Raw genomic sequence first — 49,246 nt, 5'->3', positions numbered from 1 at the left:
TGATAAGCGTGAGGTCGGTGGTTCGAGTCCACTTGTGCCCATGAAGGGTCCGTTGGTCAAGGGGTTAAGACACCGCCTTTTCACGGCGGTAACACGGGTTCGAATCCCGTACGGACTATTGTTGGAGAATTACTCAAGAGGCTGAAGAGGACGGTTTGCTAAATCGTTAGGTCGGGAAACTGACGCGGGGGTTCGAATCCCCCATTCTCCGTATTAGTTAAGAAAAACGAGTTATCGTGAGATATCTCGTTTTGTTTACTTTAAAAAGAGGTTCCTTATGAAAAAAATTAGATTTTCCCGTGTAGTTACGTTTAGTGTGACAAGTGTATTAATTTTTTTAGTACTTCTTTTTTTTATCTTTCGCAATAGTTCAGTTATTAAAAAAGTAGCAACTCCTATTAATGGCGTAACTACGAAGATTGATCATTTTGTCTCTTATCCGTTTCGTTGGGCTTCATCAGCTAAGGATGAGATTGTAGAGCTCTTTAATGCCTATAGTGAAAATGAATCATTAAAAAAAGAACTTGCCGAAATGAGAGATCAATCGTCAACAGTAGATTCTTTGACGGAAGAGAATAAAAGTTTGGCCAATGCATTGGAAATTGAAAAGGCTTTTTCCAGTTATGAAACTATTACTAGTGATGTAACAGTTCGTTCAACCTTATCTTGGTATGAGAATCTAACTGTTGGTGTCGGGAAAAATGATGGAGTTACAGATTCTATGCTAGCTGTCTCAGATGGCGGCTTGATTGGTAAGGTATCAGACGTATCACAATCGGGAACTACACTGCAGTTGATTTCTAATTCGGAAGGGACATACGAAATTCCCGTTAAATTTAGTAGCTCAGATGGTGATGTTTACGGCATATTAACGGGTTACAATTCCAAAAAGAATCTCTTGATCATAGAAGAGCTGAATGTCGATAAACCGATGAATGCTGGGGATAGTGTTACTACTAGTGGCCTAGATGGCAAAAGTATTCCTGGTATCAGTGTTGGTAAAATTTCTTCAATTAGTGATGCAAAGGAATTGAACAAGCGAAAAGTCTATGTTACTCCTACAGCGGATTTGGATAATATCAGTTATGTCACTTTGATTGGTAAATAAAATGAATTGGTTTAAAAATAAAATTTCAATATCACTTTTTGCTTTCTTACTTATGCTAATTGATGGTCACCTATCTGATATCTTTTCAACCCTAACTGGGCGTTCTATTATTTTACAGGTACATTTCTTGCTGATCTTTCTGTTTTTTGTGCAGAGATATATAAATAATGCCTACTTTTCTTATTCGTTAGCTTTTATACTAGGTCTTATTTACGATAGCTACAATCTCAATTTTATTGGTGTTGCTTTCTTTATATTACCGCTTGTTGTCTATATTATTAGAAAGTGGGGAAGATACTTCGTAACGGGACTTCGCAGAGCACAAGCCTTCTTCATTTTAATTACTTTATTTGAGACTGGTTGCTATGGATTGGCTTATCTTTACCATTTAACAACTTATGATTTTTTATCTTTTGTCACTTATCAATTGGTTGTTTCTTTATTGTTAAATTCTCTGATTTTTATAATAATAGATAAAATAATGCGTAGAAACGGCTTTAAATAAACATATAACTGTAACATATACGTAACAAAAGATGGACTAGTTTCTGGTATAATATAATGGTCTTATCAATATGGGAGTAGTTTATTAACATGAAAAAACGTATTTTATCAACAGTATTGCTCAGTGGTGTTGCTCTTACAGCAGCAGCTACACATGTAAAAGCGGATGACTATGACTCAGCGATTGCTGGTCAAGATGCTGTTATCAGTAACTTAGCAGCACAATCACAAGCAGCTCAGTCACAAGCTTCATTGATCCAAGGACAACAAGCCGTACTTGAAGGTCAAAATGCTGAACTTGAGGCACAAAATTCTGCGCTTCAGACAGAATCAGCTACGCTTGCAGCTGAAATTCAAGATTTATCTGCTAAGATTGTTGCTCGTAATGCGTCTATTCAAGCACAAGCACAAAATGCTCAAAAGAATAATACAGCTTCAAGCTATATTAATACAATTCTGAATTCAAAATCAATTTCAGAAGCTATTAGCCGTATCGTTGCGGTACATGAAGTTGTATCTGCTAGCCAAAGTCAATTGGCTCAACAACAAGCAGATGAAGCTGCTCTTGCAACTAAGCAAGCTGAAAACCAGGCAGCTATGGATCAAGTTGCTGCAAACCAAGCAACTATTCAAGCTAATCAGTCTGCTTTAACTCAGCAACAAGCTCAGTTGGAAGCAGCACAAGCAGCACTTGCTACTGAAATTGCTACGGCTCAAGCTAATAAACAAGCGTTGGTATCTGCTAAATCTACCGCAGAATCACAAGCAGCAAGTGCATCGGCAGCGGCTTCAGTAGCAACATCAGAATCTGAAGTTGCAGCGGCATCTGAGGCAGCAGCACAATCTGAAGCTGTTGATCAACAAAATCAACAGCAGCCTGTTGATGAGCAATCTGCCTCAGCTGAAACTTCTGCATCTGAAGCAGCTGTAGAAGCACCAACTACTGAAAATTCAGAAGCTCCAGCTCAAGAACAAGAGGCTCAGCCAGCTCCTGAACAATCACAAACAGAAGAAGTTGCTGCAGCTCCAGCTCAAGAAGAAGCTCCGGCTGCACCTGAGGCTCAACCAGCACCTGAAGCTCAGCCAGCTCCAGCCCCTGCTCCGGTTGATAATACTAACACTTACCCAGCTGGGCAATGTACTTGGGGTGTTAAATCGTTGGCTTCATGGGTTGGTAATTATTGGGGTAATGCTAACCAATGGGGTGCAAGCGCTGTATCAGCAGGACACACGACTGGTTCTACACCACAAGTTGGTTCCGTCATTGTATGGCCTAACGATGGTGGTGGCTATGGTCACGTTGCTTATGTTACATCTGTTAATGGTTCTACTATTACTGTTAATGAATCAAACTATGCAGGTAACCAGTCTATTGGTGATTACCGTGGAAGCTTTGATGTTAACTCATCTGGTTCTCACTACTTTATCTATCAGTAAGAATATCGAAATGGGAAACGTTGAAAAAGCGTTTTCCTTTTTTATATCTTTGTATTTTATCGACATTGAAAATTTAGATGAAAAACGTTAAAATATTAGTGGATTAAATTTTGGAGGACGTCATGTCATTTAACAATTTGAAGCTCTTTGCCCTATCGTCTAATCAGGAATTAGCTGAGAAAGTCGCTGATTCTATTGGTATTTCACTTGGTCAGGCCACTGTCCGTCAGTTTTCTGATGGTGAAATACAGGTAAATATTGAGGAATCTATTCGTGGTCACCATGTATTTATTCTTCAATCAACAAGTTCACCAGTCAATACAAATTTAATGGAAATTCTCATAATGGTTGATGCACTTAAAAGGGCTAGTGCTGAAACTGTTAGCGTTGTGATGCCTTATTATGGATATGCACGTCAAGATCGAAAGGCACGTTCGCGTGAGCCTATCACATCTAAGTTGGTTGCTAACATGCTTGAGGTAGCTGGTGTTGACAGACTGTTGACAGTTGATCTGCATGCAGCGCAAATTCAGGGCTTCTTTGATATCCCAGTCGATCATTTGATGGGGGCTCCTTTGATTGCTGATTACTTTATTCGTCAGGGATTGGTCGGCAACGATGTCGTTGTTGTTAGTCCTGACCATGGAGGGGTGACGCGTGCGCGTAAATTAGCTCAATGCCTCCATACTCCAATTGCTATTATTGATAAACGTCGCAGTGTTGATAAAATGAATACCAGTGAGGTTATGAATATCATTGGTAATGTCAAAGGAAAGACTTGTATTTTGATTGATGACATGATTGATACGGCTGGGACAATTTGTCATGCTGCTGATGCTTTGGCTGAAGCAGGTGCAACTGAAGTTTATGCTTCTTGTACGCACCCTGTTTTATCTGGACCAGCCCTAGATAATATTGAGGGATCCGCAATTAAAAAGTTGGTCGTTTTAGATACGATTTATCTGCCTAGTGAGCGTCTAATTGACAAAATTGAGCAAATTTCAATTGCAGATTTGATTGGTGAAGCTATTGTACGTATCCATGAAAAGCGGCCGCTTTCCCCGCTATTTGAACTTGAAATTTCTAAATAAATATAGGAGGTCCGAAATTCGGACCTCTTTTAGTAAGGCTGAAAATTCTTTAGTTTTGCTGTATAATAGAATTACTTATTTACTAAGGAGTGGATTTATGGATTTAGCAAAGCGTTTCAATAAAAACTTGGAAAAAATAGAAGTTTCTTTAATTCGTCAATTTGATCAGTCAATATCATCGGTTCCGGGGATTTTGAAAATGACACTGGGAGAGCCTGACTTTACGACACCAGATCATGTTAAGGAAGCAGCTAAGGCAGCCATTGACGCTAATCAAAGTCACTATACTGGTATGGCGGGTTTACCTGAACTGCGACAAGCTGCTTCTAACTTTGTGAGAGAAAAATATCGTTTGAACTATGATCCAGATTCTGAAATTTTAGTCACTATCGGCGCTACAGAGGCTCTATCTGCTGCTCTGACTGCTATTCTGGAGCCTGGTGATGCTGTTTTGCTACCAGCTCCTGCTTATCCAGGTTATGAGCCTATTGTTAATCTTGTTGGAGCTGAAATTGTTGAAATTGATACAACTGATAATGATTTTGTTTTGACACCTGAGCAATTGGAAAAGGCTATTCTGGAGCAGGGTGACAGATTGAAGGTTGTACTTCTAAATTATCCCACCAATCCGACAGGTGTAGCTTATTCATGTGAGCAAATTAAGGCTTTTGCGGATGTTTTGAAAAAATATGATGTATTTGTGGTTAGTGATGAAGTTTATTCGGAATTAACTTATACTGATGAGGGACATGTTTCCATTGGGGAGTATCTACCAGATCAAGCCATTATTATCAATGGTCTATCTAAATCCCATGCGATGACAGGGTGGAGGATTGGCTTTATCTTTGCCCCTGAGATGTTTACACGACAGCTGATTAAAAGCCATCAATATTTGGTTACAGCTGCAACGACCAATGCTCAGTTTGCTGCAATTGAGGCTTTGACAGTTGGAAAAGATGATGCTCTTTCTATGAAGAGTGAGTATATTAAGCGTCGGGACTATATCATTGAAAAAATGGAAGAGATGAATTTTAAAATTATTAAGCCAACAGGGGCCTTCTATATTTTTGCTAAAATTCCAGTGGCAGAAGGGCAAGATTCCTTCCAATTTTTAAAAGATTTTGCTCACCAGAAGGCAGTTGCAATGATTCCAGGGGTTGCCTTCGGCCAATATGGAGAGGGGTATTTACGCATCTCTTACGCGGCTAGTATGGAGACGATACAAGAGGCGATGAAACGTTTGAAAAAATATATGGAGCAATATGCAGACTAAGGAATCGCGAGGAATTGTCCTTTTTAATCGCAATTATCGAGAGGATGACAAGCTAGTCAAAATTTTTACAGAAACTTCAGGAAAGCGAATGTTTTTCGTGAAACATGTTAGTCGGTCTAAGCTCGTGTCTGCCATCCAGCCGTTAACTTTAGCGGATTTCCTAATGAAAATTAATGATAATGGTTTGTCTTACATTGATGATTATAAGGAAATGACAACTTTTAAGCATATTAATGAGGATATTTTTACTTTATCTTATGCTAGTTACGTACTTGCTTTGGCAGATGCTGCGGTTGCTGACGGTGTTTATGATTCTCAGCTTTTTGATTTTTTAGTAAAAACTCTAGAGTTAATGGAGCAAGGGCTTGATTATGAAATATTGACGAATATCTTTGAACTACAGCTACTCGATCGTTTTGGTGTACGTTTAAATTTTCATGAGTGTGTTTTTTGTCATCGCGTAGGGCAACGATTTGATTTTTCTCATAAATATTCGGGTCTTTTATGCCCAGAACATTATGAAAAGGATATGAGACGTAGTCATTTAGATCCTAATGTTCTCTACTTATTAGGTAGATTTCAAACTATTTCCTTTGAGGAATTACAGACGATTTCAGTGAAGCCAGGGATGAAGCATAAGATTCGACTTTTCTTAGATGATCTCTATGATACTTATGTTGGTATTCATCTTAAATCGAAAAGATTTATTGATGATTTGGCTAGCTGGGGGGATATTATGAAATAGCGGAAGGTCTGTGACATTGTCCAGTCCTTTTATAGCGTAGATAATCTACTACTGTAGTGAATTGCTTCTTTGTTTTTGGAAAGATTAATCTTGTGCTTTGCCCGCTAAAATCTTATTTATTTTATAATAGGAGTTATTACTAACTGGTGATGAAAATACAGATGGTTTATGCTATAATACTGACACTGAATTAGGCTTAAAGAGAGGAATAATTGATGAAAACAATTGCTGTAGATGCAATGGGTGGTGATAAAGCTCCCCAGGCGATTATCGAAGGTGTTAATCAAGCATTGGAGGAGTTTGATGATATTCAGATTAAACTTTATGGGGATGAAACAAAAATAAAAGAGTATTTAGAGGCAGATGAGCGAGTTGAGATTATCCACACGGATGAAAAAATTAATTCAGATGATGAACCGGTAAAGGCGATTCGAAAGAAGAAACAAGCCTCAATGGTACTAGGAGCTCAAGCTGTTAAAGATGGTCAAGCTGAAGCGGTAATTTCCGCTGGGAATACGGGGGCCTTGTTAGCAGCTGGCCTCTTTGTGGTTGGCCGTATTAAAGGAATTGATCGCCCAGCTCTTATGTCTACCTTGCCGACGATCGATGGTGGCAACTTTGATATGTTAGATTTGGGAGCTAATGCTGAAAATACGGCTCACCATCTTCATCAATATGCAATTTTAGGTTCTTACTATGCGGAAGCTGTACGTGGAGTAAAAAATCCGCGTGTTGGCCTTTTAAATAACGGGACAGAAGAAACTAAGGGGGATCCCCTTCGTAAAGAGGTATTTGAACTTTTATCCAAGGAATCTGCGATTAACTTTGTTGGGAATGTAGAGGCGCGTGAGTTGCTTAACGGTGTAGCAGATGTTGTTGTAGCAGATGGTTTTACGGGTAATGCGGTTTTGAAAACCATTGAAGGTACTGGTCTTTCTATTCTTAGTGCCTTGAAGACAGCTATCAAAACTGGCGGTGTTAAGGCTAAGCTTGGTGCTTATTTCATGAAAGACAGTCTCTATAGCCTGCGCAGTATCATGGATTATTCATCGGCTGGTGGTGCTGTGCTCATTGGGCTACAGGCTCCTGTGGTGAAGTGCCATGGTTCTAGTGATGCTAAATCGGTTTATTATACGATTAGACAGGTCAGAACTATGCTAGAGCATCAGGTTGTTGAAGAGATTGTAGAGGAATTTTCCGAATAGAAAGGGATAGCGATGACACGATCAGAGATATTTGCCAAAATTAGCCAGATGATTAAGGAGCAGATGCATTTAGAAAGTTTGGAAGTTACAGAAGAGACCTCATTTAAAGATGAGCTTGGTGTGGATTCTATTGATTTGATGGAATTTGTAGTAAACTTAGAGGATGAGTTTGCTATTGAAATTCCTGACGATGATATTGAGGACATGACGACACTTGGCAATATGCTGGATTATTTAACAACTAAAGTAGGGGAGTAAAGGCAAACTCGAAAGGGTTTGTTTTTTTTATACTAGTTTCCCTTCTAAACAACGGCTTTCAAAAAATTAGGGAATTTAGGATTAAAGGAAATCGAAATTTTTAGGGTTATTTCTACTTCCCAGTTAGAAGAAATTAATTTTAGAGAAAGGATAAAGTAGAGCTAAGGAAATTTTGTTAAGATGATAGCTTGAAACTTTGTAGCATTCACAAAGGTCGGGTGATTCAGTTGAATAACTAACTTTTCTAAGTTCCGGATTTTTATGATGAAAAAATAGGTCGTATTAGTGCTTTATTATTAGCAGTATTATTAATATCAAAACTAATTTTAGGACAGGTAACACATCCAGCAGCTTTAATTGTTGTCGTTTTAGTTATAATAGGTTTGGGAAAAAGAGCCTTAGCCAACTCTAAATCTTAAAAGTTTCTTTGTTTTTAGGTTTACGAGAAGTTTTTTGCTGCTTAAGTTAATTTTACTGGGGAGAGAATTACTTTATTATTTTAGTGCGAATTATAATTTTTCACAAAAGGGTGACATTAATGTCATTGTTGAATTTAGAAACCTGAGGCTGGACAAAAACTCGTCCAGTCTTCCTGTTTTGTAATGAACTCTTGGCGCAGTGGTTGGGAGTAAGAGTTGTAGGCTAGATCAAGAAGTCTTACTCCTGCACAGTTCATTAGGTGCTTTAGCACCAATGAACCACTGCTGGCTGGTTTTCCTTTTGCCACAAGACCAAAGCGGAAAATCTAAACAAATGTGATGAACGCTGTTCATCTTATTTCCAATCTCCAAAGGTCCCCCGCTACGCGGGGGTGGGTTAAAAAGGTCTGGGAGGCCTTTTTAATCGGGAAATAAAGCTTGCAAAGCAAGTGTCAAAAACGGTCTGGAGAGAGACCGTTTCAGGTCACCACTTTAAAATTAAGGAGTGGTGAGAACCAAAATTTTCGATTTTTGGGTTGATCCCACTCCCTATATGTCACAACAATCGTATGTTTTTACAGGAACCATTTTAGAAAATCTATTGCTGGGGGTCTCTGGTGAAGTTGATGAGGAGTGTCTGATGGAAGCTTGTGCGGTAGCCGAAATCTTGGAAGATATTCAAGCTATGCCATTAGGTTTTCAGTCCCAAGTCTCTGAGGATGGCGGTCTATCAGGTGGACAAAAACAACGTTTGGCAATTGCACGGGCCTTGCTTTCAGACCAGCCTATTTTAGTGTTTGATGAAGCTACTAGTGGACTTGATGGAGATACGGAGGAAAAGGTTATTAAGAATCTGACTCAAATCGACCGTACGATGGTCTTTGTTGCCCACCGAGGTAGTGTTTTAAATTATGCTAATCGAATTGTTAAGATTGAAGGTGGTCAAAAAGTTAGTGACCAATCTACTCAAAGATTATGGTGGCCACATCTAGGTCATGTTGCGGGTTAATGTTAGTACAAAAATAAATTCTTTTTCATAGATAGTATAAGCATTCTCAATTGATCTATAGTTGAGAATGTTTTTATATTATCATTAAATACTGGGTTATTCTGTAGCGATTACGCTTCTGTTATTAAAATGAAATCTTTTTGATATTGATTAAAAAATAAGAACAAGGTATAATGTTGAGCTGATAATTATATGTGAGGGGGCATTCTTTTGGGGATTAAAGGGAGACTCGGGCAGCGAATTCGTGAAGTAAGGCAGGAGCGGAAGTTATCGCGTGACAATGTCTGCGGTAATGGTGAGAAATTAACCGTTCGCCAGCTAGTGCGTATTGAAAGTGGTGAGTCACTTCCTTCTATAGAAAAGTTAGAATACATTGCGCGAGTGCTCAATACAACGATGTCTGATCTACTGGAAGGTGATGATATCAAGATTCCAAGTGATTACTTTGAAAAGAAGCAGCGTATTATTAAGTTTCCCACTTATGGGGATCCAGACAGAGTTCAGCAGAAGCAAAAAATGATTGAGGAAATTTATGAGCAGTATTTTGAGCTTTTGCCTGAAGATGAGTTGCTCTTTTTAGATCTATCTGAGAATATTTATAATTCACTGTTGGGGGATAGGTTACCCAATATCGAGGAGATTTATGATGATGCCTTTGAACAAGTATTGAAAAAGAAGGTTTTTCAATTCAATGATTATCTGTATTTAGGTTATTATCTGTTAAAGATTCAAAGGGAAAAGTACTACGATGCGGAAGTTCTTCAAAAGATTAAGCGCAAGCTTCTGCGGCAAGAGCCGACTTCTGACGAGCTCTATAATGTGGAACTTTTAGTAACCTTGATGGATATTATTAGCGTCTATGCGCATCACGATGATTACAGAGATGTTTTGTCCTTAGCAGAAAAAGCTGAGGAGGTGATTGAGCGGGCTCAGCTGCATACTTATAAGGCGGGTGTTTTAGAAGCCAAGGCGAAGTATTATATCAAAGTAAAAGGGAATAAAGAAAAGGCTAGAGAATTTTATAATCAGGCCTTGGCCTTTGGGCAGGTATTGGGAGATTCAGTTATCATTGAGGATATAAAAATGGAGATGAGAAATGATGGTTTAAGCAAATAGTGACATCGATGTCACTATTTTTTTGTGCTTAAGATCAGTATAATAGTACTTGTAAGTGAAAGAAAGGAGTTAGCTACTATGAAATCATTTTTTAAATCACTAGTAACAGCAATTATTCTTGCTTGTCTCTGTATACGTTAGAAGTTTACGAGATAACTAGATTTTCGGTGGAAAATCTTGAAGAGGGGAGATATCTCAGACTTAAGAATGGAGGGCTAACTCAGTTAACGTTATCATATGGTAAATCAACTTATAAATTTAGAAGAGATTCGTTATGGTTCTCGTATAGACAAAGGGGTATTACAGGATATCCATTTAACCATTAATAGGGGTGATAAGATTGCCTTGGTTGGGAAAAGTGGTTCTGGTAAGACAACTTTAGTTAAATTGATTGCGGGTTTTATAGAACCTAAGCAAGGGAAGATATACTATGATGGAGAACTTGCTGATTCATCAGATCTACGTCATTTAACAACCTATATTTCACAGAGAACCTATATTCTCAAGGGGACGGTTTTAGATAATTTATTGCTGGGGACTGAGAGCCAGATTGGTGAAGAGGCCTTGATAGCTGCTTGTTCCGCCAGTGAAATCTTAGAAGACATTGAAGCCCTGCCACAAGGTTTCCAGACTTTTATCTCAGAAGATATTTTGTCTGATGGTCAGAAGCAGCGCTTGGCTATTGCGAATGCCTTGCTTATTGGGCGTCCTCTCTTAATTTTTGATGTCGCTACTAGCCATCTGGATAGTGAGACTGAAGCAAGGGTTATTGAAAATTTAACCAGATTGGATCGTACGATGATCTTTGTTGCTCACAGGGGTAATACTATCAATTATGCTAATCGTATTGTCAAGATTGATAAAGGGCAAAAGGTTAGTGACCTTCCTAATTATCATGCCCGTTTTACACAGGCTAATTTGGTAGATCTCCATTAATGGAAAATTAAAAGTGTTTTATTGAGCTGTATTCTAGGCTGAACTATTAATTTGTAAAAGGGATTGTGTCTTCCGTTACCGTGTAGGACTCAGTCCTTTTATTTTTACCTAATTTGAGAAATTAGCCTCCTTTAAAAATCTCAAATAATGAGCCCTTGTACTTATGACGCTAGCTCTGCTGGTCTTGTTTCCCTACTTCATAAGATTTAAGTGATCTTAGGGGGCTCTGCGTCAGCGCTGCTAAATATTCACTGGACTCTAAGATGTCTACGGGGTCTTATAATCTGATTTTGTTTTTTTGAGTATAGGGAGATTTCTTATTAATATAGTCTTCAAAATAGTTTTAGGAAAGCAAAAACAGCAAAAACCGAATGATATAAAAATGTAATCTTTTAAATGTTTGTAAAATATTGAAATCAAAAATCTTATGTGTTAAACTTTAATATAATAAAAACGAAAGGCGAACTTTCTGATGAAAAAACAGTTGATTTATAGTGGTAAGGCGAAGGACATTTTTGATACAGAAGATGAGAATTTGATTGTGTCTGTTTACAAGGACCAGGCTACTATGCTCAATGGGGCTCGAAAAGAGACCATCCAAGGTAAGGGGGGACTGAACAATCAAATCTCATCTTTTATTTTTAAAAAATTGAATCAAGCAGGAGTTGCGACTCACTTTGTCAAATCCCTATCGGAAACTGAACAATTGAATAAGAAGGTTGAGATTATCCCTTTAGAAGTGGTGTTGCGTAACTACACTGCTGGTTCCTTCGCCAAGCGTTTTGGCTTGGAAGAAGGTAGCAAGCTTGAAAGTCCAATTGTGGAATTTTATTATAAGAATGATGATTTGGATGATCCTTTTATCAATGATGAGCATGTCAAGTTTCTGGGGATTGCCAACGATGAACAGATTGCTTTTTTGAAAGCTGAGACTCGCCGCATCAATCAACTCTTGACAGATTGGTTCAACCAGATTGGTTTGACACTGATTGATTTCAAATTAGAATTTGGTTTCGATCAAAATGGGGACATCATCTTAGCCGATGAATTTTCACCGGATAATTGCCGTCTTTGGGATGAAAAAGGAAATCATATGGATAAAGATGTTTTTCGCCGGGATTTAGGGAATTTGACAGATATTTATCAGTTGGTATGGACTAAGTTGCAAGAATTGGTTTAAGTGCTCACATGATAATTTTAAGAATTGAGGTTAAGGGTAATTTTTAGTGTTATGGATAAACGTATTTTTGTAGAAAAAAAGGCTGATTTTCGAGGGAAAGCGGAAGCCCTTGTCAAGGAGTTGACACATTGTTTACAATTGACAAGTTTGTCAAGCATCCGGTTGATTCAGGTGTACGATGTTTTTAATATTGACAAGGAATTATTAAAGTCAGCAGAGTTGCAGGTGTTTTCTGAACGCGTAACCGACTGTCTTTTAGATGAATCTGAATTAGTTGCGGCTCTTGACGATTTTGCTTTCTTTGCGATCGAGGCCTTGCCGGGGCAGTTTGATCAGCGCGCAGCAAGTGCGCAGGAAGCTCTTCTTTTGTTGGGGGGAGCTGACGATAGTGTTGTTCATACAGCCCAGCTTTACCTTATCAATAAGGATATTAAACCAGAAGAGTTAGAAGCAGTCAAAGCTTATCTGCTAAATCCCGTTGATTCCCGCTTTAAAGATATAAGGACTGACATTCAACCACAAGATTTCTCGTTCTCTGATGAGAGAATTATGACCTTAGATTTCTTTGACAACTATACAGCAGAACAGTTTACAAGTTATAAGGCTGAACAGGGTTTAGCTATGGAAGTAGATGATCTGCTTTTTATTCAAAATTACTTTAAAAAGTTAGGCCGTGTTCCTACTGAGACAGAGCTCAAAGTTTTGGATACTTACTGGTCAGATCACTGCCGTCATACGACTTTTGAAACTGAGTTGAAATCAATAGATTTCTCAGCTTCGCAGTTCCAATCACAGTTGCAGGCAAGTTACGAAAAGTATCTGGCCATGCGCCATGAATTAGGCCGTGATCATAAACCGCAGACTCTTATGGATATGGCGACGATTTTTGGGCGGTATGAACGGGCTAATGGACGTCTTGATGATATGGAAGTGTCTGATGAAATTAATGCTTGCTCTGTCGAAATTGAAGTTGATGTCAATGGTGTCAAAGAACCTTGGCTTCTGATGTTTAAGAATGAAACCCATAATCATCCAACGGAAATTGAGCCTTTTGGCGGTGCGGCAACCTGTATCGGTGGAGCAATCCGTGATCCTTTATCAGGACGTTCCTATGTTTATCAGGCCATGAGAATTTCAGGTGCTGGTGATATTACAGCTGCAATAGCTGATACTCGTACTGGTAAGTTACCGCAGCAGGTCATTTCAAAAACTGCAGCTCATGGTTATTCTTCCTACGGTAATCAAATTGGTTTAGCAACAACGTATGTCAAAGAGTATTTTCACCCAGGATTTGTGGCTAAGCGTATGGAGCTTGGGGCAGTTGTCGGAGCGGCACCGAAAGTTAATGTTCGGCGTGAAAAGCCTGCAGCTGGAGATGTGGTGATTCTGCTTGGTGGAAAAACAGGGCGTGACGGAATTGGTGGTGCAACCGGTTCGTCTAAGGTTCAAACGGCTGAGTCGGTAGAAACAGCTGGGGCTGAGGTTCAAAAAGGGAATGCGCTTGAGGAGCGCAAAATTCAACGGCTATTTCGTAATGGTGATGTGACGCGTCTGATTAAAAAATCCAATGATTTTGGAGCTGGCGGTGTCTGTGTTGCAATTGGTGAACTAGCTGATGGCCTCAATATTAACCTAGATAAAGTTCCCTTAAAATATGCTGGTTTGAATGGGACCGAGATTGCTATCTCGGAGTCGCAGGAGCGGATGGCTGTTGTCGTAGCTCCTGAGGATGCGGATCATTTTGTGGAGGCTTGTGCCAACGAAAATATTGCTGCCATTGTGGTGGCAACTGTAACTGAAAAGCCAAATCTTGTTATGACTTGGAGAGGTCGCACTATTGTTGATTTAGAACGCGCTTTTTTAGATACGAATGGTGTCCGTGTACAAGTGGATGCTAAGGTTATTGACAGTTCTGTCAAGTTACCGGAAAAGCGGATAACATCAGAAAAAACTCTTGAACGAGATACAATAGCTGTTCTTTCAGAACTTAACCATGTGAGTCAGAAAGGGCTGCAAACTATTTTTGATAGTTCAGTTGGGCGCTCAACTGTCAACCATCCGCTTGGTGGCCGTTATCAAATTACTCCTGCTGAAAGTTCTGTACAAAAATTACCTGTCCAAGACGGTGTGACACGAACAGCATCGGTCATGGCACAAGGCTATAACCCTTACATCGCGGAATGGTCCCCTTACCACGGCGCAGCCTATGCGGTTATTGAAGCGACAGCACGGTTAGCTGCAACAGGAGCTAATTGGTCACAAGCACGCTTCTCATATCAAGAATACTTCCAGCGTATGGATAAACAAGCTGAACGCTTTGGTCAGCCGGTTGCGGCTCTGCTTGGTTCAATTGAAGCACAGGTTCAGCTCGGTCTACCATCAATTGGTGGTAAGGATTCTATGTCTGGGACCTTTGAAGAATTAACCGTACCCCCTACTTTGGTGGCCTTTGGTGTGACAACGGCTGATACAAATAAGGTGCTCTCCCCTGAGTTTAAAGCGGCTGGGGAAACTATTTATTATATTCCTGGACAGGCTCTCTCTGAGACGATTGATTTTTCAGGTATCAAGGGTAGTTTTGAATGCTTTTCAGAAATTCATGCCCAATACGAGCTATCATCAGCTGCAGCTGTTAAATATGGTGGCTTAATGGAAAGCTTAGCTCTTATGAGCTTTGGTAATCATATTGGAGCAAGTATCCATATTGACAAAGTTGACACCATCTTGACAGGTCAGTTAGGTGGCTTTGTTTTCACATCTTCTCAGGAAATTCCGGGCATTAAAAAGATTGGCCAAACACGTGGAGACTTTACACTGTCTGTCAATGGTGTAAATATCTCTGGTAGTAAGCTGTTAGCTGCTTTTGAAGGAAGGTTAGAAGATATTTATCCAACAATTTTTGCACAGAGTTCTGATTTTGGGGAAGTTCCAGCAGTTACAAAACCGGTGCCTGTAAGTGCATTAAAGAAAGTGAAAGAGCCACTTGTCTATATTCCTGTTTTTCCGGGGACGAATTCAGAATATGATTCCGCAAAGGCTTTTGAGCAGGCAGGGGCCAAGACCAACCTAGTTCCATTTGTTACTCTTAATGAAGTAGCTATTGAAAAATCGGTTGACACTATGGTTGACAATATTGCCAAGGCAAATATTATCTTCTTTGCTGGTGGTTTCTCAGCCGCTGATGAGCCAGATGGTTCAGCCAAATTCATTGTCAATATCTTACTTAATGAAAAAGTTCGTTCTGCCATTGACAGCTTTATTGAGCGTGGTGGACTGATCATCGGTATCTGTAATGGCTTCCAAGCTCTTGTCAAATCTGGTCTTCTGCCTTATGGGAACTTTGAAAAAGCTACTGAGACAAGTCCAACCCTTTTCTATAATGATGCCAACCAGCATGTGGCCAAGATGGTTGAAACCCGTATTGCCAATACAAACTCTCCGTGGTTGGCTGGCGTTGAAGTTGGTGATATTCATACGATCCCAGTTTCACATGGGGAAGGAAAATTTGTCGTCAGTCCAGAGGAATTTAACCAGCTTCGTGACAATGGGCAAATTTGGAGCCAATACGTTGATTTTGACGGTCAGCCAAGTATGGATTCGCGTTTCAATCCCAATGGTTCTTACTATGCTATTGAGGGTATCATCAGTGAGAACGGCCAGATTATCGGTAAGATGGGACATTCTGAACGTTTTGAGGAAGGATTGTTCCAAAATATTCCTGGAAACAAAAACCAGTATCTGTTTGAAAGTGCTGTGAAATACTTTACTGGGAAATAAACATACAGTTTATATGCTGTACTGAACACGGCCTAAGCACTGTGTCAAAAAGGTAAAGCGCTTGGGAAATCAAGATTTCTGTCGCTTTCCCATTTTGACGGTGGCTTAATGGCCTTTGTATCGAGGTAAAAATGACATACGAAGTAAAATCTCTGAATGAAGAGTGCGGCCTGTTCGGAATTTGGAATCATCCTCAAGCCGCTCAAGTAACTTATTTTGGCTTACATAGTCTCCAGCACCGTGGGCAAGAAGGTGCTGGAATATTAACGAACGATCGAAAAATCCTAAAGCGTTATCGTGATGTTGGCTTGCTATCTGAAGTCTTCAAGAATTCAGATGATTTGGCTAAGTTAACAGGGACAGGGGCTATTGGCCATGTTCGCTATGCGACGGCTGGTGAAGCCAGTGTTGATAATATTCAGCCCTTCTACTTTCGTTTTCACGATGGTGACCTTGGTCTGGCTCACAATGGTAACTTGACCAATGCTGTTTCCTTGCGGCGTGAACTGGAAGAAAAAGGGGCCATCTTTTCGTCAACCTCTGACACTGAGATTCTAGCCCACCTCATTCGCCATAGTCAACAAACAGATTTTATGGATAAGGTGAAAGAGGCGCTGGCAACAGTTAAGGGCGGTTTTGCCTACCTGCTCATGGCTGAGGATAAGCTAATTGCAGCTCTGGATCCTAATGGTTTTCGTCCCTTGTCTATCGGTCGTATGAAAAATGGCGCTTGGGTGGTGTCTTCTGAGACATGTGCTTTTGAGGTTGTCGGTGCCCAGTGGGTTCGGGATGTTAAACCTGGTGAACTTGTGATAATCGATGATGAAGGTATTCACTACGATAGCTATACGGCAGACACTCAGCTGGCTATCTGCTCTATGGAATATGTCTACTTTGCCCGTCCGGACTCGACCATTGCTGGTGTTAATGTCCATACAGCGCGCAAAAACATGGGGAAACGTCTGGCTCAGGAATTTCATCAGCAGGCGGATATTGTCGTTGGCGTGCCTAATTCTTCTTTATCAGCAGCCATGGGCTTTGCGGAGGAATCAGGTCTGCCAAATGAGATGGGTTTGATCAAAAACCAGTACACTCAGCGTACCTTTATCCAGCCAACGCAGGAACTGCGGGAGCAAGGGGTACGCATGAAGTTGTCAGCCGTTTCCGGTGTGGTTAAGGGCAAGCGCGTGGTTATGATCGATGATTCGATTGTTCGTGGAACGACCAGTCGCCGGATTGTGCAGCTTCTTCGTGAAGCGGGGGCAGCAGAAGTGCATGTGGCTATTGCCAGCCCGCCTTTAGCCTATCCATGTTTTTATGGGATCGATATTCAAGATCGAAAAGAGCTGATTTCGGCTAATCACAGTGTCGAGGAAGTCCGTCAGATTATCGGAGCAGATAGTCTAACCTATCTGTCGAAAGAAGGTCTGATTGATTCCGTTGGCCTTGAAACCAATGCACCTAATGGTGGTCTTTGCGTCGCCTACTTTGATGGTGATTATCCGACCCCTCTCTATGACTATGAGGAACGCTATCTGGAAAGTCTTAAAGAGAAGACGAGTTTTTTCTAGGGAGAAGGAATAGTTTGAATAAACGAAGACGAGAGATTATTGCGCAGAACGCTGTATCAGAAATTCATACCTTTTCACTAGCAGGTTTTTCGCAGGAAGTGTTGATTGAAGGGGAAAATGCCACTCTTCCTCTTGTTATGACTTTGCACGGTGGACCGGGAGGTCCGATACCTTTTTCAGTTGGCTGTAGAGGTTTGTTTCCCCAATTTACCAGTCAGTTTATCATGGTTTACTGGGATCAGCTAGGTTGCGGGATAAACAATTATCCCATTGATGAATGTTTTAAGATTAGTACTTTTGTTGATATGACCAGAGAGACCTCATAAAAGAGGTTAAAAAGTTATTCTCTAACAATCCACTTTATCTGTTTAGTATGTCCTGGGGTTCTGTACTCAGTGCTCTAGTGGCGAGTCGGTATCCACAACTAGTAGATGGTGTTGTCGTTTCAGGACAAGTTATTAATGATCTTTTTCTCTGTGATGAAGTGATAAATACACTGGCGGACTCCGCTATCCCCAAAAGGAAACTTGATAGGATTCGTCAAATAATTGCCCAACCCCTTACCACTAAAGACCTTCAATTGATTAGTTCTAGTATTAACAAATATACAGATGGTTATATCAATAAAAAAGGAAATAAAATTCCCACTTTTCCTATTATCTGGGGATTGTTGACCAGTCCTGATTATAGGTTTCGTGACTTTAAGGCAATTGTCAATAATGGCTATCGGAAGAGTACTGCTCTTCCTCTCTGGCGTGAGCTCCTTCAGGTTGATTTGAGTGAAACACTTGAGTCTATAGCTATTCCTTACAGAATTTTTCAAGGGGATACAGATATTGTGACATCAACGAAAACGATAGAAAAGTTAATTGGCCAAACGACAAATGATAACCTTCAATTAAATATTGTCAGAAATACTGGTCATATACCAGGTGTTGATATGATGGAGAAGGTTTTAGAAAGTTTATCACATTTGGCAAAATCCTAAGGTTGAAAGCTTGGGAGAATTGCCCATATTAAAAAGAGGAGAAAAGATGTCTGAAAACAAAAATGCTTATGCCCAATCGGGTGTTGATGTTGAGGCTGGTTATGAAGTGGTCGAACGTATTAAAAAACATGTCGCACGGACAGAGCGTCTGGGGGTCATGGGAGCTCTTGGGGGCTTCGGTGGCATGTTTGATTTGACGACAACTGGTGTTAAAGAGCCCGTCCTCATTTCAGGGACAGATGGTGTTGGAACCAAGCTTATGCTGGCTATTAAATATGATAAGCACGATACCATCGGTCAGGACTGTGTGGCCATGTGTGTCAATGATATCATTGCGGCAGGTGCTGAGCCCCTCTATTTTCTAGACTATGTGGCTACTGGTAAAAATGAGCCTGCCAAGTTGGAACAGGTAGTTGCCGGTGTCGCTGAAGGCTGTGTGCAGGCTGGTGCGGCCCTTATCGGCGGGGAAACGGCTGAAATGCCTGGTATGTATGGCCAAGACGACTACGATTTAGCGGGCTTTGCGGTCGGTATTGCTGAAAAAAGTCAAATCATTAATGGCTCAAAAGTTAAGGAAGGCGATGTGCTGCTGGGTCTTGCATCTAGCGGTATTCACTCAAATGGCTACTCGCTTGTCCGCCGTGTCTTTGCGGACTATACGGGTGAAGAAGTGCTGCCAGAATTAGACGGCAAAAAACTTAAGGAAGTCTTGCTTGAGCCAACACGGATTTATGTTAAGCCAGTACTGCCTCTGGTTAAGGAAGGCTTAGTCAATGGGATTGCTCATATCACAGGCGGTGGCTTTATCGAAAATGTTCCCCGTATGTTTGCGGATGATTTGGCTGCTGAAATTGAAGAAGACAAGGTGCCAGTTCTGCCAATTTTCAAGGCTCTTGAAAAATACGGTGAGATCAAGCATGAGGAAATGTTTGAAATTTTCAATATGGGGATTGGTCTCATGTTGGCGGTAAGTCCTGAAAATGTGGATCGTGTCAAAGAACTGGTAGATGAAGCTGTCTATGAGTTAGGTCGCATTGTGGAAAAAACTGACGCTAGTGTGGTGATCAAGTAATGGGAAAAAAGATCGCAGTCTTTGCTTCTGGGAATGGCTCCAATTTCCAAGTTATCGCTGAGCAATTCCCCGTTGAGTTTCTCTTTTCAGACCATCGAGATGCCTATGTGCTTGAACGGGCGCAGAACCTAAATGTTCTATCCTACGCCTTTGAACTTAAGGAATTCAACAATAAGGCAGACTATGAAACCTCTATCTTGGAACTCTTAGAACAACATCAGATTGATTTGATTGTCCTCGCTGGATACATGAAAATTATAGGAGCGACACTTCTGTCGGCCTATCAGGGGCATATCATCAATATTCATCCGGCCTATCTACCCGAATTTCCCGGTGCCCATGGTATCGAAGATGCCTGGAATGCAGGTGTTTTTGAGAGCGGTGTAACGGTTCATTGGGTGGATAGCGGTGTTGACACGGGCCAAATTATCAAACAAGTGCGCGTGCCGCGCCTAGCTGATGACACCATTGAAACCTTTGAAGCTCGGATTCATGAGGCTGAGTATCAGTTGTATCCAGAGGTGCTGAGAGAACTTGAAGTTGAGGAAAAATAATGGATCTAAAAGATTATCAAAATTGGGTCAGTACTTTTTATAAAAAGCGTCATTGGTATCATTACAACCCCTTTATCCGCTGTAATTTTTTGACAGAAGAGGTCGGAGAGTTGGCGCAGGCTATCCGAAAAAAAGAGATTGGTAGAGATAGACCTGATGAGCTTGTTCAAGGTGATGCTGAAAATCTTGCTGATATCAAAGAAGAGCTGGGAGATGTGCTAGATAATATTTTTATTCTGGCCGATAAGTACCAAATTTCTTTGGAGGATATTATGGAAACCCATAAAAATAAATTGGAAAAGAGATTTGCACCATGAAAATAACGGTTTATTGTGGGGCTAGTTTAGGCTATAAAGATATTTACCAAACCAGAACCAGAGAACTTGGACAATGGCTGGCTCATAATGGTCATGACTTAGTTTATGGTGGCGGCAAGATCGGTCTTATGGGGCTTATAGCGGATATCGTTCTAGCGAATGGAGGTTATGCTATAGGAGTTATCCCAAGTTTTTTAAAGGATAGAGAAATCGCACATTCCGATATAAATGAGCTAATCGTAGTTGATGATATGCCTAGTCGTAAGGCAAAAATGGTTGAACTTGGAGAGGGGTTTATTGCTCTCCCGGGAGGTCCGGGAACTCTAGAAGAAATTACGGAAGTCATATCTTGGTCTCGGATTGGTCAAAATGATGCCCCTTGTATTTTATATAATGTAGCTGGGTATTTTGATCGTTTACAAGACCAATATGACGATATGGTAAGGGAAGGATTTCTCAGTCAGGCAGACCGCAGTAAAATTCTTTTTTCTGATAATTTAGTAGAGATAGAAGAATTTATAAAAACCTACCAAGCACCTAAAATCAGAAAATACTAATAGAATAAAAATAAGCAATATGGATACGATTCTAAAAAGTATCAACGAAAGGAAAAATCATGACTAAACGCGCACTGATCAGTGTATCTGATAAAACAGGTATTGTTGCATTTGCCCAAGAACTTAAAAAACTTGGTTGGGATATCATCTCAACTGGTGGTACTAAAAAAGCCCTTGATGAGGCTGGACTTAAGACTGTCGCTATTGACGATGTGACTGGCTTTCCTGAAATGATGGACGGCCGTGTCAAGACTCTTCACCCTAATATTCACGGTGGACTCCTAGCACGTCGTGATTTGGATAGTCATCTGCAGGCTGCAAGGGATAATAATATTGAGCTCATCGATCTCGTGGTGGTCAATCTTTATCCTTTCAAGGAAACCATCCTCAAATCAGATGTCACTTATGCGGATGCCGTAGAAAATATTGATATCGGCGGACCATCTATGCTGCGTTCCGCTGCTAAAAACCATGCTAGTGTCACGGTTGTCGTGGATCCTGCGGACTATGCGGTAGTGCTTGATGAGCTTAAAGCGGATGATGAAACAACTTACGCCACTCGTCAGCGTTTGGCTGCTAAGGTTTACCGCCATACAGCGGCTTACGACGCACTTATTGCCGACTATTTCACAGCGCAAGTGGGTGAGACCAAGCCTGAAAAATTAACCATCACCTACGATCTTAAACAGCCTATGCGCTATGGTGAGAACCCACAGCAGGATGCGGATTTCTATCAATCAGCCATTCCGACCGAGTATTCCATTGCCTCAGCCAAACAGCTCAACGGTAAAGAACTCTCATTCAACAACATCCGTGACGCCGATGCAGCTATTCGTATTATTCGTGATTTTACTGCTCGTCCGACTGTTGTTGCCCTCAAGCACATGAACCCTTGCGGTATCGGTCAGGCTGACACGATTGAAGGCGCTTGGGACAATGCTTACGCAGCTGATCCAGTTTCTATTTTCGGTGGTATTGTTGTGCTCAATCGTGAGGTGGATGCGGCTACAGCTGAAAAAATGCACAGCATCTTCTTAGAAATCATCATTGCACCGTCTTATTCAGATGAAGCGCTTAAGATTCTTAGGACTAAAAAGAAAAACCTACGCATATTAGAGTTGCCTTTTGACGCTCAAGAAGCCAGTCAAGCTGAAAAAGAATACACCGGTGTGGTTGGCGGTCTCCTTGTCCAAAATCAAGATGTGGTCAAGGAAAATCCAGCTGACTGGAAAGCTGTCACCAAACGTCAGCCTGATGACCGTGAGCAAACAGCCCTTGAGTTTGCTTGGAAGGCTATCAAATACGTTAAGTCAAATGGGATTCTAGTGGCCAACGACCATATGACACTTGGCATTGGTCCGGGTCAGACTAACCGAGTTGGAGCGGTTAAGATTGCTCTGGAACAGGCAGCAGACCGTCTGGACGGTGCCATTTTGGCCTCAGATGCCTTCTTCCCATTTGCTGATAATGTTGAAGAAATCGCAGCTGTAGGTATCAAGGCGATCATCCAGCCGGGTGGTTCGATGCGCGACCAAGAAGTCATTGAAGCGGCGGATAAATACGGTATCGCTATGGTGTTTACAGGGGTGAGGCATTTTAGGCATTGATAGAGAAAAATGATGAGCGGGACAGATACAATTGGTAGTAATACTATCGATGTGTCTGTCCCAGTCTCTTTTTAAAAAGGATTAGTTATGTTGAAGTATTTTAAGGAAAATAGGAAAGTTTTAGTCTTGCTTATTGTATTGGTTGTTATTTCTGGGCCGATATTTTCATTTATTTTATCTTCTATTTCTAGCTTGTTAGATACTAATTTAGGTGATTGGTTGAGCTTTTATGGAGCGATGACTGGTATTGTCATCTCACTAGTTGTTATTCATTTTCAACTTTATTTAGAAAATGAAAAGAATCTCAAACGGCAGCGCCCAAAATTATTTTTAGAGTATGATTATCAAACGATTAAATCAGGCTGCTCTATTTATTATCATGATAAATATTGGTTTGGGTTAACCAATCGTAATACAAATACCAAAAAGCTGACAACACAGAATTTTAAAGAGTTCTATGCTGCAGAAGACAAAAAAGACAAGGTTTTGTCAGTTGAAATTCAAAATAGTCGTCCTGTATTTGATCTTCAAATCCAATTTGGAAATCAAGGAAGCTATGCTCTTATTCCAAAATTAAGCGACAGTCAAAGGATTTATGTTGTATCAAGAGAACATCAAGAGGCGATTTTTAAGTTCTTGTTAAATGGCAGTAGGGGTGCGTCAGCGATTTTTACCCACGTTCCCCAGCTATTAAAAATTTATTATACAACCATCGCTGATGAAAAAATCTACCAAGAATACTCTGTCGGTACAAATGGCTACTGTAAATTAATTAAAGAAAAGTATAATGTAAGCTATCCAATCTTGCCAGAAGAAAGCTATATTTGTGATGACTTCATAAAATGATTGGTGTTTAAAAAGTCAACAGCTGCTGTTCTCTATTGGACTTGAATATTCCTTATTTCAGCTGTTGACTCCCTTTTGATAAATTTATGGGATCGGGAGTTTGACGGGAACATTAATTGAAAAGTTATACCAAGGGCATTAGACTTCACTTCAAAAGTTGGATGATATATTTTAAAAGGAGGACTGAGCTTCTGTATGGAACAGGAGCCAGTTTTTTAAAGTTCTAGTTAGTTTATTTCTCGCTGTTTCTCGCGGCAGATTCCTATATCCAAAATGGAGGCAGGACGATGAAGTCGATTTATATAAAAAAATAACTTCTGTCCCATTCTCTAACGAACTGTTCAGGGATAAGACTTCTTGGCTTACCCGACTAGCCTTCTGCGTCAAGAGCTTATTCTAAAAGAGGAATACTGGACGAGTTTTACCCAGCCTCTGGCACATTAGTGATAGATAGCTATTTAGGCAGTTTGTTTTTTAAAATTACTAATTAGTAGGGTATTACAAATAAGTCAAATATTACAGCTATAATATACTTTTGTTAAGGCGAGCCGTTGAGGTGGATTTTTTGAAAATCTGTGATAGGATAGATAGCGTACTAAAAATGATTAGGTGTATTCGCTTCTTTGAATAGCGAACCTCTCCAATAAAACTCGGTTGATTGACTGGGTAGAAAGAAAGGGACTTATAACATGAAACTCAACAAAAAAATGCTATTAGCCTCAACTGTTGCTCTATCGCTTTTTGCAGCTGTTAATGTTAAGGCTGAAGAAGCTTCGGCAAACCAAAACTGGGCTCCTCGCTCAGTTGAAGAAGTTAAAATGGATCTTGTCAATCAAGGAGATACTAGCACTTATACTGTTAAAACTGGTGATACACTCAGCACCATCGCGCAAGCTATGGGTGTAGATGTCAATGTGTTAGCTAAGGTTAACCAAATTGCTAACATCGATTTGATTTATCCAGGAACAACTATTACAACAACTTATGACGCTCAGCACAATGCCACAGGTGTTACGATTGAGGGTGCGGGTGACAGTGCAAATGCAGGTCAGTCTGCTTCTGTCAATCTTTCGACCAATGAAGTGACTGTTGGTGATACAACGACTTCTTTAGATGAAGTTGAGACACCAGCTTCAAGTGAGGCACCGGCGGTGAACACTGAAGTACCTGCGGAATATCCAGCAGCTCAGTCATCAGAAGCAACCCAATCTTCTGAAGTAGCAGAAGCGCCAGCTCCGGTGCAGTCAGAAGCGGCAGTTCCTCCAGCAGCGACAGAAGCAGCTGATACTAATGCTGAACAAACAGCCAGTCAGGCAGCTGAGCAAGCTTCAACAGCTGAGGTAGCTCCTGTGTCAGAAGCTAGCCAAGCAGAAGTTGTCGCTTCGGAAGCTCCAGCACAATCAGAGGCTCCAGCTGCTGAGGCGGCCCCAGAGGCTGCTGCTCCAGTACAAGAAGAAGTACAGCCAACAGCGACATCGGAAGCAGCTCAAGGAACTGGTGCGACCGTCGATACTACAGGTCTTCAGCCATCTGCAGCAGCTTTCGCTAATGATGTTGCCAACCGTTACGGAGCTACTGATATCGGCGGTGTTCGTCCAGGTGACTCGGGCGACCACGGAACAGGTAACGCTGTTGATGTTATGACCTATGACAATACTCAACTCGGTCAAGAAGTTGCTGATTACGCAACTTCAAACATGGAAGCTAATAATATCTCTTACGTGATTTATCAGCAAAAATTCTATGCTCCGACTGACAATATCTACGGTCCAGCTTACACTTGGAACGACATGCCAGACCGCGGTGATGCTACAGCGAACCACTACGATCATGTCCACGTATCATTTAACAGCTAATGATTTAGATAAAGATATAAACACCTAGCTATTCAGTTAGGTGTTTTTTGTATATCAGATAAGGGGTGTGTGAAAGGTACTTCAATTAGGCCCTCAAAGCAGCAATTCTTTATCGTAAAACCATAAAAGAGCTTAATATAAAAATCAAGAGTTAGTGAACTATCTTAAAATAGTTGCGACATGAGTCAAACAAAGTTGAACAAACTTCAGCAGACGAGCTGCTAGTAAGGTGGATAAGCAGACTATTGATGAAACTGTTTGTTAGTTACTGAGATGCGACGGTCTTTTTTTAATGTTTAAACAGCGACCCCAAACGGTCTCTTTCTAGACAAGATAATTTTAGCCGATTAATTTCGCTATTCTGGCTGTTTGCCTAAAAAGCTGCGGAATATTCTTGATAAAGATTGAATAATTCTTCTCTTTTGTTGATATTCAGTTTGATATAGATATTGTGAGTATGGGTTTTAACAGTCCCTACAGATAAATAAAGGGAATCAGCAATCTCTTGGTTATTTTTATGTTTAAGAAGGAGCTGAAGAATTTCGCTTTCTCTAGCCGTAAGATCATAGTTGGAGCAAAAATTTTTAAAGGCGGCGGTCGTCTCCTTCGTTAGATCCACATTTCTTGTTTGGTTGTTAAACTTTAATCGCAGGTTTTTTAAAAGGGAGTAGCTAAGGATAATGGCATAGGTTATTGAAAAGAGGTCTTCATTAAAATTGCGGTTTTGAATTTTTAGGTTAAGGGATGAGTAGTGATCAATATAGAAAATAACGATGAAGTCTTCCAGTGTAATACTAATTGCAAAAATTAGACAAATGATCCCCATACCCCTTAGGTAGAAATTGTAGGGTTTGTTCTGATCCAGAGCGCGGGAAGATTTTAGAATGGCTAAACACCCACAGTAAAATAGGAAAAGCTGATTTGGGAGATAAAATAAAAAAACCTGCAGTGGGGATTGAACAAGGTAGGTAGCTGCCAGCATCCACACAATGTTCACTATCAAGGGTAAGTAATAGGCTATCGTAAATTTTTGATCACTTAAGAGAAGAATAATCTTTAGCAGACAAAAGTTAATAATGGCAGACAGGACTAATTTTGACGTTGGCAGTCCGACGAATGTTTGATTGTAAAATTGTGTAAATGATCTAATTAGCTCTGTCATAGAGATGATACTGCTATTTAAGATAAAACAGGTAAAAAAAATAGCAAGGATTCCAAATATTGATTTCAGAACTTGGTTCTTTTCAATTAAAAAAGCTAGGAGAGATAAGGAGAAGGCACTAGCATAAATGATAAGCAAGGTGACACTGTAAAGATAAATCAGTTCCATAGTCTATATCCTCTACTTCCTATGGCTATATCGGCTTAATTGTAGCATAAAACGATTACATTTTTATATCAACCTAGGGACTAAACTTATCTAAACTTTACATTATTCAGTTTAGATGCTCCACGCTAAAATGCAAGCTTAGCGGAATTTAGAGAAATAAGAGGTTTACAGCTTGAAGATTATTTTCAACTTAGGCGGAACGGCTTATACTCAAAGAGTCTTACAATAAATCAGGTTTAAGCTTAACGATTAAAAGGAGGTAGCACGATGATGGATGCAAAAAAAGATTATATTACCACAGAGGATTTCAGCAAGGAAGAGTTGCTCAATTTGGCAGAGTTGTCCTTGAAAATCAAAGCCTGTATCAAGCAGGGATATTATCCACCCTTATTAAAAAATAAAACGCTGGGTATGATTTTTCAGCAAACTTCTACGCGGACACGGGTTTCTTTTGAGACAGCTATGACGCAATTAGGCGGTCACGCACAGTATCTTGCGCCGGGACAAATTCAGTTAGGCGGCCATGAAACCATCGAAGATACTAGTCGGGTTCTGTCACGTTTAGATGATATCCTAATGGCGCGTGTTGAGCGCCATCAAAGTGTTGTTGATTTAGCGCGCTATGCTTACATACCTGTTATCAACGGGATGTCGGATTATAATCATCCAACACAGGAACTTGGTGATCTTTGTACCATGCTAGAACATCTACCGGCTGGTAAAAGTCTGGAGGATTGTAAGGTTGTTTTTGTTGGAGATGCTACGCAGGTTTGCTTTTCATTGGGCTTGATGGTAACTAAGATGGGGATGGAGTTTGTCCATTTTGGTCCTCAAGGTTTCCAGCTTAATGATCAACATAAAGAAAAATTAGATGCTGTCTGCGCTGTTTCTGGCGGTAAATATAGTGTGACAGATAAGGAAGACGCTATTGAAGGTGCCGATTTTCTCTATACAGATGTTTGGTATGGACTTTATGAAGCTGAGTTGTCAGAAGAAGAGCGAATGCGAATTTTTTATCCTAAGTATCAAGTGGATAGCGACATGATGGCAAAAGCAGGTAGCCAGTGTAAATTTATGCACTGTCTGCCCGCAACTCGGGGAGAAGAAGTAACAGATGAAGTGATGGACGGTGCTCATTCCATTTGCTTTGATGAAGCAGAGAATCGCCTAACCTCTATCAGAGGACTGCTTGTTTATCTTGTGAGAGATTATGAAAATAGGCATCCGCTTGATGCGGGACTTCAATCTGAGGCAAGGGCTGATTTAGAAGACTTCCTTCAAAATCAGTAACCATAAAGCCGTTGCTGAGTAGAGCTTTTCCTTACTTCAGCAAGATATTTTTGTTCATAAGAGAGGCAGTCATTATGGAAGAACAAAAGAAAAAATTTAGCCTGATAAGTGCGGTACTGTCAGTCATCTGTGTTGTATTTGTTGCCGAAGCAGCAGCGCCGGTCGCTGTTATTGGGAACTCTCAGTTTTTCTGGTGGCTGTTTCTGCTCATTGCCTTCTTGCTCCCTTATGGCTTGATTTCATCAGAACTGGGGACAACTTATATTGGAGATGGCGGGATTTACGATTGGGTAACCAAGGCTTACGGACATCGCTGGGGATCGCGGGTCTCGTGGTACTATTGGATTAATTTTCCCCTATGGTTGGCTTCCTTGGCTGTTATGACGCCGGGACTTTTGACAACAATTACGGGCATTAGGTTTTCTGTACCTCTGCAGGTTGTTATTGAGCTCGTTTTTACATGGATTATTGTTTGGATTAGCTTTTACCCGGTGAGTGACAGCATCTGGATATTAAATGGTGCAGCCGTGATTAAGATGATTTTAGCGCTCCTAGTCGGACTGCTTGGTGTTTATACGGCTTTAACAAAAGGAATGGCTAATGATGTGACCTTAAGGTCACTCTTGCCAAGTTTTGATCTTAAGAGTCTCTCTTTCATTTCTGTTATCATTTTTAATCTGTTAGGGTTTGAGGTTATTTGCACCTTTGCCAATGATATGGAAAATCCCAGAAAACAGATTCCGCAGTCAATTATCGTGGCTGGGATAGTGATTGCTGCGATTTATATCTTTTCAGCTTTTGGAATTGGTGTTGCAATCCCTGTTAGAGAAATCTCAACAAGCAGCGGTATGATGGATAGCTTTAAACTGTTAACAGGCTCTTCTGGTGGATGGTTTATTATTCTTATGGCAGTGCTTTTTCTAACCACCCTTTTTGGCAATATGATTTCCTGGTCATTAGGGGTCAACAATACGGCCTGCTATGCAGCGGAAAACGGAGACTTACCTAGTGTATTTAAGATTAGAAGTCAAAAAAATAAAATGCCAGTTGGCTCGGCTGTTATGAATGGAGCAGTAGCAAGCGTGGTTATCATAGCAGCTCCTTTTCTTCCTAATCAGGATTTATTTTGGGCTTTCTTTTCTCTTAATTTGGTTATGTTTTTGCTATCTTACGTGCCTGTTTTTCCAGCCTTTTATAGATTGCGGCAGATTGATCCAGACATCCATAGACCCTTTGAGGTTCGTGGGGGATTAGGCTTGCTCAAAGTTTTGGTAGTTTTGCCAATGGTTTTAATTACCATTTCACTAATATTTACAGCCCTGCCTCTCTCCTTTGACAAGGCCAGCCTGACAGAGCAGCTGCCAATTACTATCGGATCTCTTCTTTGTATTATTATTGGGGAGTTCATTATTAAATTAAAGCATATCAATAAATGAAATTTGGAGGAAAGGTAACATGGCAAAAAGGATTAATGGTAAGACACCCAAAGCAGACGGATTTTATATGCCAGCTGAGTATGCACCGCAAGATAAGGTTTTTATGATTTGGCCAGAACGTCCAGATAATTGGCGCAATGGTGGCAAGCCAGCACAAAAGGCTTTTGCGGATGTTGCGCGTGCTATCAGTCGTTTTACAAATATGAATGTGCTTGTCTCTGCTCAGCAATTTCAGAATTGCCGCAGACAGCTGCCTCCTGAGATCACAGTTTATGAGGTTTCCAGCAACGATGCTTGGGTGCGGGACTGTGGACCAACTTTTGTTATCGATGGTCAAGGCCGGCGCAGAGCTGTAGACTGGGCCTTCAATGCCTGGGGTGGATTAGTAGATGGTCTCTATTTCCCTTGGGATCAGGACGATCTAGTAGCGCAAAAAATATGTGAGATTGAAGGGGCTGATTCCTATCGCACATCAGATTTTATCCTAGAGGGAGGCTCTTTTCATGTGGACGGTGAGGGTACTGTCTTGACAACTGAAATGTGCCTTCTCAGTCAAGGACGTAATCCACAGCTGACTCGTGCAGCGATTGAGAAAAAACTTTGTGATTACCTTAATTGTGAAAAAGTTCTGTGGCTCAAAGACGGTATTGATCCAGAGGAAACTAACGGTCATATTGATGATGTGGCCTGCTTTATCGCCCCAGGTGAAGTTGCCTGTATCTATACGGACGATGTCAGCAGTCCTTTTTACGAGGCTGCCCAAGACGCTTATGCAAGGCTAAGTAAAATGACTGATGCCAAGGGGCGTCGGCTAAAGGTTCATAAACTTTGCTGCCCAGTTAATACGATTACCATCAAGGGTGATTTTGCCATTGATTATGTGGAAGGGACTATCCCACGTGAGGATGGAGATATCTGCATTGCTTCTTACATGAATTTCCTCATCACGAACGGGGGTGTTATCGTTCCTCAGTACGGTGATGAAAATGATGCTCTAGCCTTGGAGCAAATTCAGGCATTCTTTCCTGATAAGGAAGTAGTGGGTGTTAACACAGTCGAAATCGTTTATGGCGGAGGCAACATTCACTGCATCACTCAACAGGAGCCCAGTGTATAAGTGAGGTGACTTATGGCTACTAATGTCATTGCCCTAGGTGGCAACGCTATTTTGGACAAGGATCCAACTGATACTGGTCAAAAAAAGGTAGTCAAGACTGTTGCTAAGTCTATTGCTGATTTTATTGAAAGAGGAGAAAAGGTGGTCATTTGCCACGGGAATGGACCGCAGGTTGGCAATCTGCTTAATCAGCAAAGAGCTGGTGAGTCGGATATTAATCCAGCGTTTGGTCTTGATACCTGCGTTGCTATGACTCAAGGAAGTATTGGTTACTGGTTGCAAAATGCCTTAAAAAATGAGTTACAGCAACGCAACAACCCCAGTTCTGTTGTAGCCACTGTGTCTCAAGTTTTAGTCGATAAAGAAGATCCTGCTTTTAAGAATCCCAGCAAGCCGGTTGGTTCTTTTTACAGTAAAGAAGAAGCCGTGCTTGAAAGGAAAAAGTCTAAAACAAGTGCTGTTTTTAAGGAAGATGCTGGTCGCGGTTACCGCAGAGTAGTGCCGTCGCCTTATCCAATGAAAATTATTGAAAATGCTGCTATTAAAAGTCTTGTTGCAGACGGTATTATTCCAATTTGTTCAGGTGGTGGGGGCATTCCAGTTATTTATGATAGAGGTGTTTATCAGGGGATCGAAGCTGTTATTGATAAAGATTTTTCTGCTATGATGCTAGCGAAAAATATTAAGGCAGATCGGCTGATTATCCTGACAAACGTAACCAATGTCTATATCAACTACAATACACCTCAGCAAAAGGCCTTGGAAGCCGTCACGGCTTCTGAGCTTAAGACCTACATTGCTCAGAATCAGTTTGCAGCAGGCAGTATGCTTCCTAAAATCCAAGCAGCTATTGACTTTGTCTATGAATCTACCAAAACAGCAGTGATTACCTCTTTCGACCAGCTCCCTTATATCCAGCAAGGGGTCGGGACAGTAGTTACAGATGGGTAATTCTATAAGTAAGAACGCCTCGGTTGGGACGTTCTTTTGCTTTATGGCCTAAAATTTTGGTGGTCTAGCTGGTCTTTTCCAATTCCTATTTATCCTTTTTCTTTACATCCTTTGTTTACTCTTGTACAATGAAATTATTAGGATCACCGCTTCTTTGATGCGACAAGGCGGATATTTTATAAGATGATTGAACCAGCGTTAGGAGACTATTATGACAGGAACCAAGCAGTACAATTGGGCAACCTTAGGAACGGGTGTCATTGCTAATGAATTAGCTCAGGCCTTGCAAGCTCAGGGCAGAAAACTCTACTCAGTTGCTAATCGCACTTACGAAAAGGGCGTGGCCTTTGCTGAAAAATATAGGATTGAGAAAGTCTATGACAAGATTGATGAGGTGTTTGAAGATCCAGCCGTTGATATTATTTATATCTCAACACCCCACAATACCCACATTAATTTTCTGCGCAAGGCTTTGACAAAAGGTAAGCATGTGCTCTGCGAAAAATCTATTACCCTTAATTCTGAGGAACTAACAGAGGCTATTCAGCTGGCAGAGGAAAATCATGCTGTATTAGCGGAGGCCATGACGATTTTCCACATGCCCATTTACCGTAAACTCTCAGAGATTGTAAATTCCGGCAAGTTGGGGGAATTGAAGTTCATTCAGATGAACTTTGGCAGCTATAAAGACTACGATATGACCAATCGCTTCTTTAGTCGCGATTTGGCGGGCGGTGCCTTATTGGATATCGGCGTCTACGCTTTGTCCTTTGTTCGCTGGTTTATGGTATCGAGCCCCAACCAGATAGCTTCGCAGGTTAAGCTGGCACCGACAGGTGTGGATGAGCAGGTCGGTATCCTTCTGACCAATGACCAAGGCGAGATGGCGACTATTACCCTCAGCCTCCACGCTAAGCAGCCTAAACGGGGAACTATTGCTTATGATAAAGGCTATATCGAGATTTATGAGTATCCGCGCGGTCAAAAAGCAGTCATCACCTATACCGAGGATGGCCATCAAGAAGTGATCGAAGTAGGAGACACCGCTCAGGCTCTGGCCTACGAAGTCGCCGATATGGAAAAAGCGGTCGCAGGTATCGAGGACAGCATGCACCTGGACTATACACAAGATGTCATGACCATCATGACCCAGCTGCGCCGAGAATGGGGAATGACCTATCCTGAAGAAGAATAAAAACAACTCAAGAACGTATTACCTTGAGTCTATAGCTGTTGTCAAAAGTTAAATCAGACAAAAAGCCATCTATGTCAGGTTCAAGCCAAGACTGTATTTGAACAAAAGAGTTTCTGCATACAACATGCAGAGCTTTTTGTTAAGCCGCTGTAAAATAATGCGGCTCAGAATTTTTTAAGACAGGATTTTTCAAATAGCGAGAGAAGATGTTACAAAATCTAACATCAATTTGTATATTTTCCTTGGCAAGTTATCTTTTGTGGGCTATAATGTAAGTATTCTGATAAAGGGAGGATAGATATGAACAACAAAAAGAGAAACAAAGGTGCTCTCTTGGGAGCTGCTTTTATCATGGCAACATCTGCTGTCGGGCCTGGTTTCTTAACACAAACGGCAAAATTTACCAGTGACTTCTCAGCTAGCTTTGGCTTTGTTATTCTTGCTTCGATTGCTTTAGCCTTGATTGTTCAGACCAATATCTGGCGTGTATTGACGGTCAGCGGTTTGAGAGGACAGGATATTGCTAATAAAGTGCTGCCGGGATTAGGCTATGTTCTGGCTTTTCTGATCGTTTTAGGCGGTCTTGTTTTTAATATTGGAAATGTCGGCGGAGGAGCGCTTGGTTTTAATACCTTGTTGGGTCTTCCTACAGAAGTCGGTTATTTCTTAGCTGGCGGTCTGGCCATTTTAATTTTTCTCTTTAAAAATGCCATGACAGCTATGGATACTTTCACCAAGATATTGGGCGGCCTGATGATTCTCGTCATCTTTCTTGTTATTCTCATTGTTAATCCTCCTTATGGAAGCGCTTTAAAAGAGACCTTTATGCCATCAGCAGGCTTTTCAAATCTATTCAATGCTATTTTAACGCTTTTAGGTGGCACGGTTGGAGGCTACATTACCTTTGCAGGAGCTCACCGTTTGATTGATGCTGGTTTTACAGGACAGGAAAATTTAGATCATGTTAAGAAAAGTTCCATTACGGGAATTTCGATTGCAACAATTGTTCGCATTTTCTTATTTCTGGCTATTTTAGGTGTTGTTGCCAAAGGTGCTGCCTTAGATCCCAATAATCCAGCAGCAGATGCTTTCAAGCAAGGGGCTGGTGAACTTGGTTACCGTTTCTTTGGTTTGGTGCTCCTGTCAGCAGCCTTAACTTCAATCGTTGGTGCAGCTTATACCTCGGTTTCTTTTCTAAAGACCTTAAGCAAGACAGTTGCTAAATACGAAAAAGCGGTTACCATTGTTTTTATCATTATTTCGACCTTCATCATGGCCTTTTTAGGACAGCCGGCTAATTTATTGGTTGTTGCAGGAGCCTTAAATGGTTTGATTTTGCCTTTGACTTTAGGTATTTGTCTCATTGCCAGCCAAAAAACCAGCATTATGGGGTCAGTTTATAAGCATCCTAAATGGCTGTTCTGGCTGGGTGTCATTGTTGTTGGGATTACGGCTTATTTAGGAATAGTGTCCTTAGGAAATTTGGGACAATTGTTCTCATAATGAGAATGAAAGGGGGCTTGTATGGAATACAGGATTAGAACAGCTGGTGATTCAGCCCTGCTGATTGAATTCGAGCAGGAAATCAAGCAGGAGACAAATCAAAAAATCAAAGCTATCCTTCAGTGGCTGAAAGAACAGTCTATTGAAGGGATTCTTGACATGGTTCCTGCATTTGCTTCCCTGCTAATCAGTTATGATCCGCGTCTCCTCTCTTACGATAGTTTAATAAATCAATTAGATACTTTATTGCAACAGGAGGTCAAGGAAAGCCAAGTTCAACAGCGAATTATTGAAATTCCTGTCTGCTATGGTGGAGCATACGGTCCGGATTTGTCCTTTGTCGCTCAGAATGCTGGTCTGACAGAAACGGAAGTCATTGCCAGGCATACTAGCCGTGACTATCTCATTTATATGCTGGGATTTCTGCCAGGTTTTCCTTATCTAGGTGGTCTCGATGAGACCATTCATACGCCTCGTTTGGAAAATCCAAGGCTGACTATTGCAGCTGGCAGTGTTGGCATTGGCGGCAGCCAAACAGGTATTTACCCTATGGCTTCTCCTGGCGGCTGGCGTTTAATTGGCAGAACACCTCTTAAGACCTATGACCCTCAAAGACGGCAGCCCTTTATCTTTGGAGCTGGTGATTATATTCGTTTTAAGGTTATTGACGAATCCGATTATGATAACATTTATCAAGCGGTTTTGGCAGGAAATTATGAGGTTACTGTATTGACCGGAGAGGAGGTCAGGGATGGGCATTAGAATCATCAAACCGGGTTTTATGACAACTGTTCAGGACAGCGGCCGCAATGGTTATCAAAGTCAAGGATTCAGTGTTTCGGGTGTTATGGATGTCAGATCGTTTCGGATAGCCAATCTTCTGCTGGACAATCCTGAAAATGAAGCTGTTCTTGAATTTTCTCTGGTGGGCCCAACCTTAGCATTCACTCAGGATACGATTATTGCCATCACCGGCGGTGATTTTCAGCCGACAATCAACGGAGAGCCGGCAGCCATGTATACTGCTCTTTATATACACGAAGGAGATGTTCTAGCCTTTGGCGGTGCTAGGACGGGTTCGCGGGGTTACATTAGTTTTTCTGGCGGCTTGAAAATTCCAGAAGTCATGGGGAGCCGCTCAACCAATGTTAAAGTTGGCCTGGGAGGCTTTAAAGGCCGGCAGCTACAAGCGGATGACTATATTCCCTTTCGCAGCAAGCGTCTGTACCTGCCTCACTTTTTATCCCGAAAACTACCGGCGGATGACTTTGATCAGGATGCGGCTGTTTTAAGGGTTGTTTTAGGGCCTCAGGCACAGCATTTTACGGAAGAAGGTCTGCAGACTTTTCTAAGGGAAACCTATACGGTTACCAAAGATTTTGATCGCATGGGCTGCCGTTTAGACGGTCCCTCTATTGCCCACAAGGACAAGGCAGATATTATTTCGGATGCGACTGTTTTTGGTGCCATCCAGGTGCCAGCTCACGGCAAACCCATTGTCTTATTGGCCGATCGGCAGACAACGGGTGGCTATACCAAAATAGCAGCGGTTATTTCTGTGGATATTCCAAAATTGGTTCAAAGAAAGATGAATCACAGCATTAACTTTGAGGCTGTTTCGGTTGAAGAAGCCCAAGACTTGCTACAAAAGGAAGCCGCTAAATTGGAACAAATGCGCAGCCAGATTTACCAGCCCTGCCCGGAAGTACTAACGAGACGTCCCACTGCTAAACGTCTAGCCGCCCTTTTTGAGCAAGGTTGAACGTTGCAATTGTGTGATATTTAAGTAGGAAATGCGATGATTGAAAAAATACTTGTAGCCAACCGCGGCACGATAGCGGTCAGCATTATTCGAGCTTGTCGCTGCCTGGGAATCCAGTCAGTTGCTGTCTATTCCAAAGAGGATGCCAAGAGTCTTCATGTACAGCTGGCAGACCAAAGCCTTTGCATTGGTCAGGACTCGCTTGAAAACAGTTATGTGAACCAGAAGCATATGATTTCGGCTGCTTTATATACGGGAGCCGATGCTATTCATCCGGGCTATGATTTTCTGGCAGAAGATGCCGAGTTTGCCAAGCTTTGTCAACAACACGGCCTTATTTTTATTGGACCGAGTCCCGAGCTTCTTGAACAGCTGCATGATAATTCTCAAATGGATCAGATAGTGGCAAAAGTTAATCCTAATCTCTTATCTGAAAATTCAGCTATTAATTCTAATGAAACTGCAAAAGAATTCGTGGACTCTTCTCGAACGATTGAAGTCCCAATTGTTGCTGATCATTTTGGCAATATTGTTGCTTTGGGAGAAAGGGACTGTTTGAGTCAGGAAAATGGACAGACAATACTGGAAGAGACGCCCTCACCTGCTCTTGATACGAAAAGTCGAAAAAATTTAGCACAGACTGCTGTTGAGATCGCTAAGGCTACACACTATACCAATGCCGGGACGGTTAGCTTTGCGATGGACAAATCAAATCGATTCTATTTTAGAGGAGTCACTGCTAGCATCTTATCTGGCCATGCTTTGACAGAAATGGTAGCGGGTACAGACCTGATTGTTGAGCAGATTAGAATCGCCGACAGGCAGCTCCTATCTTTTAAACAGGAAGACATTACTAGCAAGGGGTATGCTCTTGCCTGCCGTATTAGAACACAGCTTTCCTGCAAAGATTCTAAGGCAGAGTCTAGCTTAGTAAAGCATTTGCATCTGCCTGCGGGAAATGGTATCAGGGTGGATACCGCTCTTTATGTTGGTTATCAAATTCCTGAAAATTATAATCCAGAAATTGCTCAGATTATTGTTCAGGCAGCCGATAGATTGGCGGCCATTCAAAAAATGCAGGCAGCCTTAGATGAAATGGTAGTGCTTGGTGTTGAAAGCAATTTGGATTTTCAGTATAGTATAATGGAAGACCCCAAATTTAGAGAAGGTAAGATTGATAAAAATTTGATAGAATCATTATGAATTCTTAACCCAAGGAGATCAGTATGACATATAAAGTTGATTTGAATAGTGACTTAGGTGAGAGCTTTGGTGCTTATCACATGGGACAAGACAGTGAAATTATTCCTTTGATTAGCTCAGCGAATATTGCCTGTGGCTTTCATGCAGGAGATCCCTTGGTTATGCTAAGAACAACCCAGTTGGTTCAGGAAAATAAAATTGCTATGGGAGCTCACCCAGGTTTCTCTGACCTAATGGGCTTTGGCCGCCGCAACCTTCAGATAAGCACCAAAGAGGCTGCAGCCGATACGACCTATCAGATAGGAGCCTTAGATGCTTTTGCTAAGGCCAGCAATATGCAACTGCAGCATGTGAAACCCCACGGTGCTCTTTATAATATGGCCTGCAAAGACAGCAAGCTGGCCAGAGCCATTGCTCAGGCGGTTGCCAGTTACGATGACAGGTTAATTCTTTTGTGTCCCGGAGCCAGTGAATTAGCGCTGGCTGCCAAGGCCAGCGGTTTACGAGTGGCAAAGGAGGTCTTTGCTGATCGTGCCTACGAAAATGATGGCTCCTTGGTTAGCCGAAACAAAGAAGGCGCCATGATTACCGATGAACACTTGGCTATTGAACGCTTGATTCAAATGATTAAGGATAAGACAGTTGTTAGTATTGATGGCAAGACCATACCGATTGAAGCTGATTCCGTTTGTGTCCACGGTGATGGTCCCAAAGCGCTTCAATTTGTCAAAGAAATCAGACAAGCCTTTCAACAGAAAGGCATCACAATTAGCCCTTTGGCAGACATTGTTGACTGAGCTTCTGCACAAGCTCCTCAATAATCCATAAAAAACTCAGCATTGTATTGAAACGGTTTTTAGTGTTTTCTTTGGCATGCGTTTTGCTAAATAAAAAAAGAACGGAGCTTCTTAAGTTAGTAGCAGAAGCTCTGGGTATGACCTGCCGGGTTGTCCAGCAGGTCTTTACTTGAATGTGCAGCATCCCTTACTCTATGTCTTTGTTAACTAGCAAAAGCGCCTAAAATTTATAATTCAGATGCTGAAGAATTTATTAGAAGGTCAATATCTAGAACAAAAAATTCTTTCACATTTTTTGATCCACCATATTACGAAAAAGGACCAGGTCTTTATACAAATTTTTATAAACCTAAAGACCACGAGAGTTTAGCAAAAACAATCGAAAAATATATGTCTGACAAACAATGGATTGTGACATATGATTATAATATCACTATTGGGGATCTATATTCAGCTTATGAAAATTACCTTTACTATCTTAACTACTCTGTTACTAAACCAAGCAAGGGCATTGAATATATTTTCTTTTCAAAAGAAACAGAAATTGGTCATATCGAAAAATTTTTACAATTGGCACAAGTAAGTATACGTTAGGCTATTCTAGCGTGTACTTTTTCTTTCCCTTCATTTCAAACTCCCGAACAAATATGTTATAATAGTCCTGTATAATTCGTAAAATGAAAGGAATTGAACCCGGGCGGAAAGCGGGGGATTTAGAGTTACAGTTGTTTTAGCTTTAGTTGGTCGCAACTGTGGCTGCCTTAAGGTGCGAGTGGGCTTTTGTGCAGACACAAGGCGCTGGTTCTCTAAAATTCTGCTGCTTTTCTGTTCGCTCTTGGTATCTTAGCTATGAAACTTTTGGTTGTTGGTTCTGGCGGTCGCGAGCATGCGATTGCGAGGAAGTTGTTGGAGTCTCCGCAGGTTGAGCAGGTCTTTGTGGCGCCCGGCAATGATGGCATGACCCTTGATGGGTTGGATTTGGTTAATATTGGAATTTCCGAACATTCTGCTTTGATTGATTTTGCTAAAGAAAATGACATCGCTTGGACCTTTATCGGTCCTGATGATGCCTTAGCAGCTGGCATCGTTGATGATTTTAATCAGGCTGGGCTCAAGGCTTTTGGTCCGACTAAGGCAGCAGCGGAGCTGGAGTGGTCGAAAGATTTTGCTAAAGAAATCATGGTCAAATACGGGGTTCCGACAGCAGCCTATGGCACATTTTCCGACTTTGAAGAAGCCAAGGCTTATATCAAGAAACAAGGTGCACCAATCGTCGTTAAGGCTGATGGTTTAGCGTTGGGCAAGGGCGTTGTCGTAGCTGAAACCGTGGAGCAGGCAGTCGAAGCAGCGCGCGAGATGCTGCTGGACAATAAGTTTGGCGATTCTGGTGCGCGTGTGGTTATCGAAGAATTTCTGGACGGTGAGGAGTTCTCGCTCTTTGCCTTTGTCAATGGGGATAAGTTCTACGTCATGCCTGCGGCGCAGGATCACAAGCGTGCCTATGACGGTGACAAGGGGCCAAATACAGGCGGTATGGGGGCCTATGCACCAGTTCCCCACCTACCACAAAGCGTGATTGACCAGTCGGTTGACAGCATTGTCAAGCCAGTGCTTGATGGCATGATTAGGGAAGGGCGTCCTTATCTTGGGGTGCTTTACGCGGGGCTTATCTTGACCAAGGATGGTCCTAAGGTCATTGAGTTCAACTCCCGTTTTGGCGATCCCGAGACCCAGATTATTTTACCGCGCCTGACTTCTGACTTCGCGCAGAACATCACGGACATTTTGGCTGGTAAGGAGCCTGACATCACTTGGCTGGATGGGGGTGTGACCCTCGGTGTGGTGGTCGCTTCAGATGGCTATCCGCTGGCCTACGAAAAAGGCGTGGCTTTACCAGAAAAGACCGACGGCGACATTATCACCTATTATGCAGGGGCTAAGTTTTCGGAAAATAGCAAAGCGCTGCTGTCAAACGGCGGCCGTGTCTATATGCTGGTTACCACAGCCGACAGCGTCAAAGCTGCGCAGGAAAAAATTTACAAGAAACTTGCCCAACAAGAAACAACAGGCCTCTTTTACCGACATGACATCGGAAGCAAAGCTTTATAATTCAGGCGCATTAAATATTGAGACATGAGGCTTGAATATAAAATTTTGGTGTTTGAAAAATGAAAAATAGACTGCTATTTTTAGAAGGTTCTAGCTTAACTTCAAGAGAGACGCTAACAGTATTGCTAAAAGAGGGCTACGAAGTTGATGTCTTGTCTCCTGATAAGTTTTCTATTGCAAGATTCAGTCGACTCACTCATAGAATTCCGACAGTTGATGTGAATCGTTTTCCTGTAGATTATTTGAAACAAGTTAATCAGCTGTTTCATCAAAAAAATTATGTGGCTATTTTGCCAACACATGAAGAAGGCTGGTTATTGGCAAGTGGGAAGAAGTTTTTACCAACTCATTTGCCAGTAGCGCTTGCTGATAAGGAACAATTTGAAAAGTTAGCCGGGAAGATCGCTTTTGCTGAAATTTCAGATCAGTTAAATTTGCCGATTCCTAAATGGGAGCGTGTGGAAAAACTAGAATCTATTTCGCTTTCCTATCCTTATTGGCTAAAGGCAGACCATGGCACTGCTGGACGTTCGGTTTATAAAATTACAAGTAAAGAAGATTTGGCCAGAGCCGCGAGCGTTTTATTGGCCAATGATGAAAAATGGATGGTTCAGCAAGATATAAAAGGAGAATATGGGCAAGTTCAAGCAATATTTAATCACGGGAAATTACTTGCAGTTCATTCTAGTATAAAGGTTGCATCTGGTGCTGGTGGTTCAGCTGCTGCTAGATTAAGTATAGAATCTGAAATAACGAAAAAACATGTTGAAAAGTTAGGAAGTTATTTAAAATGGCATGGAAGTCTAACCTTGGATTTTATACGTGTTCATCATCAATTTTATTATATAGAGTGCAATCCCAGAATGGTTGAACCTGCTAATGCTTATAAAGCGGGGGTTAATTTCCCGAAAATGATGATAGAATTAAGCAATGGCAGCTGCTCTCAGCCTGATATCTGTATAGGAAAGGCTGGAGTAAAAACACACAGTTTGTTGGCATTGATAATTGGCACTGCTGAAAGAACCAAGAGCAGGAGAAAGATATTGCAAACAACAGGACAATGGCTTTTAAAAAGTGATAGTGAGGAGGTTTTAACACCAGTTTGGAAAGACTTTTTGAGTTTTATTCCTCTTGCCATTATTACAATCCGATTATTGATAAATCCTGGAAGTGTCACAAAACTGGTCAATAATACTGTTAAACATTACAGTGTGGAAGCAGCCACCCTAAAAAATATTTGAGTAAAAGATTCCATTTATTCAAAGGAAAAGGAATATTTCGTTTAGGTTACTTATTCTTTTCTACGGGATTTTCGCAAATAACCAAAAGTCGCTATAACATAAAAAAACGAAAGGAACTGAACACGGGACTAATTTCCTAAGAAAAAAGATAAAACTGCCTAGACGCAAGCGTCGTCGTTAGTTTCCTATTTTTCTACTGAAATTTTCGGTAAACCGAAATGTCCCTTTGTATCTTATTATGAAACCAATTATTTCTATTATCATGGGCTCCAAATCCGACTGGGCCACCATGCAAAAAACTGCCGAGGTTTTGGACAAATTCGGTGTGGCTTATGAGAAAAAAGTGGTCTCTGCTCACCGCACACCAGACCTCATGTTCAAACACGCTGAAGAAGCACGCGACCGCGGCATTAAGGTTATCATTGCAGGTGCTGGCGGTGCAGCGCACTTGCCGGGTATGGTAGCAGCCAAAACAACGCTGCCTGTTATCGGTGTGCCTGTCAAATCACGCGCCCTCTCAGGGCTTGACTCACTCTACTCTATCGTGCAAATGCCGGGCGGCGTACCTGTGGCAACTATGGCCATTGGAGAAGCGGGAGCTACTAATGCTGCTCTTACTGCCCTGCGAATTCTCTCGATTGAAGATCAGAATTTGGCAAAGCTGCTTGCAGATTTTGCAGAGGAACAAGGAAAAATCGCGGAGGCGTCAACGGATGAGCTCAACTAAAACCATTGGTATTATTGGCGGCGGCCAGCTGGGGCAGATGATGGCTATTGCAGCGGTTTACATGGGCCATAAGGTGGTGACACTGGATCCGACGGCGGACTGTCCTGCTTCGCGCGTGTCTGACATGATTGTGGCATCTTACGACGATGTGGATGCTTTACGAGAATTGGCAGCGCGCTGCGATGTGCTGACCTATGAGTTTGAGAATGTCGATGCTGACGGACTGGACGCGGTCATCAAGGACGGTCAGCTGCCGCAGGGGACTGACCTGCTGCGCATTTCGCAAAACCGTATTTTTGAAAAAGACTTCCTCGCCAACAAGGCCGGCGTGACAGTCGCTCCTTATATGGTCGTGACTTCCAGCCTAGACTTGGAGAATTTGGATTTGGGCAAGACTTATGTCTTGAAAACGGCCACAGGCGGTTACGATGGCCACGGTCAAGTTGTCATTAAAAGCAGCGACGATTTAGCTGCCGCTAGCCAATTAGCCAATTCTACTGAGTGTGTCTTGGAAGAATTTGTGGACTTTGACCTTGAAATCTCGGTCATCGTGTCAGGCAATGGCAAGGACGTGACAGTTTTCCCTGTTCAGGAAAATATCCACCACAACAATATCCTCTCAAAGACCGTTGTCCCAGCCCGCATCTCAGACCAACTGGCTGAGAAGGCCAAGACCATGGCTGTGCAAATTGCCCAAAAACTCAATCTCTCAGGCACCCTCTGCGTGGAAATGTTTGCGACAGCCGATGATATCATTGTCAACGAAATCGCCCCGCGCCCCCACAACTCAGGGCATTACTCTATCGAAGCCTGCGACTTTTCGCAATTTGACACCCATATCCTAGGCGTGCTCGGTGCACCCCTTCCAGAAATTCACCTCCATGCCCCAGCTGTTATGCTCAATGTCCTCGGCCAACACATAGAAGCAGCGCAAGACTATGTTGCCAAAAACCCTAGCGCCCACCTCCACCTATATGGCAAAGCAGAAGCCAAGCACAACCGCAAAATGGGCCATGTGACGGTGTTTAGTGATGAGCCTGATGAAGCGAGGGAGTTTGGGGAAGGAGCAGATTTTTAATGGGAACTTAAAGAATTATAGAGAAAATTTTAATGAGCTTTATCAATATATTGTTAAATATTTGTCTCTGTCATTTGGGTTAAGCGATTTTCTTCCTAATTGATAAAGTTGTTGTTAGGGAAAGAAGATTTTGAATAAGGGAAGAGAGCAATTTGCTTTTAAGTATTTATAAAGGGGAAAACAAACATGGAAGTAGATTTTTTTAATACTGATAATAATACTTTAAAAACAGACAGTTTAGAAATAGACAATAACATCTTATCAATGAGAAATAATACTATTCAAATAGATAATATTTCTATGATGAGTAATTCGGAATTGAAATTTAAAGTTACAATGGGAGAAATCATAGTTGCTCTACTCTTTTTCTCTCTTCTATTTATAGATTTTATACCGAAGATTATACCAATAGTTGTTTTAGGTGTGTTGGGGTATATCATCTATCAAAGATATCAGAAACATTTGAAAGATAAGTATTTTATTGAATTTAATCTTGGATCAAGTAAAAATTATTATTTATTTTTCGAAGATAAAAACTTTAGAGATGAAGTTTCAGAGGTAATAAAAAAATCGTTTAATATTAAAGACCAAACAACCTATATTGATATAAAAAACCAAAATATCAACAGTGGTTTAGGTACTCAAGAAATAATTCAAGGTAAAACAGTAAATGAAACTAGTGTAACAGGAAATGATAATATTGTTGGTACTGATTTTGGACAAAAAAATACTATCGCAATTAAAGGTGATGCAATATCCAATTCCAACATTGTTGAGGATGCAAAAATATCTAATTCTAATTTAGAAACAAATAAAAGTTTGCCTTGGGAAGAATTAGCAGCAGATTTAGAACGTATAATTAATGAAAATAATTTTTCGGATGAGATAATAAAAGTTTTTACAGAATTGCTAAATGCAAGTAAAGAACAGGACTCTAATACATTTAATTCGGTTGTCAAAGAAAACGAGAATTGGTTTGATAAATCTTTTGTAAAAGCTGCTATGTCGGCTACCTTAGCTAATATAATTTCAGGAATACTTTTGAAATAATTTAAATTGGTAAAAACTTAAAAAGATTTATAATATAGCTGAATTTTAGATGAGAGAACAAACATGAAAACAATCGGTCTTATCGGCGGCATGAGCTGGGAGAGCACAACGACTTATTATCAGCTCATCAACGAAACAATCAAAAAAGAGCTTGGCGGTCTGCATTCGGCTAAGATTCTGCTTTACAGTGTTGATTTTGCGGAGATTGAGCGCTATCAGGCCAGCGGCGATTGGGCTAAGAGTGCGGAAGTGCTGATCCAAATTGCCCAGAAGCTGGAGCAGGCTGGTGCTGACTTCATTGTTATTTGCACCAATACCATGCACAAGGTGGCTCCGCAGATTCAAGAAAAAATCACCGTTCCTATTCTGCACATTGCGCAGGCAACTGCTGAGGCCCTTCTTGAAAATGGCATTCAAAAAGTCGGTCTCCTAGGTACCAAGTACACTATGACCCAAGATTTTTACAAGGATAAGCTGCTTGAGGCTGGACTCGAAGTACTGATTCCAGATCAAGCTGGCATTGCTGAGGTCAACCGAATCATCTATGATGAGCTTTGTCTGGGAGACATTAAAGACAGTTCCAAGCAAACCTACCTTGCCATCATTGATGATTTGAAAAAGGCTGGCGCCCAAGCCGTTATCCTAGGCTGCACAGAGATTGGTCTCCTTGTCAAACAAGCAGACACAGACCTCCCCCTCTATGACACAACAGCTATCCACGCAGAGAAAGCCGCACAATTGGCGATGAATGAATAGCTCGAAAGAAACCTGTGACAACTTTGACAGAAGGTGCTGAAATGGTATGATGGTATCAGGAGGTTAACACATGGAACTATTCATCTCAAAAGTCATCAGCAGCTTTTTAGAAATAGTGTTATTTGCTATCATTCCATTTATTTATTGGTTTGGTATAGACAGGAAACACGCTACCTTTCTAGACTGGCTAGGCTTTAGAAAAGTCCGTAGACATGATTTTAAACAAGTCTTTGTGCCTTTGCTAGTGATGACAGTATTATTTTTACTCATTTCTCTTTTTATTTTATTCCGCTTAAAAGGAGCATCAACGGCGACAACCGTTTTCCGAGGCGGTGGTTTTAAAGTTTTGCCTGCCATTCTCATTTATGGAATATTTAATACCGCTCTGCCGGAAGAATTGTTTTTTAGAGGATTCTTATTGAAGCGTCTTATGCAAAAGCTGGCCTTTCCTTTGGCTAATACCATCCAGTCCTTGTTTTTTGCTTTGATACATGGTTTCATGTTTTTAAAGGTGCTGGATATTGGTTCCACAATGATGGTTACAGTGTTTACGTTTGCTATTGCTTATGGAATGGGCTATATCAACGAAAACAAGGCTCAAGGTTCCATTATTCCAAGTTGGATTATTCATGCGGCAGCTAATATTTTTTCAGGCATATGTGCTGCGTTTATGTTGATTTAGCGTCAAACTAGTCGTTAAAATAGTATTAATAAATAGGAGAAGAAATAGTGGTAAAATCTAATAGGAAAGCAAGTTTCCCCTATCCCATTGATAAGGTCTGGGAAGTTGTAACAGACTTATCAAATCAAATCTGGAGAAGTGATCTTGGTCAATTTGAAAAGATAGATGATAGCCATTTTATTGAATACACTCAAAATGGCATTCAGACAAATTTTAAGGTAACCAAAGTTGATTTGTACAAGCTCTGGGAACTTGAGTTTGAAAACAAAAATCTCCAAGGCACTTGGATAGGACAGTTTGATTATCATGATAGCCAAACAGTTCTGGATTTTACAGAAGATGTCACTGTTAAAAACGCTCTCCTGTCACCATTTGTCTGGCTTTATTTAAGAAAGCAACAAAAACAGTATTTCCGAGATTTAGAAAAAGCGTTGCAAGTTTAATAGTAAAACAGGACTGTTCATTAGCACAAAGAGAAATTGGGAAGAAGAAAGGCAATGTTGTTCTTTGAACTGAACACTGACTAAAAAACCGTGTAATTAGCGTTGAGTGAGTGATTGTTGTGGTAAACTAGAAATAGGAAAATTCCTACAATTTTATTTTCTATCTGGAAGGATATAAATGGATCTTTTATTAATTGATAATTCAAATATTTTTATAGGATTAAATCAATTTGAGTACGGAGCAAGAATTGATTATATAAAATTTGTAAAAAAATATACTAATAACAATAATCAGAAGAAAGTCTTAGCTGGTTCAACTCCTCCTCCAAATGATAGTTTTTGGAAAACGATGGAGAATAATGGATTTGAAGTTCATACTTATGAAAGAACCAAATCTGGGGAAAAAGGTGTGGATGGTAAAATATTAGTAGAGGGGATGGAACATATTGCGGAAACTAAAATTCCAGGAAAACTCATAATTATGAGCGGAGATTTAGATATGCGTTCTCTAATTGAGAAGGCCTATTCTAAAAAGTGGAAAATATTTCTTTGGTCATGGAAAGATAGTATTAATTCAGAGTATGTTTCAGGAGACTTGAATTGGTGTCTTCAAGAAATTAATTACCTTGATGATGTTGCTGATGAGGTTGTATATTTTAATGACGGCATTTACCCCAGAGAGTATTTAGGAGAAAGAAAACTTCGACTTGAGAGAGAAGGACAAGAACGGAAACTAAATCAAGCTAAGCAAAATGCCAAAAATAAAATATTAAATTTACAATATGTTACTAATCAAGATGATTATTTGATTAAAATTGACGAAATAATTGATTTTGAACAAATTTCAGAAGTTAACAATATCCTAAATGTGGCTCAAATGGAAAATAACAAGTTGGAAAAGGAAGCAGAGGATGAAGCTGCTGAACAGAAACGTCTACAAGAGGAACAAAAAAGACAAGATAAAGAGTTTTGGAAACGGAAAAGGAGTTGGATTGCAGGGGGTGCTGTCGCTGCTGGTAGCATTATTGTATATACTATCAAAAAATTAACGAAATAGCTTTGAAATAAAGAATATTTATAAGATAGAGGTGAAATTATGGATAATGAAAAAGTTGGATTTGTTCCTATTGTATATTTAAGTGATGGTGACTCATTTGCTGATGGATTTTATGAGACATACGAGGAAGCTGAATTAAATAGTGATGCAAGTGAAATTGAAAATGCTATGGCTACTGGTGCAGAGGTATTACATTTAAGTGACCCTTTTGAGTATCCAGATGAAGAGTATGCTTCGGTGGATTATATTGAAATCGAAGAAATGACATACGGTGAATATCTAATGAAATAGTTAATTTTGGTTAGCTTGATAATAAAAATGTAAAACAGAAAGGAATGGATTATAAGTTATAGCAACTGAACCCGGGCGGAAAGCTCGGAATTTAGATAAACCGCCTCGGACGCAAGCGTCCATCGTTGGTTTCCTAAAAATTCAGTCGCTTTCTTGTCGCCCTTGGTATCTTAAATTATGTTAGATCGTTATTCACGCCCTGAGATGGCAAACATTTGGACAGAAGAAAACAAGTACCGTGCTTGGTTGGAGGTGGAAATCCTCGCCGATGAGGCATGGGCTGAGTTGGGTGAGATTCCTAAGGAGGATGTGGCCAAGATTCGTGAGAAGGCGGATTTTGATGTTGACCGCATTTTGGAGATTGAGCAGCAAACCCGTCACGATGTGGTGGCCTTTACTCGTGCGGTTTCTGAAACCTTGGGTGAGGAGCGCAAGTGGGTGCACTTTGGCTTGACCTCGACAGACGTAGTGGACACGGCTTACGGCTACCTCTACAAGCAGGCTAATGCCATCATTCGCAAGGATTTGGAAAATTTTCTGGCTATCATCGCTGATAAGGCTAAGGAACACAAGTTCACCATCATGATGGGCCGTACCCACGGTGTCCATGCGGAGCCAACGACTTTCGGGCTCAAACTCGCAACTTGGTACAGCGAAATGAAGCGCAATATCGAGCGTTTTGAGCATGCTGCCGCTGGTGTGGAAGCTGGTAAAATCTCTGGTGCTGTTGGGAATTTTGCCAACATTCCGCCCTTTGTGGAAAAATATGTCTGCGACAAATTAGGCATCCGTGCTCAGGAAATCTCAACCCAAGTTTTACCGCGTGACCTGCAAGCTGAATATTTTGCAGTCTTGGCCAGCATTGCAACCTCAATTGAGCGCATGGCGACGGAAATTCGCGGTCTGCAAAAGTCTGAACAGCGCGAAGTGGAAGAATACTTTGCCAAAGGTCAAAAGGGCAGCTCAGCTATGCCCCATAAGCGCAACCCGATTGGCTCTGAAAACATGACGGGCCTTGCGCGTGTTATCCGCGGGCACATGGTGACAGCCTATGAAAATGTGTCCCTCTGGCACGAACGTGACATTTCTCACTCATCGGCTGAACGTATTATCGCGCCTGATACGACTATTCTCATTGACTACATGCTCAACCGCTTTGGCAATATCGTCAAGAACCTGACAGTCTTCCCAGAAAATATGAAGCGCAACATGGGCTCTACCTTTGGTTTGATTTTTAGTCAGCGTGCTATGCTAGCTTTGATCGAAAAAGGCATGACCCGTGAAGAGGCTTATGACCTTGTCCAGCCTAAGACTGCCCAGTCTTGGGATAATCAAATAGACTTCAAACCGCTGCTGGAAGCAGATCCAGAAGTGACTTCCCGCCTGACCCAAGAAGAAATCGACGAAATCTTCAATCCTGCCTATTATACTAAGCGTGTGAAAGAAATTTTCAAAAGAATTGGCTTAGAGGAATGATAGAGTAAGTACAAGCAGGTGCCTTCACTTGCTTGTTATTTATTTCCAAGGTTGGCAAAACATTTTAGAAAAATTTTCTAATTTTTTTCAAGCCATATTGACAGCATACAGGAAATGATGGTACACTAATAAGGCTAGAAGGCAGTAAAAATTATAGTTAAAAAATATTAAAAAAAGTATTGACAATTTCTAAATGAGATAGTAGACTATAAGAGTTGCTTTTAGCGGCAGGAAAGACCTTTGAGAACTGAATAGACAAGAAACCAAGCGTGCGGGTTAAGGAATTAACCTGTCAAGAAACAATAAACGGATAAGCCAGAAGTGCT

44 protein-coding genes, 2 tRNA genes and 2 pseudogenes are annotated in these 49,246 nt (G+C 41.1%); 47 read left to right on the top strand and 1 reads right to left on the bottom strand.

Features of this window, described 5'->3' with window-relative positions; translation table 11 throughout:
• Positions 1-46: 46 nt before the first annotated feature.
• From ACVR1G_RS09895 to ACVR1G_RS09775, 25 genes and pseudogenes are all read left to right on the top strand, one after another.
• A tRNA-Glu gene (locus tag ACVR1G_RS09895) sits at positions 47-118 on the top strand.
• 5 nt (positions 119-123) lie between these two features.
• Positions 124-211 (top strand) — tRNA-Ser (locus tag ACVR1G_RS09890).
• Positions 212-277: 66 nt separating this feature from the next.
• Complete coding sequence (gene mreC, locus ACVR1G_RS09885; protein ID WP_447453009.1) at positions 278-1,108, top strand: rod shape-determining protein MreC; 831 nt, start codon at positions 278-280, stop codon at positions 1,106-1,108.
• Position 1,109: 1 nt separating this feature from the next.
• Complete coding sequence (mreD, locus tag ACVR1G_RS09880; RefSeq protein WP_447453008.1) at positions 1,110-1,613, top strand: rod shape-determining protein MreD; 504 nt, start codon at positions 1,110-1,112, stop codon at positions 1,611-1,613.
• An 89-nt stretch (positions 1,614-1,702) separates the two neighbouring features.
• The gene (locus tag ACVR1G_RS09875; protein ID WP_447453007.1) at positions 1,703-3,049 is read left to right on the top strand and encodes a CHAP domain-containing protein; all 1,347 of its coding nucleotides are present in this window, start codon (positions 1,703-1,705) and stop codon (positions 3,047-3,049) included.
• A gap of 122 nt (positions 3,050-3,171) precedes the next feature.
• On the top strand, positions 3,172-4,140 hold the full coding sequence (locus tag ACVR1G_RS09870) for a ribose-phosphate diphosphokinase (RefSeq protein WP_447453006.1): 969 nt from the start codon (positions 3,172-3,174) through the stop codon (positions 4,138-4,140).
• A gap of 97 nt (positions 4,141-4,237) precedes the next feature.
• Positions 4,238-5,413, top strand: a complete 1,176-nt coding sequence (locus tag ACVR1G_RS09865) for a pyridoxal phosphate-dependent aminotransferase (RefSeq protein ID WP_447453005.1) — start codon at positions 4,238-4,240, stop codon at positions 5,411-5,413.
• Positions 5,403-6,158 carry a DNA repair protein RecO gene (gene recO / locus ACVR1G_RS09860; protein WP_447453004.1) on the top strand — a complete coding sequence of 252 codons (756 nt, stop codon included), beginning with the start codon at positions 5,403-5,405 and terminating at the stop codon, positions 6,156-6,158. Before ACVR1G_RS09865 ends, recO begins: the two co-directional genes overlap by 11 nt.
• Positions 6,159-6,373: 215 nt before the next feature.
• Complete coding sequence (gene plsX / locus ACVR1G_RS09855; RefSeq protein WP_447453003.1) at positions 6,374-7,363, top strand: phosphate acyltransferase PlsX; 990 nt, start codon at positions 6,374-6,376, stop codon at positions 7,361-7,363.
• Between the two features lie 12 nt (positions 7,364-7,375).
• Entirely contained in the window at positions 7,376-7,621 is a 246-nt protein-coding gene (acpP, locus tag ACVR1G_RS09850) for an acyl carrier protein (RefSeq protein WP_447453002.1), read from the top strand.
• Positions 7,622-8,590: 969 nt separating this feature from the next.
• Positions 8,591-9,049 (top strand): annotated as a pseudogene (locus tag ACVR1G_RS09845) (ATP-binding cassette domain-containing protein); the annotation flags it as partial.
• A gap of 210 nt (positions 9,050-9,259) precedes the next feature.
• Positions 9,260-10,165, top strand: coding sequence for a helix-turn-helix domain-containing protein (locus ACVR1G_RS09840; protein WP_447453001.1), 906 nt, complete (start codon positions 9,260-9,262; stop codon positions 10,163-10,165).
• 237 nt (positions 10,166-10,402) lie between these two features.
• Positions 10,403-11,101, top strand: coding sequence for an ATP-binding cassette domain-containing protein (locus ACVR1G_RS09835; protein ID WP_447453000.1), 699 nt, complete (start codon positions 10,403-10,405; stop codon positions 11,099-11,101).
• A gap of 472 nt (positions 11,102-11,573) precedes the next feature.
• On the top strand, positions 11,574-12,281 hold the full coding sequence (gene purC, locus ACVR1G_RS09830; RefSeq protein ID WP_447452999.1) for a phosphoribosylaminoimidazolesuccinocarboxamide synthase: 708 nt from the start codon (positions 11,574-11,576) through the stop codon (positions 12,279-12,281).
• Positions 12,282-12,332: 51 nt separating this feature from the next.
• A complete protein-coding gene (locus tag ACVR1G_RS09825; protein ID WP_447452998.1) occupies positions 12,333-16,058 on the top strand; it encodes a phosphoribosylformylglycinamidine synthase in 3,726 nt (1,241 codons plus the stop codon).
• 131 nt (positions 16,059-16,189) lie between these two features.
• A complete protein-coding gene (gene purF / locus ACVR1G_RS09820; protein ID WP_447452997.1) occupies positions 16,190-17,629 on the top strand; it encodes an amidophosphoribosyltransferase in 1,440 nt (479 codons plus the stop codon).
• Between the two features lie 14 nt (positions 17,630-17,643).
• Positions 17,644-17,955, top strand: coding sequence for an alpha/beta hydrolase family protein (locus ACVR1G_RS09815; RefSeq protein ID WP_447452996.1), 312 nt, complete (start codon positions 17,644-17,646; stop codon positions 17,953-17,955).
• On the top strand, positions 17,952-18,617 hold the full coding sequence (locus ACVR1G_RS09810; protein WP_447453011.1) for an alpha/beta fold hydrolase: 666 nt from the start codon (positions 17,952-17,954) through the stop codon (positions 18,615-18,617). Before ACVR1G_RS09815 ends, ACVR1G_RS09810 begins: the two co-directional genes overlap by 4 nt.
• Before the next feature lie 46 nt (positions 18,618-18,663).
• Positions 18,664-19,689, top strand: coding sequence for a phosphoribosylformylglycinamidine cyclo-ligase (gene purM / locus ACVR1G_RS09805; protein WP_447452995.1), 1,026 nt, complete (start codon positions 18,664-18,666; stop codon positions 19,687-19,689).
• Positions 19,689-20,243, top strand: coding sequence for a phosphoribosylglycinamide formyltransferase (purN, locus tag ACVR1G_RS09800; RefSeq protein ID WP_447452994.1), 555 nt, complete (start codon positions 19,689-19,691; stop codon positions 20,241-20,243). Before purM ends, purN begins: the two co-directional genes overlap by 1 nt.
• Positions 20,243-20,560, top strand: coding sequence for a MazG nucleotide pyrophosphohydrolase domain-containing protein (locus tag ACVR1G_RS09795; RefSeq protein ID WP_447452993.1), 318 nt, complete (start codon positions 20,243-20,245; stop codon positions 20,558-20,560). The genes purN and ACVR1G_RS09795 overlap by 1 nt, the downstream gene beginning before the upstream one ends.
• Positions 20,557-21,117 carry an LOG family protein gene (locus tag ACVR1G_RS09790; protein WP_447452992.1) on the top strand — a complete coding sequence of 187 codons (561 nt, stop codon included), beginning with the start codon at positions 20,557-20,559 and terminating at the stop codon, positions 21,115-21,117. Before ACVR1G_RS09795 ends, ACVR1G_RS09790 begins: the two co-directional genes overlap by 4 nt.
• A gap of 59 nt (positions 21,118-21,176) precedes the next feature.
• Positions 21,177-22,724 (top strand): bifunctional phosphoribosylaminoimidazolecarboxamide formyltransferase/IMP cyclohydrolase, encoded by a 1,548-nt coding sequence (gene purH / locus ACVR1G_RS09785; protein WP_447452991.1) that lies wholly within the window; start codon positions 21,177-21,179, stop codon positions 22,722-22,724.
• An 87-nt stretch (positions 22,725-22,811) separates the two neighbouring features.
• Positions 22,812-23,570, top strand: coding sequence for a hypothetical protein (locus ACVR1G_RS09780; protein ID WP_447452990.1), 759 nt, complete (start codon positions 22,812-22,814; stop codon positions 23,568-23,570).
• A gap of 689 nt (positions 23,571-24,259) precedes the next feature.
• Positions 24,260-25,426, top strand: a complete 1,167-nt coding sequence (locus ACVR1G_RS09775) for a LysM peptidoglycan-binding domain-containing protein (protein ID WP_447452989.1) — start codon at positions 24,260-24,262, stop codon at positions 25,424-25,426.
• A 373-nt stretch (positions 25,427-25,799) separates the two neighbouring features.
• On the opposite strand, the gene ACVR1G_RS09770 is transcribed toward ACVR1G_RS09775, so the two are convergent.
• Positions 25,800-26,756, bottom strand: coding sequence for a response regulator transcription factor (locus ACVR1G_RS09770; RefSeq protein ID WP_447452988.1), 957 nt, complete (start codon positions 26,754-26,756; stop codon positions 25,800-25,802).
• A 270-nt stretch (positions 26,757-27,026) separates the two neighbouring features.
• Here ACVR1G_RS09770 and ptcA point away from each other — a divergent pair, with 270 nt between their 5' ends.
• The 22 genes and pseudogenes from ptcA (at position 27,027) to purB (ending at position 48,920) form a co-directional block, all read left to right on the top strand.
• Positions 27,027-28,046 (top strand): putrescine carbamoyltransferase, encoded by a 1,020-nt coding sequence (gene ptcA, locus ACVR1G_RS09765; RefSeq protein WP_447453010.1) that lies wholly within the window; start codon positions 27,027-27,029, stop codon positions 28,044-28,046.
• A 74-nt stretch (positions 28,047-28,120) separates the two neighbouring features.
• A complete protein-coding gene (locus tag ACVR1G_RS09760; protein ID WP_447452987.1) occupies positions 28,121-29,482 on the top strand; it encodes an APC family permease in 1,362 nt (453 codons plus the stop codon).
• Positions 29,483-29,501: 19 nt separating this feature from the next.
• Positions 29,502-30,599: an agmatine deiminase gene (aguA, locus tag ACVR1G_RS09755; RefSeq protein ID WP_447452986.1), complete on the top strand. Its 1,098-nt coding sequence runs from the start codon at positions 29,502-29,504 to the stop codon at positions 30,597-30,599.
• A gap of 12 nt (positions 30,600-30,611) precedes the next feature.
• The gene (gene arcC / locus ACVR1G_RS09750) at positions 30,612-31,550 is read left to right on the top strand and encodes a carbamate kinase (protein WP_447452985.1); all 939 of its coding nucleotides are present in this window, start codon (positions 30,612-30,614) and stop codon (positions 31,548-31,550) included.
• A 211-nt stretch (positions 31,551-31,761) separates the two neighbouring features.
• Positions 31,762-32,745 (top strand): Gfo/Idh/MocA family protein, encoded by a 984-nt coding sequence (locus ACVR1G_RS09745; protein WP_447452984.1) that lies wholly within the window; start codon positions 31,762-31,764, stop codon positions 32,743-32,745.
• A 300-nt stretch (positions 32,746-33,045) separates the two neighbouring features.
• The gene (locus tag ACVR1G_RS09740; protein WP_057491528.1) at positions 33,046-34,248 is read left to right on the top strand and encodes an NRAMP family divalent metal transporter; all 1,203 of its coding nucleotides are present in this window, start codon (positions 33,046-33,048) and stop codon (positions 34,246-34,248) included.
• Positions 34,249-34,269: 21 nt separating this feature from the next.
• On the top strand, positions 34,270-35,010 hold the full coding sequence (gene pxpB / locus ACVR1G_RS09735) for a 5-oxoprolinase subunit PxpB (RefSeq protein WP_447452983.1): 741 nt from the start codon (positions 34,270-34,272) through the stop codon (positions 35,008-35,010).
• Complete coding sequence (locus tag ACVR1G_RS09730; protein ID WP_447452982.1) at positions 35,000-36,010, top strand: 5-oxoprolinase subunit C family protein; 1,011 nt, start codon at positions 35,000-35,002, stop codon at positions 36,008-36,010. The genes pxpB and ACVR1G_RS09730 overlap by 11 nt, the downstream gene beginning before the upstream one ends.
• Before the next feature lie 36 nt (positions 36,011-36,046).
• Entirely contained in the window at positions 36,047-37,213 is a 1,167-nt protein-coding gene (locus ACVR1G_RS09725; protein ID WP_447452981.1) for a biotin carboxylase N-terminal domain-containing protein, read from the top strand.
• A 23-nt stretch (positions 37,214-37,236) separates the two neighbouring features.
• Positions 37,237-38,010, top strand: coding sequence for a LamB/YcsF family protein (locus ACVR1G_RS09720; protein WP_447452980.1), 774 nt, complete (start codon positions 37,237-37,239; stop codon positions 38,008-38,010).
• Positions 38,011-38,223: 213 nt separating this feature from the next.
• Positions 38,224-38,604, top strand: a pseudogene (locus ACVR1G_RS09715) (DNA adenine methylase); the annotation flags it as partial.
• Positions 38,605-38,859: 255 nt separating this feature from the next.
• Complete coding sequence (purD, locus tag ACVR1G_RS09710) at positions 38,860-40,119, top strand: phosphoribosylamine--glycine ligase (protein ID WP_447452979.1); 1,260 nt, start codon at positions 38,860-38,862, stop codon at positions 40,117-40,119.
• Positions 40,120-40,178: 59 nt separating this feature from the next.
• Positions 40,179-41,360 carry an ATP-grasp domain-containing protein gene (locus tag ACVR1G_RS09705; RefSeq protein WP_447452978.1) on the top strand — a complete coding sequence of 394 codons (1,182 nt, stop codon included), beginning with the start codon at positions 40,179-40,181 and terminating at the stop codon, positions 41,358-41,360.
• 238 nt (positions 41,361-41,598) lie between these two features.
• Positions 41,599-42,087, top strand: a complete 489-nt coding sequence (gene purE, locus ACVR1G_RS09700; RefSeq protein WP_057491552.1) for a 5-(carboxyamino)imidazole ribonucleotide mutase — start codon at positions 41,599-41,601, stop codon at positions 42,085-42,087.
• Entirely contained in the window at positions 42,074-43,165 is a 1,092-nt protein-coding gene (purK, locus tag ACVR1G_RS09695) for a 5-(carboxyamino)imidazole ribonucleotide synthase (protein WP_447452977.1), read from the top strand. Before purE ends, purK begins: the two co-directional genes overlap by 14 nt.
• Before the next feature lie 186 nt (positions 43,166-43,351).
• A complete protein-coding gene (locus ACVR1G_RS09690; protein WP_447452976.1) occupies positions 43,352-44,215 on the top strand; it encodes a hypothetical protein in 864 nt (287 codons plus the stop codon).
• A 63-nt stretch (positions 44,216-44,278) separates the two neighbouring features.
• Positions 44,279-44,971 carry an aspartate/glutamate racemase family protein gene (locus ACVR1G_RS09685; protein WP_447452975.1) on the top strand — a complete coding sequence of 231 codons (693 nt, stop codon included), beginning with the start codon at positions 44,279-44,281 and terminating at the stop codon, positions 44,969-44,971.
• Between the two features lie 70 nt (positions 44,972-45,041).
• A complete protein-coding gene (locus ACVR1G_RS09680) occupies positions 45,042-45,653 on the top strand; it encodes a CPBP family intramembrane glutamic endopeptidase (RefSeq protein ID WP_447452974.1) in 612 nt (203 codons plus the stop codon).
• Positions 45,654-45,700: 47 nt separating this feature from the next.
• A complete protein-coding gene (locus ACVR1G_RS09675) occupies positions 45,701-46,096 on the top strand; it encodes an SRPBCC family protein (protein ID WP_447452973.1) in 396 nt (131 codons plus the stop codon).
• Between the two features lie 178 nt (positions 46,097-46,274).
• Positions 46,275-47,153 (top strand): NYN domain-containing protein, encoded by an 879-nt coding sequence (locus ACVR1G_RS09670; RefSeq protein WP_447452972.1) that lies wholly within the window; start codon positions 46,275-46,277, stop codon positions 47,151-47,153.
• 39 nt (positions 47,154-47,192) lie between these two features.
• Positions 47,193-47,444 carry a hypothetical protein gene (locus ACVR1G_RS09665; protein ID WP_447452971.1) on the top strand — a complete coding sequence of 84 codons (252 nt, stop codon included), beginning with the start codon at positions 47,193-47,195 and terminating at the stop codon, positions 47,442-47,444.
• 177 nt (positions 47,445-47,621) lie between these two features.
• Complete coding sequence (purB, locus tag ACVR1G_RS09660; protein WP_447452970.1) at positions 47,622-48,920, top strand: adenylosuccinate lyase; 1,299 nt, start codon at positions 47,622-47,624, stop codon at positions 48,918-48,920.
• The last annotated feature ends 326 nt before the right edge of the window (positions 48,921-49,246 follow it).

This window comes from Streptococcus dentasini, from assembly GCF_053206945.1.
This window is presented reverse-complemented; position numbering and strand designations above follow the sequence as displayed.

What these genes read in the sequence shown, in the direction of transcription:
- mreC (WP_447453009.1), top strand. Translation starts at nt 278, where the DNA reads ATGAAAAAAATTAGATTTTCCCGTGTAGTTACGTTTAGTGTGACAAGT.
- mreD (WP_447453008.1), top strand. Translation starts at nt 1,110, where the DNA reads ATGAATTGGTTTAAAAATAAAATTTCAATATCACTTTTTGCTTTCTTA.
- ACVR1G_RS09875 (WP_447453007.1), top strand. Translation starts at nt 1,703, where the DNA reads ATGAAAAAACGTATTTTATCAACAGTATTGCTCAGTGGTGTTGCTCTT.
- ACVR1G_RS09870 (WP_447453006.1), top strand. Translation starts at nt 3,172, where the DNA reads ATGTCATTTAACAATTTGAAGCTCTTTGCCCTATCGTCTAATCAGGAA.
- ACVR1G_RS09865 (WP_447453005.1), top strand. Translation starts at nt 4,238, where the DNA reads ATGGATTTAGCAAAGCGTTTCAATAAAAACTTGGAAAAAATAGAAGTT.
- recO (WP_447453004.1), top strand. Translation starts at nt 5,403, where the DNA reads ATGCAGACTAAGGAATCGCGAGGAATTGTCCTTTTTAATCGCAATTAT.
- plsX (WP_447453003.1), top strand. Translation starts at nt 6,374, where the DNA reads ATGAAAACAATTGCTGTAGATGCAATGGGTGGTGATAAAGCTCCCCAG.
- acpP (WP_447453002.1), top strand. Translation starts at nt 7,376, where the DNA reads ATGACACGATCAGAGATATTTGCCAAAATTAGCCAGATGATTAAGGAG.
- ACVR1G_RS09835 (WP_447453000.1), top strand. Translation starts at nt 10,403, where the DNA reads ATGGTAAATCAACTTATAAATTTAGAAGAGATTCGTTATGGTTCTCGT.
- purC (WP_447452999.1), top strand. Translation starts at nt 11,574, where the DNA reads ATGAAAAAACAGTTGATTTATAGTGGTAAGGCGAAGGACATTTTTGAT.
- ACVR1G_RS09825 (WP_447452998.1), top strand. Translation starts at nt 12,333, where the DNA reads ATGGATAAACGTATTTTTGTAGAAAAAAAGGCTGATTTTCGAGGGAAA.
- purF (WP_447452997.1), top strand. Translation starts at nt 16,190, where the DNA reads ATGACATACGAAGTAAAATCTCTGAATGAAGAGTGCGGCCTGTTCGGA.
- purM (WP_447452995.1), top strand. Translation starts at nt 18,664, where the DNA reads ATGTCTGAAAACAAAAATGCTTATGCCCAATCGGGTGTTGATGTTGAG.
- purN (WP_447452994.1), top strand. Translation starts at nt 19,689, where the DNA reads ATGGGAAAAAAGATCGCAGTCTTTGCTTCTGGGAATGGCTCCAATTTC.
- ACVR1G_RS09795 (WP_447452993.1), top strand. Translation starts at nt 20,243, where the DNA reads ATGGATCTAAAAGATTATCAAAATTGGGTCAGTACTTTTTATAAAAAG.
- ACVR1G_RS09790 (WP_447452992.1), top strand. Translation starts at nt 20,557, where the DNA reads ATGAAAATAACGGTTTATTGTGGGGCTAGTTTAGGCTATAAAGATATT.
- purH (WP_447452991.1), top strand. Translation starts at nt 21,177, where the DNA reads ATGACTAAACGCGCACTGATCAGTGTATCTGATAAAACAGGTATTGTT.
- ACVR1G_RS09780 (WP_447452990.1), top strand. Translation starts at nt 22,812, where the DNA reads ATGTTGAAGTATTTTAAGGAAAATAGGAAAGTTTTAGTCTTGCTTATT.
- ACVR1G_RS09775 (WP_447452989.1), top strand. Translation starts at nt 24,260, where the DNA reads ATGAAACTCAACAAAAAAATGCTATTAGCCTCAACTGTTGCTCTATCG.
- ACVR1G_RS09770 (WP_447452988.1), bottom strand. Translation starts at nt 26,756, where the DNA reads ATGGAACTGATTTATCTTTACAGTGTCACCTTGCTTATCATTTATGCT.
- ptcA (WP_447453010.1), top strand. Translation starts at nt 27,027, where the DNA reads ATGGATGCAAAAAAAGATTATATTACCACAGAGGATTTCAGCAAGGAA.
- ACVR1G_RS09760 (WP_447452987.1), top strand. Translation starts at nt 28,121, where the DNA reads ATGGAAGAACAAAAGAAAAAATTTAGCCTGATAAGTGCGGTACTGTCA.
- aguA (WP_447452986.1), top strand. Translation starts at nt 29,502, where the DNA reads ATGGCAAAAAGGATTAATGGTAAGACACCCAAAGCAGACGGATTTTAT.
- arcC (WP_447452985.1), top strand. Translation starts at nt 30,612, where the DNA reads ATGGCTACTAATGTCATTGCCCTAGGTGGCAACGCTATTTTGGACAAG.
- ACVR1G_RS09745 (WP_447452984.1), top strand. Translation starts at nt 31,762, where the DNA reads ATGACAGGAACCAAGCAGTACAATTGGGCAACCTTAGGAACGGGTGTC.
- ACVR1G_RS09740 (WP_057491528.1), top strand. Translation starts at nt 33,046, where the DNA reads ATGAACAACAAAAAGAGAAACAAAGGTGCTCTCTTGGGAGCTGCTTTT.
- pxpB (WP_447452983.1), top strand. Translation starts at nt 34,270, where the DNA reads ATGGAATACAGGATTAGAACAGCTGGTGATTCAGCCCTGCTGATTGAA.
- ACVR1G_RS09730 (WP_447452982.1), top strand. Translation starts at nt 35,000, where the DNA reads ATGGGCATTAGAATCATCAAACCGGGTTTTATGACAACTGTTCAGGAC.
- ACVR1G_RS09725 (WP_447452981.1), top strand. Translation starts at nt 36,047, where the DNA reads ATGATTGAAAAAATACTTGTAGCCAACCGCGGCACGATAGCGGTCAGC.
- ACVR1G_RS09720 (WP_447452980.1), top strand. Translation starts at nt 37,237, where the DNA reads ATGACATATAAAGTTGATTTGAATAGTGACTTAGGTGAGAGCTTTGGT.
- purD (WP_447452979.1), top strand. Translation starts at nt 38,860, where the DNA reads ATGAAACTTTTGGTTGTTGGTTCTGGCGGTCGCGAGCATGCGATTGCG.
- ACVR1G_RS09705 (WP_447452978.1), top strand. Translation starts at nt 40,179, where the DNA reads ATGAAAAATAGACTGCTATTTTTAGAAGGTTCTAGCTTAACTTCAAGA.
- purE (WP_057491552.1), top strand. Translation starts at nt 41,599, where the DNA reads ATGAAACCAATTATTTCTATTATCATGGGCTCCAAATCCGACTGGGCC.
- purK (WP_447452977.1), top strand. Translation starts at nt 42,074, where the DNA reads ATGAGCTCAACTAAAACCATTGGTATTATTGGCGGCGGCCAGCTGGGG.
- ACVR1G_RS09690 (WP_447452976.1), top strand. Translation starts at nt 43,352, where the DNA reads ATGGAAGTAGATTTTTTTAATACTGATAATAATACTTTAAAAACAGAC.
- ACVR1G_RS09685 (WP_447452975.1), top strand. Translation starts at nt 44,279, where the DNA reads ATGAAAACAATCGGTCTTATCGGCGGCATGAGCTGGGAGAGCACAACG.
- ACVR1G_RS09680 (WP_447452974.1), top strand. Translation starts at nt 45,042, where the DNA reads ATGGAACTATTCATCTCAAAAGTCATCAGCAGCTTTTTAGAAATAGTG.
- ACVR1G_RS09670 (WP_447452972.1), top strand. Translation starts at nt 46,275, where the DNA reads ATGGATCTTTTATTAATTGATAATTCAAATATTTTTATAGGATTAAAT.
- ACVR1G_RS09665 (WP_447452971.1), top strand. Translation starts at nt 47,193, where the DNA reads ATGGATAATGAAAAAGTTGGATTTGTTCCTATTGTATATTTAAGTGAT.
- purB (WP_447452970.1), top strand. Translation starts at nt 47,622, where the DNA reads ATGTTAGATCGTTATTCACGCCCTGAGATGGCAAACATTTGGACAGAA.